Source organism: Pseudoclavibacter chungangensis (assembly GCF_013410545.1).
GTDB classification, from domain to species: Bacteria; Actinomycetota; Actinomycetes; order Actinomycetales; family Microbacteriaceae; genus Pseudoclavibacter; species Pseudoclavibacter chungangensis.
Window position 1 is genome coordinate 3,158,622 of record NZ_JACCFV010000001.1, and the last position, 57,671, is coordinate 3,216,292.

General features: G+C 70.8%; 52 protein-coding genes and 3 riboswitches (1 of these 55 only partly in view). Of the genes, 36 read left to right on the forward strand and 16 right to left on the reverse strand.

Annotated elements, in window-relative coordinates:
- Positions 1-142 precede the first annotated feature (142 nt).
- The 7 genes from HNR16_RS13965 (at position 143) to HNR16_RS13995 (ending at position 5,942) form a co-directional block, all read left to right on the forward strand.
- The gene (locus HNR16_RS13965; protein ID WP_158041973.1) at positions 143-691 is read left to right on the forward strand and encodes a hypothetical protein; all 549 of its coding nucleotides are present in this window, start codon (positions 143-145) and stop codon (positions 689-691) included.
- Between the two features lie 418 nt (positions 692-1,109).
- Positions 1,110-1,871, forward strand: coding sequence for an FHA domain-containing protein (locus HNR16_RS13970; RefSeq protein ID WP_179558267.1), 762 nt, complete (start codon positions 1,110-1,112; stop codon positions 1,869-1,871).
- Positions 1,872-2,131: 260 nt separating this feature from the next.
- Complete coding sequence (locus HNR16_RS13975; protein ID WP_158041975.1) at positions 2,132-2,461, forward strand: hypothetical protein; 330 nt, start codon at positions 2,132-2,134, stop codon at positions 2,459-2,461.
- Between the two features lie 43 nt (positions 2,462-2,504).
- Positions 2,505-2,816 carry a hypothetical protein gene (locus HNR16_RS13980; protein ID WP_158041976.1) on the forward strand — a complete coding sequence of 104 codons (312 nt, stop codon included), beginning with the start codon at positions 2,505-2,507 and terminating at the stop codon, positions 2,814-2,816.
- 16 nt (positions 2,817-2,832) lie between these two features.
- Positions 2,833-3,186 (forward strand): DUF6507 family protein, encoded by a 354-nt coding sequence (locus HNR16_RS13985; RefSeq protein WP_158041977.1) that lies wholly within the window; start codon positions 2,833-2,835, stop codon positions 3,184-3,186.
- 65 nt (positions 3,187-3,251) lie between these two features.
- Positions 3,252-5,429: a hypothetical protein gene (locus tag HNR16_RS13990; protein ID WP_158041978.1), complete on the forward strand. Its 2,178-nt coding sequence runs from the start codon at positions 3,252-3,254 to the stop codon at positions 5,427-5,429.
- Positions 5,430-5,450: 21 nt separating this feature from the next.
- Positions 5,451-5,942 carry a DUF6301 family protein gene (locus tag HNR16_RS13995; RefSeq protein WP_158041979.1) on the forward strand — a complete coding sequence of 164 codons (492 nt, stop codon included), beginning with the start codon at positions 5,451-5,453 and terminating at the stop codon, positions 5,940-5,942.
- Between the two features lie 114 nt (positions 5,943-6,056).
- Here HNR16_RS13995 and HNR16_RS14000 read toward each other — a convergent pair whose 3' ends face one another.
- Positions 6,057-7,091, reverse strand: a complete 1,035-nt coding sequence (locus tag HNR16_RS14000; protein WP_179558345.1) for an IS30 family transposase — start codon at positions 7,089-7,091, stop codon at positions 6,057-6,059.
- A 53-nt stretch (positions 7,092-7,144) separates the two neighbouring features.
- Here HNR16_RS14000 and HNR16_RS14005 point away from each other — a divergent pair, with 53 nt between their 5' ends.
- The 10 genes from HNR16_RS14005 to HNR16_RS14050 all read left to right on the forward strand — a co-directional run bounded on the left by HNR16_RS14005 (position 7,145) and on the right by HNR16_RS14050 (position 19,483).
- On the forward strand, positions 7,145-7,813 hold the full coding sequence (locus tag HNR16_RS14005) for a hypothetical protein (RefSeq protein ID WP_158041422.1): 669 nt from the start codon (positions 7,145-7,147) through the stop codon (positions 7,811-7,813).
- Between the two features lie 128 nt (positions 7,814-7,941).
- Complete coding sequence (locus HNR16_RS14010; protein WP_158041421.1) at positions 7,942-8,664, forward strand: hypothetical protein; 723 nt, start codon at positions 7,942-7,944, stop codon at positions 8,662-8,664.
- 279 nt (positions 8,665-8,943) lie between these two features.
- Positions 8,944-10,023, forward strand: coding sequence for a DUF6177 family protein (locus tag HNR16_RS14015; protein ID WP_158041420.1), 1,080 nt, complete (start codon positions 8,944-8,946; stop codon positions 10,021-10,023).
- Between the two features lie 30 nt (positions 10,024-10,053).
- Positions 10,054-10,563 carry a hypothetical protein gene (locus tag HNR16_RS14020; protein ID WP_158041419.1) on the forward strand — a complete coding sequence of 170 codons (510 nt, stop codon included), beginning with the start codon at positions 10,054-10,056 and terminating at the stop codon, positions 10,561-10,563.
- Positions 10,560-11,879, forward strand: a complete 1,320-nt coding sequence (gene eccD / locus HNR16_RS14025) for a type VII secretion integral membrane protein EccD (protein WP_158041418.1) — start codon at positions 10,560-10,562, stop codon at positions 11,877-11,879. Before HNR16_RS14020 ends, eccD begins: the two co-directional genes overlap by 4 nt.
- On the forward strand, positions 11,876-12,706 hold the full coding sequence (locus tag HNR16_RS14030) for a P-loop NTPase family protein (protein ID WP_158041417.1): 831 nt from the start codon (positions 11,876-11,878) through the stop codon (positions 12,704-12,706). The genes eccD and HNR16_RS14030 overlap by 4 nt, the downstream gene beginning before the upstream one ends.
- The gene (gene eccCa / locus HNR16_RS14035; RefSeq protein WP_158041416.1) at positions 12,703-16,710 is read left to right on the forward strand and encodes a type VII secretion protein EccCa; all 4,008 of its coding nucleotides are present in this window, start codon (positions 12,703-12,705) and stop codon (positions 16,708-16,710) included. Before HNR16_RS14030 ends, eccCa begins: the two co-directional genes overlap by 4 nt.
- Positions 16,700-17,059 (forward strand): hypothetical protein, encoded by a 360-nt coding sequence (locus HNR16_RS14040; RefSeq protein ID WP_158041415.1) that lies wholly within the window; start codon positions 16,700-16,702, stop codon positions 17,057-17,059. The genes eccCa and HNR16_RS14040 overlap by 11 nt, the downstream gene beginning before the upstream one ends.
- Complete coding sequence (locus HNR16_RS14045) at positions 17,056-18,360, forward strand: hypothetical protein (protein WP_179558268.1); 1,305 nt, start codon at positions 17,056-17,058, stop codon at positions 18,358-18,360. The genes HNR16_RS14040 and HNR16_RS14045 overlap by 4 nt, the downstream gene beginning before the upstream one ends.
- Positions 18,361-18,679: 319 nt before the next feature.
- The gene (locus tag HNR16_RS14050; RefSeq protein WP_218868703.1) at positions 18,680-19,483 is read left to right on the forward strand and encodes a TSUP family transporter; all 804 of its coding nucleotides are present in this window, start codon (positions 18,680-18,682) and stop codon (positions 19,481-19,483) included.
- Positions 19,484-19,618: 135 nt separating this feature from the next.
- Here the strand turns inward: HNR16_RS14050 and HNR16_RS14055 are convergent, their stop codons facing one another.
- The 3 genes from HNR16_RS14055 to HNR16_RS14065 all read right to left on the reverse strand — a co-directional run bounded on the left by HNR16_RS14055 (position 19,619) and on the right by HNR16_RS14065 (position 24,594).
- Positions 19,619-22,240, reverse strand: a complete 2,622-nt coding sequence (locus HNR16_RS14055) for an AAA family ATPase (RefSeq protein WP_158041412.1) — start codon at positions 22,238-22,240, stop codon at positions 19,619-19,621.
- Positions 22,237-23,364 carry a metallophosphoesterase family protein gene (locus HNR16_RS14060; protein ID WP_158041411.1) on the reverse strand — a complete coding sequence of 376 codons (1,128 nt, stop codon included), beginning with the start codon at positions 23,362-23,364 and terminating at the stop codon, positions 22,237-22,239. The genes HNR16_RS14055 and HNR16_RS14060 overlap by 4 nt, the downstream gene beginning before the upstream one ends.
- A 90-nt stretch (positions 23,365-23,454) precedes the next feature.
- A complete protein-coding gene (locus HNR16_RS14065) occupies positions 23,455-24,594 on the reverse strand; it encodes an AAA family ATPase (protein ID WP_158041410.1) in 1,140 nt (379 codons plus the stop codon).
- Positions 24,595-24,672: 78 nt separating this feature from the next.
- Between HNR16_RS14065 and HNR16_RS14070 the strand changes: the two genes are divergently transcribed.
- The 11 genes from HNR16_RS14070 (at position 24,673) to HNR16_RS14120 (ending at position 35,790) form a co-directional block, all read left to right on the forward strand.
- Positions 24,673-25,476, forward strand: coding sequence for a hypothetical protein (locus tag HNR16_RS14070; RefSeq protein ID WP_158041409.1), 804 nt, complete (start codon positions 24,673-24,675; stop codon positions 25,474-25,476).
- 223 nt (positions 25,477-25,699) lie between these two features.
- The gene (locus HNR16_RS14075) at positions 25,700-27,346 is read left to right on the forward strand and encodes a TIGR04028 family ABC transporter substrate-binding protein (RefSeq protein WP_158041408.1); all 1,647 of its coding nucleotides are present in this window, start codon (positions 25,700-25,702) and stop codon (positions 27,344-27,346) included.
- A gap of 99 nt (positions 27,347-27,445) precedes the next feature.
- Positions 27,446-28,387 carry an ABC transporter permease gene (locus tag HNR16_RS14080; protein ID WP_158041407.1) on the forward strand — a complete coding sequence of 314 codons (942 nt, stop codon included), beginning with the start codon at positions 27,446-27,448 and terminating at the stop codon, positions 28,385-28,387.
- A complete protein-coding gene (locus HNR16_RS14085) occupies positions 28,384-29,277 on the forward strand; it encodes an ABC transporter permease (protein ID WP_158041406.1) in 894 nt (297 codons plus the stop codon). Before HNR16_RS14080 ends, HNR16_RS14085 begins: the two co-directional genes overlap by 4 nt.
- The gene (locus HNR16_RS14090) at positions 29,274-30,914 is read left to right on the forward strand and encodes a dipeptide ABC transporter ATP-binding protein (protein WP_158041405.1); all 1,641 of its coding nucleotides are present in this window, start codon (positions 29,274-29,276) and stop codon (positions 30,912-30,914) included. Before HNR16_RS14085 ends, HNR16_RS14090 begins: the two co-directional genes overlap by 4 nt.
- A gap of 103 nt (positions 30,915-31,017) precedes the next feature.
- The gene (locus HNR16_RS14095) at positions 31,018-32,034 is read left to right on the forward strand and encodes a putative FMN-dependent luciferase-like monooxygenase (protein WP_158041404.1); all 1,017 of its coding nucleotides are present in this window, start codon (positions 31,018-31,020) and stop codon (positions 32,032-32,034) included.
- Positions 32,035-32,320: 286 nt separating this feature from the next.
- Entirely contained in the window at positions 32,321-32,602 is a 282-nt protein-coding gene (locus HNR16_RS14100) for a hypothetical protein (protein ID WP_158041403.1), read from the forward strand.
- Between the two features lie 140 nt (positions 32,603-32,742).
- On the forward strand, positions 32,743-33,387 hold the full coding sequence (locus HNR16_RS14105) for a CMD domain protein (RefSeq protein WP_225737931.1): 645 nt from the start codon (positions 32,743-32,745) through the stop codon (positions 33,385-33,387).
- On the forward strand, positions 33,384-34,001 hold the full coding sequence (locus HNR16_RS14110) for an alkylhydroperoxidase domain protein (protein ID WP_158041401.1): 618 nt from the start codon (positions 33,384-33,386) through the stop codon (positions 33,999-34,001). The genes HNR16_RS14105 and HNR16_RS14110 overlap by 4 nt, the downstream gene beginning before the upstream one ends.
- On the forward strand, positions 33,998-34,639 hold the full coding sequence (locus HNR16_RS14115; protein WP_158041400.1) for a VOC family protein: 642 nt from the start codon (positions 33,998-34,000) through the stop codon (positions 34,637-34,639). Before HNR16_RS14110 ends, HNR16_RS14115 begins: the two co-directional genes overlap by 4 nt.
- Before the next feature lie 356 nt (positions 34,640-34,995).
- A complete protein-coding gene (locus HNR16_RS14120) occupies positions 34,996-35,790 on the forward strand; it encodes a hypothetical protein (RefSeq protein WP_158041399.1) in 795 nt (264 codons plus the stop codon).
- A gap of 344 nt (positions 35,791-36,134) precedes the next feature.
- On the opposite strand, the gene HNR16_RS14125 is transcribed toward HNR16_RS14120, so the two are convergent.
- Positions 36,135-36,677 carry a hypothetical protein gene (locus HNR16_RS14125; protein ID WP_158041398.1) on the reverse strand — a complete coding sequence of 181 codons (543 nt, stop codon included), beginning with the start codon at positions 36,675-36,677 and terminating at the stop codon, positions 36,135-36,137.
- Positions 36,678-36,825: 148 nt separating this feature from the next.
- Between HNR16_RS14125 and HNR16_RS14130 the strand changes: the two genes are divergently transcribed.
- Positions 36,826-37,413, forward strand: coding sequence for a hypothetical protein (locus tag HNR16_RS14130; RefSeq protein ID WP_158041397.1), 588 nt, complete (start codon positions 36,826-36,828; stop codon positions 37,411-37,413).
- Positions 37,414-37,618: 205 nt separating this feature from the next.
- On the opposite strand, the gene HNR16_RS14135 is transcribed toward HNR16_RS14130, so the two are convergent.
- Both HNR16_RS14135 and HNR16_RS14140 read right to left on the reverse strand, forming a co-directional pair.
- Positions 37,619-39,316 carry an HNH endonuclease signature motif containing protein gene (locus HNR16_RS14135; RefSeq protein ID WP_158041396.1) on the reverse strand — a complete coding sequence of 566 codons (1,698 nt, stop codon included), beginning with the start codon at positions 39,314-39,316 and terminating at the stop codon, positions 37,619-37,621.
- Positions 39,317-39,328: 12 nt separating this feature from the next.
- A complete protein-coding gene (locus tag HNR16_RS14140) occupies positions 39,329-39,520 on the reverse strand; it encodes a hypothetical protein (RefSeq protein WP_179558269.1) in 192 nt (63 codons plus the stop codon).
- Between the two features lie 923 nt (positions 39,521-40,443).
- Here HNR16_RS14140 and HNR16_RS14145 point away from each other — a divergent pair.
- Together HNR16_RS14145 and HNR16_RS14150 are read left to right on the forward strand one after the other, a co-directional pair.
- A complete protein-coding gene (locus HNR16_RS14145; protein ID WP_225737930.1) occupies positions 40,444-41,856 on the forward strand; it encodes an LssY C-terminal domain-containing protein in 1,413 nt (470 codons plus the stop codon).
- Positions 41,857-41,898: 42 nt separating this feature from the next.
- Entirely contained in the window at positions 41,899-42,225 is a 327-nt protein-coding gene (locus tag HNR16_RS14150) for a hypothetical protein (RefSeq protein WP_158041394.1), read from the forward strand.
- A 22-nt stretch (positions 42,226-42,247) separates the two neighbouring features.
- Here HNR16_RS14150 and HNR16_RS14155 read toward each other — a convergent pair whose 3' ends face one another.
- The 7 genes from HNR16_RS14155 to gcvP form a co-directional block, all read right to left on the reverse strand.
- Entirely contained in the window at positions 42,248-43,003 is a 756-nt protein-coding gene (locus tag HNR16_RS14155; RefSeq protein WP_158041393.1) for an iron ABC transporter ATP-binding protein, read from the reverse strand.
- Positions 43,000-44,052: an iron chelate uptake ABC transporter family permease subunit gene (locus HNR16_RS14160; protein ID WP_377700741.1), complete on the reverse strand. Its 1,053-nt coding sequence runs from the start codon at positions 44,050-44,052 to the stop codon at positions 43,000-43,002. The genes HNR16_RS14155 and HNR16_RS14160 overlap by 4 nt, the downstream gene beginning before the upstream one ends.
- A complete protein-coding gene (locus HNR16_RS14165) occupies positions 44,045-45,031 on the reverse strand; it encodes an ABC transporter permease (RefSeq protein WP_158041392.1) in 987 nt (328 codons plus the stop codon). Before HNR16_RS14165 ends, HNR16_RS14160 begins: the two co-directional genes overlap by 8 nt.
- A 103-nt stretch (positions 45,032-45,134) precedes the next feature.
- Positions 45,135-46,127, reverse strand: a complete 993-nt coding sequence (locus HNR16_RS14170) for a siderophore ABC transporter substrate-binding protein (protein WP_158041391.1) — start codon at positions 46,125-46,127, stop codon at positions 45,135-45,137.
- Positions 46,128-46,609: 482 nt separating this feature from the next.
- Positions 46,610-46,993: a glycine cleavage system protein GcvH gene (gene gcvH / locus HNR16_RS14175; protein WP_158041390.1), complete on the reverse strand. Its 384-nt coding sequence runs from the start codon at positions 46,991-46,993 to the stop codon at positions 46,610-46,612.
- Between the two features lie 4 nt (positions 46,994-46,997).
- Positions 46,998-48,266 carry a glycine cleavage system aminomethyltransferase GcvT gene (gene gcvT, locus HNR16_RS14180; protein WP_158041389.1) on the reverse strand — a complete coding sequence of 423 codons (1,269 nt, stop codon included), beginning with the start codon at positions 48,264-48,266 and terminating at the stop codon, positions 46,998-47,000.
- A complete protein-coding gene (gcvP, locus tag HNR16_RS14185; RefSeq protein WP_158041388.1) occupies positions 48,263-51,196 on the reverse strand; it encodes an aminomethyl-transferring glycine dehydrogenase in 2,934 nt (977 codons plus the stop codon). The genes gcvT and gcvP overlap by 4 nt, the downstream gene beginning before the upstream one ends.
- Before the next feature lie 51 nt (positions 51,197-51,247).
- A riboswitch (glycine riboswitch) is annotated at positions 51,248-51,331 on the reverse strand.
- Between the two features lies 1 nt (position 51,332).
- Positions 51,333-51,431, reverse strand: a riboswitch (glycine riboswitch).
- A 165-nt stretch (positions 51,432-51,596) separates the two neighbouring features.
- Between gcvP and HNR16_RS14190 the strand changes: the two genes are divergently transcribed.
- Positions 51,597-51,926 (forward strand): hypothetical protein, encoded by a 330-nt coding sequence (locus HNR16_RS14190; RefSeq protein ID WP_158041387.1) that lies wholly within the window; start codon positions 51,597-51,599, stop codon positions 51,924-51,926.
- Between the two features lie 148 nt (positions 51,927-52,074).
- Here HNR16_RS14190 and HNR16_RS14195 read toward each other — a convergent pair whose 3' ends face one another.
- Positions 52,075-53,613: an MFS transporter gene (locus HNR16_RS14195; protein WP_158041386.1), complete on the reverse strand. Its 1,539-nt coding sequence runs from the start codon at positions 53,611-53,613 to the stop codon at positions 52,075-52,077.
- An 867-nt stretch (positions 53,614-54,480) separates the two neighbouring features.
- Here HNR16_RS14195 and HNR16_RS14200 point away from each other — a divergent pair.
- The 4 genes from HNR16_RS14200 to HNR16_RS14215 all read left to right on the forward strand — a co-directional run bounded on the left by HNR16_RS14200 (position 54,481) and on the right by HNR16_RS14215 (position 57,116).
- Positions 54,481-54,705, forward strand: coding sequence for a hypothetical protein (locus HNR16_RS14200; RefSeq protein WP_158041385.1), 225 nt, complete (start codon positions 54,481-54,483; stop codon positions 54,703-54,705).
- Positions 54,706-54,962: 257 nt separating this feature from the next.
- A riboswitch (FMN riboswitch) is annotated at positions 54,963-55,084 on the forward strand.
- A gap of 103 nt (positions 55,085-55,187) precedes the next feature.
- Positions 55,188-55,802, forward strand: coding sequence for a riboflavin synthase (locus HNR16_RS14205; protein WP_158041384.1), 615 nt, complete (start codon positions 55,188-55,190; stop codon positions 55,800-55,802).
- 274 nt (positions 55,803-56,076) lie between these two features.
- A complete protein-coding gene (locus HNR16_RS18670) occupies positions 56,077-56,487 on the forward strand; it encodes a helix-turn-helix domain-containing protein (protein WP_179558270.1) in 411 nt (136 codons plus the stop codon).
- Positions 56,488-56,528: 41 nt separating this feature from the next.
- Entirely contained in the window at positions 56,529-57,116 is a 588-nt protein-coding gene (locus HNR16_RS14215; protein WP_179558271.1) for a PIN domain-containing protein, read from the forward strand.
- Between the two features lie 204 nt (positions 57,117-57,320).
- Here HNR16_RS14215 and HNR16_RS14220 read toward each other — a convergent pair whose 3' ends face one another.
- On the reverse strand, positions 57,321-57,671 hold the final stretch of the coding sequence (locus HNR16_RS14220) for an aldo/keto reductase family protein (protein WP_158041381.1). It continues 663 nt past the right edge of the window; the window shows 351 of its 1,014 coding nt (coding positions 664-1,014); its start codon lies off the right edge, out of view; its stop codon occupies positions 57,321-57,323.

A 57,671-nucleotide genomic window follows, 5' to 3' on the forward strand; every position in this document is an offset into this window, starting at 1 on the left:
TGCAGCGGTCACGACCGACGACCACATCGTGGTCGCGTGGCGAGGACACGTCGGGGACACGGAGTTCGCCGCCGACGGGACGTCCGTGAAGGCGGCCGATGGAGCGCTGCTCGGTGGGATCGCCGCGGACTAGCTCGGCAAGGTGCACCTGTCGAAGGCGTCTCGTGACGGGGTCGAGAAGTTCGACGCCGCGGGCACACCGGTCGCGAGCTCCGCCGTTTTCAGCGGCGGCAACTCCGGTCAGAGCCCGATCGCGGTCTCGTCCGACGGATCGACACCGTTCTCGACCCGCCCCGACGTCGCGTGCGTGAACATCTGCCGCGCCGGCACAGCGGTCCTGGAGGTTCCGGCGCTGAGCTTCGACGCGACCGTGGCGTCGGTGACCGCGAGTTGGTCTGCGCCCGCGAACCTCACAGGCGGACAGCGGGTCGGGCACGACACCGTCACGGCGACAGGCCCGGGTGGCGCGCAGAAGCAGCTCGAGGTGTCGGGTGCGACGGCCACGGCGACGCCGGCCGCGACCTCGTCGGCGACGGGCAGTCCCATCGCAACCCCCGGAGCGACGTCGGGCACGGGCCTCGCGTCCACGGGTGCCGACGGCTCGCTGTCCGCGCTGCTCGGCGGCGCACTCGCGGTCGCACTGCTCGGTGGTGCGCTCGCACTCATCGGCCTGCGCCGACGGGCGAGCTGAGCGGGAGCGGCGGCCGCTCGATCGCAACGGCGGCGCTCCCGTGGGGGCGCCGCCGTTGCGAGTCCGTTCGCGTGTTTCTCGGGCATTCTGCGACGGGAGCGGGTGGGCCTTCGTTGGCCGTGGGCGGCCGTCTACCATGTGAGCTGGAGTGCGGCACCATCCGGACGCCGGGACGTGACCGCGCGCCGCTGATCGTGCAACGTGGATGACGCGAGGGGTGATGATCGTGCATGCGACGGACACGGTTTGTGCGCGCTGCGCCGCACCGCTCGAGCCCGATGGTTCGGTCGCGTGCCCCGAGTGCCACGGGATGCGCCCGCGGACCCCGTTCCTGCCGGTCGATGTGTCGCCGGAGCGGCTCGGGGCGGTGCCGGCGAGCGCCGCTCGTCGTGTCGCCGCGGTTCTCTGCGATGTCGGCGTGGTTGCGCTGCTCGCGACCGGCGTCGGCGTGCTCGCGTGGGTGCTCGGCTCCTCCGCACTCATTGCGTTCGTGGTCGCCGCCGTCGCGCTCGTGCTCTGCGCGGCGGTGGTCGCGGTGGTGTGGGTGTCGATCGCCTGGACTCCCGGTGGCACGTTGACCCGCACGGTCTCGGTGCGGGCCGACGACGGCACACCGCTGGGTCGGTCCGCTCTCGGGCGCGCTCTGCGGGGACGCCCCATCGGCTCGGCGGTTGCCCTGGGGTCGAGCCAGGGCGCGCTCGCGCGCGCGCTCGGGGTCGTCACGGTCGACCTGCGTCGCGGCGCGGATCCTCGGGGTCTGCTTCTGCCGAGCATCGACGAGCTGCCCGCACCGCGACAGAGCATCGGCGTGGACGGCGGACGCTCGCGGCCGGGTGCGGTCACGCTCGTCTACGAGCAGCGCACGCGCATCGGGCTCGATCGTGCCGTGGTGCTCGGTCGCACGCCTCGGGTCGAGCCGCCGGAGCCCGGTGTCGTCGCCGTCGCGCTGCCGGACCTGTCGCGGCGTCTGTCGAGGAACCACGTTCGCGTGGATCTCGATCGCGGACGCGTGTTCGCGACCGACCTCGGCTCGCTCAACGGCACCGAGCTGGCCGTCGGCTCCCGTGTCGAACGGTTACGAACGGGACAGCGAACGGAGATTCCCGAGGGCGCCCACCTCCTGCTCGACGGGCGACCACTCCGCGTCCACACGCGCTCGGGTCATGTTCGCGCATCCTGAGCGCGACCCGAGCTTCTGACGCCGTCAGGCTCGGATTCCCGATTCGATGAAGCCGAGGACCGCGCGCGTTCAACGCCCACGTGGATCCGCCTGTATTTTCATGGGCGGCCATGCGCGCGCCAAGAGTGCAATGGGTACCACTGCCCACACCGGGGGGTGGTGATGCGTGTGTTGCCCACTTAGCCTCGTTCGCGTACGTGAGGACAAACTCATGACGCCGCGCGTGTTTCGTGGGGCGTCCCAGGATGGGAGGTGCCCCGATGGGGACGAAGTTCGACATGGGTGCGGACACGCTGACGGTGCTGAATCGCCAGACGCAGGGACAGTCGGAAAACCTCGGAACCGTCGTGAAGAACCTCGCTCGCGCTTCCGAGCCGGTCGAGGCCTCGTTCCAGGGGCCGGGCCGGGCGGCGTTCGACCTGTTCCAGCAGAACGCGGACGCGATCGCCTACGAGATCAACCGGGCGTTGAACTCGATCCTGGGCGGCTCGGTCGGCATGGACCAGTCCGTGCAGCAGGGTGTGCAGGTGCAGGCGGACCAGACGCGTGGCATCGACGGCGCGCAGGACTACTCGAAGTTCACCGGCTGATCCCGCATCTCAACCCCGACCCTCATTTCTGAAAGGATCTGCCATGCCCGCCGGAGGCGACCGTCTCGCATTCAACATCGGTGACTCGCAGAGCGCCCAGTCCAACTTCATCGCCGTCGCGAACCACCTCGAGACACTCATCGCGGAGCGCGACAAAGAGGTGAAAGCCGCCATGGCCGACGCGAAGATCGACGGTGCGGATTCCACCTACCTCGCGAAAGAGCAGCGCTGGAACTTGGTCTCGTCGAACACCGTCAGCATCGTGCGCGCGCTGCGCGACGCCATGAGCGACAACGATGCGACCGCGCAGGACGCACTCTCTCGCGCCAAGGCCGCCGTCGACGCCATCGCCTGACCAGGTAGGCACGGCGATGACGAACAGCTTCGAGATCAAACCGGCCGAACTCTCAACGGTGCTCGGGAACGTCAAGACACAACTGGACGAGTTCAGCGACGGCATCGACGGGGACGCGCTCCAAACCGACGTGTCCGGGCTGGCCGAGGCCGGAGCGCCCGGCGTCGCGCAGGCGCTGGCCGAGTTCCTGGAGCTCGAGTCACCCAGGATCAAGAGCATCGGCGATCGGATCGCTGCCTGTCTCGCGGGCGCGGCGCTCGTCGGCAACACCTATACGACAAGCAGCGATGAGATGCTGCAGAACGTGCAGAGCCAGGCCGCGAGCTCCGCCGACAACGGCGACTTCAGCTACTTCAACGACGCGTCCTGAAGGCGGACACCGGCGGCGCGTCGTCCGTGACCTGCTCCACCAAGACCCCCAGGAGACCCTGACTCGTGGCGAACCTCGAGCTGCCCGACATCTCGGCCCACCCCCTCGCGAACATGGACCCGGAGGCGATCACCACCGTCTCCGGCACGCTGAAGAAGCTCGGAGACACGGTCAGCGACAACGGCAACGAGGCCGTCGGAGCATGGGCACCCATCACGAGCGCCTACAAGGGGCCCGGCGATGCCGAGTTCATTGCACTCATGGAGCCCGTGGGCTCGTCGTCGACAGACGTCGGGGAGCGTATGTCGACGGTCACGGGCGCCCTCAAGAACCTGAAGGTCACCGCGGACGAGACCAAGATCCGCATGGACCAGGCCAAGACCGACCTCGCGACGCTGTCCGCGAGCGTCGATTCATGGGTCTCCCCGCAGGTGTCGACCGGTGCGGGGAGGTTCCGTCCCGCGGGTGGTGGGACGAGACCGCAATACGACCACTGGTCCGAAGATCCCGTGCTGGGCGATGAGTGCCGACGCATCTACGCGGAGCTCGAGGACTGCGTCGAGAAGATGCAGGAAGCGGAGCGCACGTGCATGACCACGATCCGCGGCATCAACTGCCTGCCGCCGATCACGAGCATGACCGGCGAGGGACAGAGCTACGAGACCGGCCACTACGGTGTCGACGAGATCCCGAACGCCGGCGAGATGCCGTGGGGCACCGCCGACCCGGACGACGAGGACTGCATCGAAGCGACCGGCGGCTGGTTCGTCGATGCCGGCGCGGATTTCGCGGGGCTCGCGGGCTTCCACTGGGACGACGACGGCAACTACTACTACGACTTCGGCGAATCCTGGGTCGGTATGGGTTCCCTCATCGGGCGCGACCCCGGGACGGGCATTTTTTCCTGGGGCACTGCCGGCAGCGCCTGGTTGGGAATGGCCAAGGGAATCGTCGCCTGGGACCGCTGGTCGGAGAACCCGGCCGGCGCTGCCGCGGACACCATCATGAACGTCGGCACGATGTTCATCCCCGGCGTGAACATCGCCAAGGGCGTGCAATTGTTCGGGAAGGCCGGCAAGGCGGGCCGCGCCGGACGCGCCGACGCCGACGTCGACCTCGACTTCAACGCCGGCGTGTTCGACCTCGACACGAACATCGACATCGATCTCGATCTCGATCTCGACCTCGGGAAGATCGACACCGACCTCCCGAGCCCGACACCCAGACCCGACACCGACAGGGGCGGCCACGGCTCGGGCGACGGTAACGGCACCGGCGACGGCAACGGCACCGGCACCGGCGGAAGAGACGGTGACGCCGGAAACAGTGACCGCCCCGACGGCGACGCAACAGACGGTGACACCGGAAACAGTGACCGCCCCGACGGCGACGGCCCCCCGAAGACCGACGCAGACAACGGCGGCACCACCGACACCAGTGGCACGGACTCGGGATCGACTGACCCGACAGACGGTTCGAACAACAAGGACCCGAAGGCCGTCGACAAGACACCGAACAGCGACGTCCAGGTCACCAGCACGCAGGCATTCGCCGACGCCGTGCGTGACCGCACGGCGGCTGCCGCCGCTCACACCGAGGCGCTAAGTGAGCTCAAGGACAGGGTGTCAGACCTCGCGGATGATGGCATCACTCTCGGGAAGGGCGACCTCAACAAGAGCGAGATTGAAGACACAATAAGACGGCTCAGCAGAGACGCTGTTTCGGACCCGAGCCTCACCCCTGAACAGCTCGCTTCCCGACTCCAGGAACTCGAAGACCTCAAGGCTGCCGCCTGGCAGGAACGCGGCACGAACGACGACTTGGTCAGTGCATCCGAGGCGATGGGCGATCAGGCCGCACGGGACGCCATCACGTCTCAAGACGCAACCGTTATCATCGACGGTGCGGGGGCGCCGAGTGGCCGCTTCGACCAAGTCGGCCTCTCGAATGACGGTCAGACCTTGATCGTGGTTGAGGCAAAGGGCGGCACTGCAAGCCTCGGCGACGGCATAAAACTTCCTGACGGGAGCTATGCGGCGCAGGGATCCACGACCTACTTCGGCGAGATATTCAAGAAAGATCCAGCACTGCAAGACTACCTGAGCAAGAACACCGACATCGCCGAAGGCCTCGCCAACGGGTCGATCCAGATCACGTACCAACTCGTGAAGGCAACCCCGACCGGCAAAGTCAATATCAGCGACCTCAATTTGGACCTCGATCAACTCGATCTCGGGCTTTGAGAGAAAGTGTAGAATTCACCCATGAACGCACCATCAGTCGCCACCGAAGAGAACCTTCAAAGAACCTGCGCCGCATTCCAGTCGATCTCCTGGCCACTCTCGCGAGAAGAACTTCTCGCGATCACGACCTCACTCGACTGGACCATTGTCCACGACCTCGACCGCGTTATTTATTTCATCTCCAATCTCTCCAGGTCATCGCTTCCAAACGCAAAAGCATCACTGTCTGAAAACAATGTCTTGGAGCTCACGCTCGATATCAGTGACGAGACGACCGAGAAGCGAGAACTCACCGCACAGCTCAAAACGCTCAAGCAATCACTCACCAGTATCCTCGGGACGCCGGACGGCTTCGACGTCGGCAGCTACTGGGAACTCGACAACGGCGGGCGATTCAAGCTTCTGAAGCTCAGTTCAGTTATTGTCCTGTCGATCCTCCAACCGGCCTACGCGGACATCGAGCGCGGCGAGGAACGTCACGGCATCAGCCCCGACCGCGACCCGCTCGCCTAGCTCAACTCATTGGCATCCGCCACACTGCGGGCGCCATTCATGAAGATCGAAACCCACATGAGTATTAACGACGATATCCCATGGTCCGATAAGGTGATCGCGCACTGGGCGATGTCAAGGCGTGGAAGCAACATGGGGCTCGCCGGCCAGTAGTCGAGCGAATGCTTCGGTCGGTGTCAGGAAGCCGAGCCGGCGGCGGGGCCGGTTGTTGATCTCCTCGGCGATCGTGGTCAGGTAGGGCTGGTGGTCGGGTATCGCCGTGCCTTTGGGCAGGTACTCGCGGTAGAGCCGGTTGGTGTTCTCGTTGCTGGGTCGCTGCCAGGGCGAGTGGGGGTCGGCGAAGTAGACCGGCATGTTCGTGGCCAAGGTGACCTTCGCGTGGTGGGCCATCTCGCTGCCCTGGTCCCACGCGAGTGACGCCTTCATCATCTGGGGCAGCTCGTTGAAATACTCGATGACCGCGTCCGCGGTGCCCTCGGCGTGCTTGGAGGGCAGAGCCAGCAGCCCGGTGAAACCACTCATCCGCTCCACCAGTGTCGCCGCGCAGGAGGCACCGTTCTTCCCGATGATCAGGTCCCCCTCCCAGTGGCCTGGCACCCGGCGCTCGGCGGCGTCCTCGCCCCGTTCTGAGAGCGGGACCATCCCGATGATCGGCCCGCCCCGGGACCGGCCCGTAGTGCGGGGCCTGCGCTTGGTGCGCTTGGACTGCAGAAAGATCCCGCGCCGGGCCAGTTCCCCGCGCGGGATCGCGTAGATGTACTGGTAGATCGCTTCACCAGAGACGGTGCGGCCCTGCGCATCAGGAGAGTTCGCCATACGGCCAACAGTCGGGTCTGTTGCCTCCAGGCGCAAGCGGCCCGCGATCTCGTTCGGCGTCCACGATGCGGCTAGGTCAGCATTCACCCGCGCCTGCAGCACCGGATCCGCCGCGACCTTCCGCTGCTGCGGACGGGCCCGGCGACGCTGCGCGGCCACGTCTGCGGTCACGGCCTGGTAGCCGCGGGTCTTCGTCGCGTTCCGACGCAGCTCCCTGGAGACCACTGACGGGCAACGCCCCAGGTGACGGGCAATCTTCCGCACACCCCAACCCGCCTTCGACGCCGTGGAGATCTCCGACCTGTCACTGAACGACAACCCCACCCGCGACATCCACACACTCCATCGATCAGACCCCCGCCGAACAGGAGTGTTGCTTCGACGCTATGACACCACCCTGTTTCTGGACCCGATCTCACGAGCCGGTCGCCGAGATCGCCGCGTCGGTCCGCACCGTCCTCGACACGGTCCAGCACGGCCTGAAGACGTCGGCATGGCGGGCGGTTCTCAACGACCGTTGGCACGACGTCCCACGCGATCTCGAACCCTTGGTGCGAGAGAAGGTAGTCGAGAACGACGCAGGTGTGAAGAATCCGAATCTCGGCTATTCGGGTTCCTTCATCGCGAAGGCTGATGGCATTAAAGTCACCGTAGGGTATTCTGCCGGCAGCATATCAGTCGGCCGACGCCTTCCGAGACACACGTGCAATATCATCCTCCAGACCATCGGTGCAGGTATACGTCGACTCGTGTCTCACGACGGTGACGTGCTCGTCGAAGCATGCGTCAACGCGTGGAACCCCGACGTGGCGTTTCTCACCTCCCCCGGCCTTAACCGGATCACAAACCGTCAAGAATGGCAAGTCCCGGACGGTTACCGGCTCTGGCTCCGCGATGACGTCGCGCGCATCAGGGATGTCCCGAGCGGCCTGAGCGCGTCGCCGCTCGGTGACGGGACGCTCGTTCGCGTTCCCGACTCCTACGAACCGGACCGCGTCGTCGCGGTGATGGCGAAACTCCGAGAACTCAACGACCTCGACATGATCCCGCACTGACCGCCCGTGGCACAACCGAACACGGTTTAGGCAGAGCCCGACACCACCCCAGGAGGTTGCCGGACGGTTAGAATCTCGCGGACGGCATACCTGAGCCTTGACTGGGACTCGGAGGAAGGGAGAGGTTCGTGCACTTCGAATATGATCCCAGCATCGATGACGACATTCCGTGGTCCGATAAGGTGATCGCCCACTGTTTCTGGACGCGGTCTCGCGAGCCGGTCATCGAGATCGCCGCGTCGGTCCGCACCGTCCTCGATATGGTCCAGCTCGGCCTGCAAACGTCGGCATGGCGGGCGGTTCTCGACGACCGTTGGCACGATGTCCCACGCGATCTCGAACCACTGATCGAAAAGAAGGTAGTCGAGGACGACAACGGCGAGAAGGACCCAGAACTCGGCTATTCGGGTTCCTTCATCGCGAAGGCCGATGGCATTAAAGTCACCGTACGGTATTCAGCCGGCAGTATAGCAGCCGATCAGCGCGTTCCGACGCACAAGTGCAATATCATCCTCCAGACCATCGGCGCAGGAATACGTCGACTCGTGTCTCACGACGGTGACGTACTCGTCGAAGCATGCGTCAAAGGTTGGAACCCCGACATGGCGTTTCTCACCTCGCCTGGCCTTACTAGAACCACAAGCCGCCGAAACTGGCAAGTCCCGGACGGTTACCGGCTCTGGCTCCGCAATGACGTCGCGCGCATCAGGGATGTGCCGAGCGGCCTGAGCGCGTCGCCACTCGGTGACGGGACGCTCGTTCGCGTCCCCGACTCCTACGAACCGGACCGCGTCGTCGCGGTGATGGCAAAACTCCGAGAGCTCAACGACCTCGACACCATCCCGCACTGACCGCCCGCGGCGCAACCGAACTCGGTTCATCCAGAGTCCGATGCCCCCCAAAAAACCGGAGACACCCTCGCCCCGCGCGACGATCGCGCACCTGCCGTCCCCCCTGCGGGCGTGGGCCGACTCCGCGCCCGGCCGGCACCCGTCACTCATTCCGGCCGACGGCCGACGGCCGACCAGAAGGCGACCCCGAGGCAGCGAATGTGCGACCATCGAACAGTACGCGCGGCCGAACGGGGCGGCCCGCATGCGAGGCATGGACCAGAACGCGGAGGGAGAGCGATGACCGAGCCGCGCACCACCTACCCACATCCACTGCTCGACGCGCGCGACCCCCGCAAGGGCATTCTCGTCACCCGATCGGTCGCGCCGAGTGTCCACCTCAGCGCGGGACGCGCCGACTTCCTCGTCACCGCAGAGCGCGCCGATCGCCGCGTCGTGCTCGTCACCGGCGCCGAAACCGTCCTCAGCGACCACCTCGTCTCCCTCATGCGCCACACCTCCGCGAGCTGGGGCGTCATCGACGCCCACGGCGACGCACGCGACGGGTTCACCGGGCTCCCGCTGCGCATCCCCGAGCAGGCCCCCCTCGTCGACATGCTTCCGAGCACCACCAGACCCCACCCGGACCACCTGCGCATCGACCCGGAACAATCACTGCGCGTGACGGTCATCGTCTCCAGACGCCACCGCGCCTCCGCCGAAACGCTGCTCGGCGGCGACGCCGAACGACTCGGCACACGGATCGCCGGAGCACCACCCGCCGGGTGGGGACTCCACGAACCAGCGGGCCTACCCTGGGACCGCGAACTGCTCACCACCTTCGCACGCAACGCCGGCGGCGGACGTGTCATCATCACGAGCCCGTTCGAGGCCCGCCGCTCCACCGGCTCCATCACCGCCCGTCGCACCCGGCACGGGGTCGAGGAGATCACGCAACTCACCGTCGAACTCGGCCTCGAACGCGCGCCGTACGCGTACACCCGCCTGCGCGAGGCGATCAAGGCACTCGAATCGCTCGACACCGGGGTGCCCCTGTTCGCCGCGGCCTTCGCCGACCACGGCCGCGCCGACCTCATGCGCGACGCCCGAGCCCACGTGCCGGGATGGCCCGCGGGCATCCTCATCGGGGCGCCCGCGACGCGCGCCCTCGGCATCGACGCGCGCGCCGTCGCCAAGGCATACCAGGGCACCGTTCTCGGCGGGCGTCGCACCCCCTCACTACTCCTCGACGTCAGCGACACCCGCGGTGCCGACGCCTGGACCCGCCTACGAGGCCTCATCGACGACCTCGGCCACGACCGCATCTCCAACGCCAACCCCGAACTCGCCCGCCGCCTCTTCCCCGAGGGAAACGCATGACCCAGGCCAACGCATGAGTGAGGCCAACGCATGAGGGACCGCGACGGCCTCCTGCTCGAAACCGTCGGCGTCCACCGCCGCCGCCTCGCCGCCGCCCTCGTCTACGGCCCCCCACGCGAACGACGACCCCTCGGTGACAACGTCCGACGCTTCATCGGCAGCGTCGTGTGCGCCGCCGTGGTGTGCGCCGTCTGCGTCGGCGTGTCCTTCGTCTCCAGCATCCTCACCCAGCAGGCACTCGAGAAGGCCCAGCAGGAACAGCAGCTCCAGGAACAGCAACAGCAGTTCGACCAGCAGCAACAACAGCTCCAGGATCAACAACAACAACCGGACCCCGATCCTGCTGCGCCGGCCGACCCCGCCCAGCCCGCCCCGGACGAGCAGCCCGATCCGGACACCGGCCCGGCGCCCGAACCGGCCCCCGAGGACACTCCGAGCGCCGCGGGACGCCACCTCGCATCTGCCGCCGCCCCCACGCACGCCGCCACCCTCACCGCCGCCCCCACACCCGAACCGAACCGACAGCGGACCGCCGCATGAGCGCCTTCACCCGCCTGACCCTCGTCGGGTCCACGAAACGCGCCGACCTGGTCGTCCCGGGCGACGAACCGATCGCCAACCTGCTTCCCGAACTCCTCCGCCTCGTCGACGAGGACCACAGCTACGACGGCTCCCCGCTCGCGCTCGTCCGACGCACGGGCGAACAGCTCGACCTCGAGGCCACCGCCGACGAATCGGAACTCCCCGACGGCGACGTGCTACGCATCGTGCGCGCCGATGCCGCACCACCGCCACCCGAGGTCGCCGACGTCACCGACGTCGTCGCGGACGCCCTGGTCGCGCGCCGCGACCGATGGTCCGCCGTCCCTCGCCGCGCGCTCGGCTTCGTGATCGTCACGATCGCCACGCTCGTCCTCGTCCACGGCCTCCGCCCCGCGATCCCCACGGGCACCGAGATCGCCGTGCTGCTCGGCGGCATCGGCCTCACCGCGCTGGCCGCGCTCGTCGCCGGCCGCCGCGGCCGGAACTGGGCCCGCGAAGCCGCGACCGCACTCGGACTCGGACTCGCCTGGCCCGCAGCCACCGAACTCGCCCCGCTGCTGCCCGGGCACGTCCCCGAGGCGACGGCCATCGGCGCCACCCTCCTCGCCGCCTGCTCACTCGGCATCGGCCTCGGCCTCGCTGCCGGACGCCGCCCCGTCTGGTGGGGAGCCGCCACGGCCGCCCTCGCCTGCATCGCCGCGCTCGTCCTGCTCGCCACCCCGCTGCCTGCCACCGCCGGTGCCGCCCTGCTCGGCATCGCCGCCCTGCTCGGCATCGGGCTGCTTCCCACGCTCGCGCTCAACGCCTCCGGCCTCGCCGGCCTCGACGACGAAGCCATCGCGGGCGCCCTGCCGTCCCGGGACCGCGTCACCGTTAGCCTCGAGGACGCCTACGCCACCCTCACCTGGGTCGCCCTCGCCCTCGCCCTGACCGCGGGCAGCTGCGGGACGCTGCTCATCCGCTCCGACAACATCTACGCCGCCGTCCTCGGCATCGCGAGCGCCCTCGTCCTCGCCCTGCGAACCCGCCAGTTCCCGCTCACCTCGCAACTGCTGCCACTGTGGGCCGCCGCCACCGTCGTCGCCTTCGCGAGCATCTCGTCGCCGCTCGTTCCCGACTGGGGCCGGGCGCTCATCGTCCTCGGCATCCTGCTGCTCGCGATCCTGCTCACCGGCGTGCGCCCCACCGCCCACGCCCGCGTCCGCTGGCGACGGGCCGGCAGCGTCCTCGAGTTCCTCGCCGTGCTCGCCACCGTCCCCATGCTGCTCGGCGTGCTCGACGTGTACCCCGCGCTGCTCGCCACGTTCACATGACCACGACGACCGAGCCCCGAACTCCACGACGCACGGCGGCCTGGAGCCCCTTCGACCGGCAGCGCGTGCTCGTCGACCTCGACGATCGCGTGCGCGCGCCGCTCGCAACGAGCAGGCGCATCGCGTTCCTCGCCCTGCGCGGCGGGGTGGGCACGAGCACCCTCGCGGCTCGCACCGCGCAGCTCATCGCCTACCGCCGCGACCGCCCCCTGCTCGCCGTCGACGCCGCGGGCGCGGCACGCGGGCTCTCCGAACGGCTCGGCATCCCGGCCGACGAACGCGTCACCCCGCCCTCGCCCCGCCGCGCGGCCGCCCGCACCCCGGATGATGCCGCCGCCGGCCTCCACACGCGCGGCCGCATACACCACCTTGGCCTCGGACACCCCGACGCGGACAGCTGGCCCGCCGACCCGCAGGAGTGGCGCCACGCGACCGCCGCGATCGGCCGTTTCTTCGGCGTCGTCATCACCGACTGGGGACGACGCCGCGATCTCGCCACCATCGGCGAACTCGCCCGCTCCGCCCACGCGATCTGCCTCGTCGCCCCGGCGACACGTGTCGGCCTGGAAGAAACCGCCGCCCTCGTGCCCGCGCTGCGTCGCCTCCCCGCGCCCCCCGACGTCACCATCGCGCTCGTCGATCGCGACGGGCGCGGCGTCGGCGTCGGCCGGCTGCAGCTCGGGCCGCTCGACGCGAACGTGCTGCGCATCGACCACGACGCGCGCCTCGCCCGCGGCGCACACCCCAGGCGGCGGACCACCAACGGGTGGCTCGGCCTCGCCGCCGAGCTCGTCGTGTCCTCGGCTCGCGGGGAGGGGCGGCCATGAGCACACGGATCGTGCACCGCCCCGCCCGCGTGGTCAGGCCACCCGAGCCACCCCTTCCGACGGAACTCGCGCCCCCGCCGCGCTCCGCCGACCAGCAGCGCGGCTTCCCGCTGCAGATGCTGCTACCCGTCATCGGCGCGATGTCCTCCGTCCTCATGATCACCGTGCTGCGCACAAACCCGCTCATGGTGCTCGTCGCCGCGCTCATCTTCGTCGTCGCCGTCGTCAGCGGCGTCGGCATGGCCCTCTCGCAGCGCGGACAAGCGGCGCGGCGCCGCCGCGACCAGCGCGAACGATTCCTGGACCACCTGGAAGACGAACGCGAACGGCTGCGGGCCGTGAACGCCGAGGTGCGCCGCGAAGCGTTGCTCGCCGACCCGGAACCCACCGCGCTGCCCGACATCGTGCGGGACCCCGCCCGGCGGTGGGAGCGTCGACGCACCGACGCCGACTTCCTGCGGCTGCGCATCGGGCTCGGGCCCCACGACTGGCACGGCCTCAGCCTGCCGAAGGACAGCAACCCCGTCGAACCGTTCGACGAGCTGCTCGCCGACGAGCTCGCACAACTCCGCCGCCACTACTCGATCGTCCGCGACCTGCCGGCCACCATCGGCATCGATCGCGTCGGCGACGTCTCCCTCGTCGGCCCCCGCAGCCGCACCCTCGCACTCGCCCGCTCCCTCTACGCCCAGGCCGTCGTGTTCCACGCGCCCGACGACCTGCAGATCGCGCTCGTCCACGCTGAGCACCTCGCCGCCGACTGGGACGGCCTCGACCTCGCCGCACACGTCCAGATCGACGACGTCTGGGACGGCCCAGTCCGTGCCCGGCGCGTCGCCCCCACGCTCGAGCGGCTCGCCTCGCTCATCGCTCCGGACCTGCGCGGGCGCAGCGACACGGCCGCCGCCGCGCGGCGCGGCGGTGGCCGCAGCCAGGACGGCTTCGCGGCCCCCCGACTGCTCGTCTTCGTCGACCACGGCGACGCGACCGCCGGCACCCTCCCCGTCCCCGACCGCACCATCGGCATGCGCGAACTCGGTATCACCGTCGTCCACCTCGTCGACGACCGGCTCAAGGAGCCCGGGGAGGTCTCCGTCCGCGTGACGAGCGCCGAGGACGAGGTGACCATCGACGACGTCCGCACCGACGCTCCGCGCGGCGCGATCCGCCCCGACACGACGCCACCGGCACTCGCCACCGGCATCGCCCGCGCCACGGCACCCATGCGCCTCAGCCGCGCGGACGCGCGGGAGCAGGGCGACGCACCCGACGCCGTCGGCGTGCTCGAATCGCTCGGGTTCGACGGCCTCGACGACACCCACCTCCGGCGGGCCTGGCTGCCCCGCACCGAACGCGACTTCCTCACCGTGCCGATCGGCGTCGACGACAGCGGCCGCCCCGTCCAGCTCGACCTCAAGGAATCCGCCCAGCTCGGCATGGGCCCGCACGGCATCGCCGTCGGGGCCACGGGCTCGGGAAAGTCCGAACTGCTCCGCACACTCGTCCTCGGCCTGGCGCTCACGCACTCGCCCGACGATCTGTCCATGATCCTCGTCGACTACAAGGGCGGCGCCGCCTTCGCGCCGTTCACCGAACTGCCCCACGTCGCGGGCGTCATCGACAACCTCGCCGACGACCCCCAACTCACCCGCCGAGCCCAGACGAGCATCGCGGGCGAGGTCCGCCGCCGCCAGGAGCTGCTGCGCGACGCCGGCTCGCTCGGCTCCATCACGGCCTACCGCGCACAGCGCGCCGGCACACCCGACATGCCGCCCATGCCGCACCTGCTACTCGTCATCGACGAATTCGGGGAGCTGCTGACCGCCGAGCCCGACTTCGTCGACCTCTTGCTCACGATCGGCCGCATCGGCCGCTCGATCGGCATCCACCTGCTGCTGTCGAGTCAGCGCGTCGAACAGGGAAAGCTGCGCGGACTGGACACCTATCTCTCGTACCGGATCGGTCTGCGCACCTTCTCCGAATCCGAGAGCCAGCTCATCCTCGAGACGAGCGACGCGTTCCACCTGCCCGCACTGCCGGGCTTCGGATACCTCAAGGTCGACACGACCCAGTACACGCGCTTCCGCGCCGGGTACGTCTCCGGCCCCCTCCCGACGGAGGTCGAGGAGGCACCGGTCGAAGAGCGCGACGAGCCACTCCTGCTCCCCCGCTACAACACCATCGAATCCGACGCCGCGGGCCGCCCCGAGGACGAGGCCGAAGCCCGCCTCTCCGCCGCCGCGGGCGGCGGCCGCACCGTGCTCGACACCGCGATCGAGCTCCTCCGCGGTGCCGCCGAGGCCGTCCCGCCCGTGTGGCTCGCCCCCCTGCCGGAGCGATTCGCGTTCGAACGCGTCCGCGCCGCCCACCGCACCGGGCCGCTGCAGGCCCCCATCGGGCTGCTCGACGACCCCGCCCGGCAGCGCCAGGAGCCGTGGTTGCTCGACCTCACGAAACTCGGCGGACACGTCGCCGCACACGGCGCGCCGCAGACCGGACGATCCACCTTCCTGCGCACCCTCGCGACCAGCCTCGCCCTCACCCACACCCCCGCCGAAGTGTCGATCTACGGGCTCGACGTCTCCGGCGGCGGCCTCGCGCGAGTCGAACCGTTCCCCCACGTCGGCGGCGTCGCCACCCGCGCGGACCGCGAACGGCTCGCGCGCCTGCTGGAAGAACTCGGAACCATGCTCGCGACGCGCGAGCGCATCTTCCGCGACCACGGCATCGACTCGCTCGGCGTCCTGCGGGCGCGCCACGCGCGCGGCGAACTGCCCGAACTCGTCTCGCCCGACGTCGTCCTGCTCGTCGACGGCCTGTCGATCCTGCGGGCCGAGTTCGAGCAGCTCGAGGAGCCGCTCATGGAGCTCCTCTCGCGCGGCGGCTCCTTCGGCCTGCACGTCGTGCTCACCATGAATCGCTGGAACGACCTGCCCCTGCGCCACCAGGCACACATCGGCCAACGGCTCGAGTTCCGCGTCAACGACCCGATGGAATCGCAGCTCGGCCGGAAGCTCGCCGACTCGATGCGCAACGCGGGCCCGGGCCGCGCCGTCACGGGCGAATCGCTCTTCGGCCAGATCGCCCTCCCCGTGCAGGAGGTCGTCGACGACGAAGAGGTCGGGCCCGAGCTCGAACGCCTCGCGACGCGATTCGCCGCGGGCTGGAGCGGCGCCACCGCCGCACCGATCCGCCTGCTCCCAGAACATCTCGACCTCGACGAGCTCCCCGACCCGCTCGAGGAGCCGGACCGCATCCCGATCGGCATCCGGCAGAGCGACCTCGGTGCCGAATTCTTCGACCCCGCCCGGGACCAGCACCTCGTCGCATACGGGGACGCGGGCGCCGGGAAGTCGTCGCTGCTGCGCGTCGTCGCCGAGGGCTTCATGGAGCGCTACTCGTCGGACGAGCTCGTCATCGGCGTCATGGACGTCCGCGGTCAGGTGGCGCCGGCGGTCCCCGAGGACTACCTCGGCGGGCACGCGTCGAATGCCCGCACCGCGACGGGCCTCGCGGCGGCGATCGCCCGCGAGCTGGAGCGCCGAAGCGACCCGGAGGAGGCGGCGAAGAACCCGGGGCCGCGCGTCGTGCTGCTCATCGACGACCACCACATCATCGGCTCGGGCGGGGACGATCCGCTCGCCCCGCTCATCCCACACCTGCCCTCGGCTCGCGACCTCCGGCTGCACGTCTTCCTCACCCGGCCGGTGGCCGGTGCCGCACGCAGCTCCTTCGAGCTCGGCATCCAGACCGTGCGCGACACCGGCGGCATCGGGCTCGTCATGTCGGGCGATCGCTCGGAGGGCCAGATCTTCCCCCGGGTCTGGGCCGAACGGATGATCCCCGGCAGGGGGCGACTCGTACGTCCCGGCCGACCACCCGCCGTCGTGCACATCGCCGAGCCGCCGCTGGACGCCGGGGGCCGCAACGCCACCGACCCCGGCCACGAGGCACCCGCACCCGAGAGTTCCTCGACCCCACCCGGAGAGCCGCATGCCACGTGAACTGACGCTCGTCACCCGCAGGCCGCCGACCGTGGACGAGCTCCGCGACGCCGCACGAGAGCACGATCCCGACGCCATCGTCGCGAACGTGCGCAACGGCGCGGTCCAGATGGTGCTCGACGCGCGGCGCGACGTCATCCTCTCCATGCAGTACTCGACGTTCGTCGGCGTACCCGACGAGATCGCCACTCGGCAACCGGCGGCCGCCACGGCGGTTCCCGGCCCCGCCTTCTGGACCGAGGTGTGGATCCCCTTCGGACCGACCGGCCACCGCAGTGCGGCCATCGCCCGCGGCATCGCCGAGCGCTGCCAGGGAGTGTGTGCGGACGAGAGCGGTGAGCTGCTGTGACCGAGCAGCCGCCCCGAAACGGATCCGGGGCCTCGCTCCCGCCACCGGAGCGTGGCCGGAACGAGGTGCCGAGCGAGGGCCGTGGGCGCATCACGGACGCCCGCGCGGCCGGCCTGCGCCGGAGCGGCCGGCGTGCCGCGCCCCCGCCCGCGACTCCGCCCGGTGGGGAGGCGCCGGCCACGGGCGACCTCAGCGACTCGTTGGGCTCGATGCTCACGGCGGCCGCCTGGCCCGGCGCCGGAACCGCGCCCCTGTTCGGGCCGGTGCCCCCCGAGCCCACTCCGCTGACCGGCCCGCAGGCCGCCCCGGCACCGACCCCGGAGGCGAGGCGGTCGCCGATGCGGCCGGCCGTCGTCGTGCCGCCCTCGAGCGATGGCAGCACGTCGACCACAGTCAACCGCAGCCCCGTCCCCGCCGACGTGAACGCCACGTCCGAGGCCCTCGCCGCCCAGGAGGAGACCACGGACCTCGGACATGTCCGCGCGGCCCTCGCCCACCCGGACTCGTCGCCGCCCCCGTCTCCGATCCAGGTCCACGTCCAGGGGCAGAGACTGAGACAGGCCGAGCGCCTTGATCAAGGGCCGGGACAGAGCCAGAGCCAGAGCCAGGCCTCGGCCCAGGACCACGGGCATCTGCACAGCCGGATCCACGGCCAGAGCCGAGACCAGGGGCAGGCGACCAGCCGACTCGACCGGGACGAGCTCGCCCGCGGAGCCGCCACCCCCACGGCGCCGCCGGGCGCAGCGCGCGAGCAACGTCCCTCGCTCGTCATCAGTGCCCTGTCGGGCGGAGCGGGTGCCTCCACGATCACCGGCCTGCTCCGCGCGGAACTGTCTCGCCGCTTCGGCGGCGTCCTCCCGCTCCGTCACCGCGACGACGACGACGGCGCCACCCGCGTCACCCCGCCATCGCTGCCCCCTGCCCCACCCCATCTGCCGACCCTCGTCGACGCCGGCCCGCACGGCCTGGATCGCACTCGCATCCGTGATGGTCCGATCGTTCTCGTGTGCGACGCCGCGCCCCACGGGGTCGCCGCGGCGACTGCGGCGATCCGAGAGGCACGCGCCGAGGGCGTCCCCGTCCTCGCGCTCGCCGTCGTCACGACCACCCGGCGACGATCCCGGCAGATGCGTGACGACGATGGGACAGGCGCGGTGACGCGCATCGACATCCCCTTCGATCCGGCGCTCGCGAACGATGGGCCGCTCGACGCGGCACACCTCGCCGCGGAGACGACGGCGGCGATCGGCGAGCTCGCCGACGCGATCCTGACGGTACGGGCGCCGGCGCGCACGGCATGAGTTCGACGTCGACGGGCGGCCCCTCGGCCGATCGTCACCCGTGCCGACCGGCATGCGACCCGGTCGGGCCTCGACTCGCTCGGCACCCTGGCCGATCTGCGCCCGAGCCGAGCTGCACCCAAGCCGAGCTGTACCGCGAGGCACGGCGGCTCGCTCGTTCACCTTGCCGGCGATCCGGTGCAGCGCGGCGACCGACGAGCCGCCCGACCGGAAGGCCGGTGACCCGGCCGTGCCCCACCGCGAGTAGGCTCACGGCCGACGGTACGCAGCTGCGCCGCATGGAGGAGTCGTCATGATCGAAGCCGCCGATGCCGGCATCATGGGTATCGCAGGCATGACGTGGACGGTGTTCGTGCTCGTCGTGCTCGCCGGGCTCGCGGCCGGCTGGATCGATGCGGTCGTCGGCGGTGGCGGACTGCTCCAGCTCCCGGCGCTCCTGCTCGTCCCCGGCCTCTCACCCGTGCAGGCGCTCGCGACGAACAAGCTCGGGTCGATCGCCGGGACGACGACGAGCGCGATCACGTTCTACCGGCGCGCGAAACCCGATCTGCGGACCGCGATCCCGATGGCGGTCGTCGCACTGTGCGGCAGTTTCGGCGGGGCGATGGTCGCCACACTGCTTCCCGCGAGCGTCTTCAAGCCCATCATCATCGTCGCGCTCGTCGCGGTCGCGATCTTCACGCTCGCGAAGCCGAGCATGGGGCAGGAGACCGAGCTGCGCTTCGACGACCGCCGGCACTACGTCGGGGCGGGAGCGATCGGCGCGGCGATCGGCTTCTACGACGGACTCATCGGCCCCGGCACGGGGACGTTCCTCGTCATCGCGATCGTCAGCATCCTCGGCTACGACTTCCTGCAGGCGAGCGCGAAGGCGAAGATCGTGAACTTCTCGACGAACCTCGGCGCGCTGCTGCTCTTCATCCCGACGGGCGCCGTGCAGTGGCGACTCGGGCTGTGCCTCGCGGCGGCGAACATGGCGGGCAGCTACCTCGGCTCGCGCATGGCGATCGCGAAGGGCACGACGTTCATCCGCATCGCCTTCCTCATCGTCGTCGGCGCGCTCTCGATCAAGCTCGCGTACGACGTGTGGACCGAGAACCTCGCCCCACTGCTCCTCCCCTGACCGCCCCGCCCCGTCCGTACCCCGCCCCGCCTACCCTTCGGCCCACCCGGATTCCGGGCGGTTCTCGGGGTTCCGGGTGCCCCGGAACCCCGGTTTTCGCCCGGAACACGGAGGGCGAGGGCCTGGGCTGAGGGGTCAGGGCTGGGGGAGGCGGACGATCTCGGCGCCGCCGAGGCCGTCGAAGCGTGACGGTTGGCACGTCAGGAGCACGACCTGGGCCGTGCGGCCGACATCGCCGAGCACCGCGCCGAGCGAGCGCAGACGCTCGGGGTCGGCGAAGCCGAGCGTGTCGTCGAGCACGACGGGCGCGCCCTCCCCCGGGTCGACGAGCTGCGCGCACGCGAGCCTGCCCAGCAGTGCGAGCTGCTCGCGCGCGCCCGCCGAGAGCGATTCGAACGGCACCGTGCGGCCCGCGAGGGTGCGCGACTCGATCACGAGCTCGGGACTCACCGTCACCGCGAAGTCCGAACCGAACACGACGCGCCCGAGCCGCTCGATGCGCTCCGTGAACGGCGCCACGTACTTCTGCTGCGCCTCGTCGCGATGCCGTCGCAGCGCCTCGCGCAGGGTCTTCACGGCGGTCGCGGCACGCTCCGTGCGCTCGGCCGTCTCGGTCGCCGCGTCGAGTGCGGCACGCGCATCGGTCATGCGATCGTAGATGCCGCTCGCCGCACGATCGTCGACGAGCGACGCGAGCCGATCGACGGTGGAGCGCGTCTTCGCCAGATCGTTCGTCGTGCTCGTCACGAGCTCGTGCGCGTTCGTCCGGCGGATGCGGAGCGTCTCCGCATCGGCCGCGTCGAGCGCCGCGCGGTCGGTGGCGAGTTGCTCTCGTCGCTCCCCGAGCACGCGCTCGGCCGCGTCGACCTCGGCGTCGAGCGCCTCGTCGTCCCGCTCGAGGCGGGCCCGATCGAGTCGCTCCGCGATGCGATCGCGTTCGCCCTCGCCGTTTCGCAGTGCCTCGCTCCCCCGCACCCAGGCCTCGCGTGCGCCGTCGGCCGTCGTCCGCTTCGCGTCGACCGCCTCACGCACGCGATCGACCGCCGAGCGCGCCTCGTCGGCGCGAGTGCGCGCCTCGTCGGCGGCGGTCTCGAGCAGGGCGATGGCCGTCGCGTGCGCGGTCGGGCCGGCGTCCTCGACCGCCGACGCGGGACGACGAGCCTCGAGCACGGCGAGCCGCTCTTCGAGGTCGTTCAGATCGTTACCCCGCAGCACGGCCGTCAACTCCCCGGCGAGGCGGCGCTGCTCCGCCTCGGAGCGGCGTCGGTGTTCGGCGACGCGTCGCGCCGAGTCGACGGAATCGACGTCGAGTTCACGCAGGGCGTCGGCACGCGCCCCGCGCGCAGCCGTCACGGCGCGTTCGAGTTCGGCCGGCGGTGTACCGGGGTGGACCTCGACCGTCAGCACCTCAGCGAGCTCGACCCGAAGCGTGTCGTGCACCTCTGCCTCGAATGGCTCGCCACCGCGGATGCGCCTGCCGTCGACGGTCACGGAGCGCGTGCCGATCGGCTCGACGACGACCCGGGCGGTCGCGGCGGCCCGCGCGCTCTCCGCGACGCGCAGGACGGTCTCGAGTTCGACGAGGCGTTCGAGCGCCTCGTCGTCGACCGTCGCCTCGTTCGTCCGGGCCGCGGCCGCCCGACGCGAGGCGTCGAGCTCGTGGGCCCGGGCCACGCGCGCGCCGAGCTCCTCGTGCTCGGCGCGCTCGCGCTGCAGCCGGAGGTGCGTGGCTGCCTCGTCCGCCTCGTCGACGGCACTCGTGAGTTCGTCCTCCAGACGGGCCCGCTCGTCACCCGCCGCCCCGAGCGCCTGCTCGGCGCGTGCCCGCGCCTCGTCGAGCAGCTCGACCTGTTCGCCGAGCTCGGTGAGCCGCTCGCCGCGCTCGGCGAGTTCGTCGCGCAGCAGGCGCCGGTCGTCACGCGCCGAGACGGCCGCGTCGCGGACGCGCTCGGCATCCGTGACGCCCGCCGCGGAACGCTCGGCCTGCCGTTCGAGTTCGTCGATCGCGCTCGAGCGCTCGTCGAGTTCCGCGGCATCGGCCTTCGCCGCCGCGAGTCGAACGGCGAGGTCATCGAGGAGCCCGGACGCGCGTGCGTGCTCCTCGACGAGTCGATCGAGTTCGGCACTGTCCGCCTCGAGCGCCTCGACCGTGCGAACGGCCTCGTCGCGTGCGGCCAGGATGCGTGCGAAGCGGACGCCGGGTTTGCCCGTCGGCGTGAAGTACTGCTCGAATTCCGTGTCGACGCGTGCGACGAGCTCGTCGTGGCCGTCGAACGCGCCGCTCGTGTCGTCGAGGGCCCGGTGCAGTGCCGAGACCCGCGCGAGGTCGGGGCGCTCGAGGGAGGTGCCCTGCACCACGTCGAGCGCATCGAGCAGGTCGAGGTCGACCGTCTCGGCGAGGATCGCGTTGAACCGCTCGTGGGCCTCGTCGCCCGAGCGCGGTTTCTCGTGCGGCGTGCGCACCTCGAGTTCGGTCAGGGGCGAGCGCAGCCATCGCTTGCGGTAGACGAGGTGGTACGGCCCCGTGCGCAATTCGAGTTCGACGAAGGGTCCGGTGTCGCGGCCGAGGGGCTGGACGTCGACGATGTCCTGTCGACGCGAGCTCGACTTGAACCTGCGCAGGAGCCTGATCGCCTCCGCGACGGACGACTTGCCCACCTCGTTGGGCCCGGCGACGACCGTGACCCCCTCGCCGAACGTGATGGTCGAATCCGTGACGCCGCGGAAGTCGCGCAGCGTGATGCGGACGAATCTCATCGGGCACCTCCCGCGAGCCGGTAGAGCAGTCCGAGCGCATCGCCCGCGGCCGCCGCGTCGTCGCCCTCCCGGGCGGCGCGCTCCACGAGTTCGTCGAGCGCGGCGCGCGCGAAGCCGCCGAGTTCGAGATCGGCGAAGTCGTGCCCGTCGGGGACGACGACGAGATCGGTGTGGCGCGCCCAGTGTTCGAGCCGCGCGAACACCTCGCGCTTCTCGTCGAGCATCGCATCGAGTCGCGCGGCCGCGGCGGTCGACAGCGTCCCACCGAGTGCGAGCCAGACGGCCGTGCGGTCCTTGTCGGACAGCTCGTCGAGGCGACGTTCGAGCGCGTCGACGTCGTCGGCCGAGTCGAGACGGGCCTCGACCGTCGTGAACCGCCACCGGCCGACGTGCACGGGCTCGATGGTGACGGCGTCGCCGTCGAGGTCGACGACGAGCACGTTGCCCGGGTCCTCCTCGCGCCGGGCCGTGACCTCGGGGGTACCGGGGTACCGGATGCGCTCGTCGACCTCGGTCGTCGAGTGACGGTCGCCGAGCACCACGAAGCTCGCACGACCGTCCGAGACGACCCGGCGGAGCGCGTCGACGTCGATCGTCGCGACCGAGTCGCGATCGGGCGCGAGCGTGCTGACCGCGCCGTGCCCGGCGATCACTCGGACGATCCCGTCCGGTGCCGCTTCGAGCGGTGCGCACGCGGCCGCGACGAGGTCACCCGCGGGCCGCTTGGAGAACCACGGCGCGCCCACGACCTCGACGCCCGGGACGACCTCGAGCGGCGTCGAGTCCCGCAGGACCCGCACGTGCTCGGGCACCCGCTGCGTGAACGCGTCGGCGTCGTAGATGGACGAGGCGTCGAGCGGATCGTGGTTGCCGGGCAGCAGCACGACGGGGACGTGCACGGCGCGCAGGGCCTCGAAGGTGCGCGCGAGGATCGCGCGGTCGAGCTGGTTCGACTCGAACACGTCGCCGCACACGAGCACGAACGCGGCACCGTGCTCGTCCGCCACCTCGCCGATGCGGACGATCGCGTCGAGTCTGGCTCGTTGATATCGGGCGCGGGCGTCGTCGTCGAGGAAGTGGGCCGTCATGCCCAGCTGCCAATCGGCGCTGGCGATGAAACGCATCGTGTCTCCCATCCGGGGGTGTTCCCCAAGCCTATTGATCCGGGATGTCGCGTGGTCCCGGCCGTCACGGGGGCGGGCGAGTGTGCCGGGTCACCGGTGCCCCCAGTGCCACGGCGGCCCGTCGAGCGGCCCCCACCCCTCGACGTGCGTTCCCGCGCCGCGGTTCACGAGCTCGTACCGGTCACCGCCCTGCGCAACGAGCGCCGCCGCGAGCCGTTCGGCGTGCGTCACCACCATGACCTGGCTGTCCGCGCACGCGGCCGCGACGAGCGCAGCGAGCGGCTCGAGCAGCTCGGGGTGCAGGCTCGACTCCGGCTCGTTGAGCACGATGAACGGGGCCGGCCGCGTCGACAGGAGTGCAGCGCACAACAGGAGGTAGCGCAGCGTCCCGTCCGAGAGCTCCTCGGCACCGAGCGGCCGGAGCAGGCCGGGCTGTCGCACCCGGAGCGCGAAGACGCCGTCGTTCGCGACAACCTCGACGCGCGTGCCGGGGAAGGCGCGGTCGACCTCGCGGTCGAGCGCGGCGCCGCCGCCCGCCTCCTGGATCGTGCGCCAGACCGCTGCGAGATCGTGCCCGTCGTCGGCGAGCACGTGGCTGCGCGTGCCCGGCCGCGGTCGCCGCGCCGGAGCGCCGGCGTCGGCGCGGAACGAGTCGTAGAACCGCCACGATCGCAGCATGCGGCGCACGCCCAGCAGCTCGAGCCCGGCCTCGGCGTCGGCCAGATCGGTGAGCAGCCCCTCGTCGGGTGCGAGCCACTGCTCGACCGTGCGCCACGTCCGGTCACGAACCCGCACCGTTCGCCCCGCGCGGTCGACGACGAGCGACGCAGGCTTCGCGACGGGCCCCGCGAACACCTGTTCGCGCTTGAGTTCCGCATCGCGACCGAAGAGGCTCTCGCTGTTGGGCACCGGGAGCCCGAGATCGACGAGGTAGCCGAGCTCGTCGGTCGCCGCGCCGAGCAGGAGCGACACCGGCCGCGTGCGGCGCGTGCCCTGGGCGCCGGCGCCGGACGGGGACTCGGGCCCCGCCCACAACACGGAGTCGAGGCCGCCCGAGGCGATGAGCTCGCTCGCCGCGCGGCCGCTCCCCGCGGCCGCGAGCAGGCGCACGGCCCGATACAGGTTCGACTTGCCCGCACCGTTCGCACCGGTCACGACCGTGAGCCGCCCGATGGGCAGCGCGAGATCCACGAGGGATCGGTACCCTGACACAGCGATGGTCTGCAGCATGCGGGAACCGTAGCCGTCACGTCCGACACCGCACCCGGCGTCGGGATCGCCGCGGACGCGAAACCGGGAGGGGCGGGAATGAGCGAAGGCGCCGAGCTCGCCGCGACCCCGCCGCGGGACGCGTCACGGGACGAGTCGCAACCGCCGTCATCGCGCGACGTGGGATCACCCACGTCCGCCTCCCCCGCACCCGCATCGCCCGCACCCGCATCGCCCGCGCCCGCGTCCGCATCCGCATCGCCCGGCCCGGCCCCATCCGATTCCGCATCACCGCCCCACCCCGCGCGTGCCTCGACGCTCGCCTGGATCGCGCTCGCGTTCGGGGCGGTCGCGCTCGCCGTGGGCCTCCTCCCCCACATCGGCGCCGCCGCGCTCGTCCTCGGCTTCACGGGCGTCGTGATAGGGGTGCACGCCGTCGTCCGCGACGCCCACCGGCCGCGCGCGATCGCGGCGAGCGGCGCCGTCCTCGCCGTGGCGGGCATGCTGCTCGGCGTCGTGAACCCGTTCGTGTGGGGCACGATCCTGCTCGAGGACGAACGCACGTTCGACGTGCAGGTGACGGTCGGTGTCGACTGGACCACGAAGCGGGTGCCGAGCGTCGTGACCGCCCAGCTCCCCTGGACGGCCGACTCGAGCTCGGCCGTCACGACGCTCCCGTGGACGAGCTCCGGCTCCGTCACGGCGCCCCGGACGGGCGGCGACTTCCTCGGGCTCGGCGCCGACTACGGGATCAGTGTGGACGTCACCGTCGACCCCGACACGTCGACGGGCTCCACGGTCGTCCCGGACGACCTCCTGTACTGGTGCGAGATCGAGGTCGACGGCGAGGTCGTCGTGTCGACCGCGGACCTCGGCAGCACGCACTGCTCGTGGGGTGCCTGACCGGCCGGACACGTCACGTGGTCGGCGCGGACGTCACATGCGGCCCGCGATCGGCGGCCCGCGAGCGCCGCCGACGGCGTGTCGCTTCATAATCCGTCACGAATTCCGTCGCCGCACGACTCGGACCGTACGGTCGAGGCACACCGTCCCATCGGTCCGGCCCCGGTCGCACGCGCGCCCCGCACGCGCGTCCCGGCCCGACACGTCTCCAGGAGAGTCGCACATGTCACGTTCCAGAAGCACGCGCGCGTTGATCGCGGTCGCGGTCAGCTCCGCCCTGCTCCTCGCGGGCTGCTCCGCGGGGCAGACCGGCGGGGGCGGCGCGACCGAGCCCCAGACCGGTGGCACGCTCAACTACCTCGAGCACCAGCCGCACACGAGCCTCTACCCGCCGTCGGGCGGCTTCTACCCCAACGGCGGCATCGTGAACAACATCACGGACCGCCTCGTGTACCAGAACCCCGAGACGCTCGAGTTCGAGCCGTGGATCGCGACCGACTGGGAGAGCAACGACGACGCGACGGAGTACACGTTCAACCTCCGCAGCGACGTGACGTTCTCGGACGGCACGCCGCTCGACGCGGACGTCGTCGCGAAGAACTTCGACCTGTACGGTCTCGGCGACCCGGACCGCGCGCTGCCCGTCTCGGAGGCGATCAACAACTACGAGCGCAGCGAGGTCGTCGACGCCGACACGGTGAAGTTCTTCTTCACGGCACCCGCGCCCGGCTTCCTGCAGGCGACGTCGACGATCAACTCCGGCCTCGTCTCGGACGCGACCCTCGACCTCTCGTTCGAGGGCTTCGGCCCCGGCAACTCGCAGAACATCATCGGCTCCGGCCCGTTCACGATCTCGGGTGAGGAGATCGGCACGCGCGTCGACCTCGCGGCACGCGAGGACTACGCGTGGGCACCGCCGAGTTGGGAGAACCAGGGCCGCCCGTACCTCGACGGCATCACGATCACCGTGACGCCCGAGGACAGCGTCCGCGTCGGCGCACTCGTCTCCGGCCAGGCCGACATCGTCCGCAACGTCGAGGCGCAGGACGAGGCACAGGTCGAGGTTCCCGGCTACTCGATCCTCGCCGCCCAGACGAAGGGCGTGAACAACGGCCTCAGCCTGCGCATCGGCAACGAGAAGCTCAGCGACATCCGCGTCCGCCAGGCGATCACGGCGGGCATCGACCGCCAGGCCGTCATCGACACGATCTACAGCGCGAACTACCCGCTCGCGACGTCGGTCCTGAGCTCGTCGGCGCCCGGCTACGTCAACACCGAGGAGTACTTCGCGTACGACCAGGCCAAGGCGAAGAGCCTCCTCGACGAGGCCGGTTGGGTCCCGGGTGCCGACGGCATCCGTGCGAAGGACGGCCAGAAGCTGACCCTCGTCGTCAACGAGGCCGCGCCGCAGCCGCGCTCCTTCGAGGCACTCACGCTCATCAGCCAGCAGCTCGCCGAGATCGGTGTCGACCTGCAGATCCTGAAGGCCGACGCGGGCACGTACGCGGAGGCGATCCTCGACGCCGACCAAGTGCAGATCTACCACTCGATGGTCGGCCGCACGGACCTCGACGTCATCAAGAGCCAGTTCTACTCGTCGAACCGCAACGTGCTGCTCAACAAGAACAACAAGACGGGCGAGATCGTCGACCCGAAGCTCGAGGAACTGCTGCTCGCCGTCGCCTCGACGCCGGCCCCCGACGCGCGCATCGCCGCGAGCCAGGCCGTGCAGACGTACCTCGCGGAGCAGGCCTACCAGATCCCGCTGTTCGAGGAGCCGCAGGTGTACGGCCAGGCCGACTACGTGCACGGCTTCCAGACCGAGTCGATCGCGCGGCCGATCTTCTCGCAGGTCTGGCTCGACCGATAGCCGACCCACGCGGCTGCGGGCCGGTCACCGACCGGCCCGCAGCCGCGTGCCCGTTCCCGTGAACCGCCACCCCTCATCCGCCCGATTGGACCCCATTCGATGAGATACGTCCTCGGCCGCATCGGCCAGGCGCTGATCGTGCTGCTCGTCGCGTTCACCGCGGCGTTCGTCCTCCTGCAGGCGATGCCGGGGGACGCGATCATGATCAAGTTCGAGAACCCCGAGCTCGGGCTCTCGCAGGAGCAGATCGCCGCGCTCCGGGAGAGCTACGGCGCCGACACGCCACTGCTCACGCAGTACGTGCACACGCTGTTCGGGTTCCTCGGCGGCGACTTCGGCTACTCGATCCAGAACGGCACACCCGTCAAGCAGCTGCTCGGCGCGGTGCTGCCGAACACGCTGCTGCTCGCCGTGCTCGGCTTCATCGCGGCCGTCGTGCTCGCCGTGCTCGTCGCGCTGCTCGCGAGCCTGCCCGCGTTCGCGAAGGTCGCCGAGTTCATCCGCGCGCTGCCGTCGCTGTTCATCGCGGTGCCCGTGTTCTGGCTCGCGATCGTGCTCATCCAGGTGTTCTCGTTCCAGCTTCGCCTCGTGCCGGTCATCAATCCCGGGCCGATCGAGGGGCTCATCCTGCCCGTCCTGACGCTCGCCGTGCCGATCTCGGCACCGCTCGCACAGATCCTCATCCGTTCGATCGACGAGGTGCGCGCGCAGCCGTTCATCGCGGTCGTTCGCGCGAAGGGTGCGAGCCCGTGGTGGATCCTCAGCCGCAACGTCGCGAAGAACGCGATGCTCCCGACGCTCACGATGGCCGGCGTGCTGTTCGGTGAACTCATCGCGGGCGCCGTCGTGACCGAGACGGTCTTCGGCCGCTCCGGGATCGGCCGCATCACCGAGCAGGCGGTCACGAACCAGGACACACCCGTGCTGCAGGCGGTCGTGATCGTCTCGGCGTTCGCGTTCGTCGCCATCAACCTCGTGGTCGACCTGCTGTACCCCGTCCTCGACCCCCGGCTCGCCCGCACGCAGGGGAGGCGCGCATGACCATCGCACCCGACACGAAGCCGGCAGGCGACCCCGTCGACGGCGGGGCCGCGGTGAAGACCCGCGTGCGCCCGACGGTGCTCGAACGCCTGCGGAAGCTCAGGCCGACGCTCGTCCTCTCGTACCTCGTGCTCGTGGTCGTCGTCGCGTGGGCGTTCCTGCCGGGCCTGTTCGCGCCCTACGACCCCATCGCGGGCTCCGGCCCGGCGCTGCAACCGCCGAGCGCGGAACACCTGTTCGGCACCGACGTGACGGGGCGCGACATGTTCTCGCGCGTCGTCCACGGCGCGATCCACTCGCTCTCGGGCGCACTGCTCGCCGTCTCGGTCGGCTTCGTGCTCGGCACCGCGATCGGTGTGCTCGCGGGCTCGCTGCGGGGCATCATCGACGACGTGCTCATGCGCATCGTCGACGTGCTGCTCGCCGTGCCGTCGCTGCTGCTGTCGCTCTCGATCATCATCATCCTCGGCTTCGGCACGACCCAGGCGGCGTTCGCGGTCGGGATCACCTCGGTCGCGGCGTTCGCGCGCCTCTCCCGCTCCGAGGTCGTGCGCGTGCGCGGCACCGACTACGTCGAGGCGGCGTTCGCGAGCGGCGGCCGGTTCTTCCCGGTGCTCGCGCGGCACGTCCTCCCGAACTCGCTCACGGCCGTGTTCGCACTCGCCGCGCTCCAGTTCGGGACGGCCGTGCTCGCGATCTCGACGCTCGGGTTCCTCGGGTACGGTGCACCGCCGCCGACCCCCGAGTGGGGGCTCATGATCGCCGAGGGCCGCGACTACGTGGCGACGTCCTGGTGGCTCACGCTCCTGCCCGGCCTCGTGGTCGTGCTCGTCGTGATGAGCGCCAACCGCATCAGCGCGGCCATCGCGAAGAAGGGGCGGATCGAATGACCGCAGTGCTCACGATCGACGACCTGCGCGTCGGATACCTCACGGGCGGCGAACGCATCGACGTCGTACGCGGCGTCTCGCTCGAGCTCGAAGCGGGCAAGGTGCTCGCGGTCGTCGGCGAATCCGGCTCGGGCAAGACCACGACCGCGCAGGCGGCGACGGGACTGCTCGCCTCGAACGGCAGCATCACGGGCGGCAGCGTCCGCATCGACGGGACCGACGTGACGGGCTGGACCGACAAGCGGTTCCAGACGATCCGCGGCGAGACGATCGGCTGGATCCCGCAGGACCCGAACAACTCGCTCAACCCCGTGAAGAAGATCGGCGAGAGCGTCGCCGAGGTGCTGCGCGTGCACAAGTGGAAGGACCGCGAGGCGCGTCGCGCGCGCGTGCTCGAACTGCTCGATCGCGTCGGCATCCCCGACCCCGAGCTGCGCGCGAAGCAGTACCCGCACCAACTCTCGGGCGGCATGAAGCAGCGCGTGCTCATCGCCTCGGCGATCGCGCTGCAGCCGCGCCTGCTCATCGCGGACGAGGCGACGAGTGCGCTCGACGTGACCGTGCAGAAGACGATCCTCGACCTCATCGACGAACTGCGACGCGAGTCAGGCACGGCCGTCCTCATGGTGACGCACGACCTCGCGGTCGCCGCCGACCGGGCCGACGAGCTGCTCGTGCTGAAGGACGGCACGGTGCAGGAACGCGGTGAGACGGTGCACGTCCTGCTGCACCCGACGAGCGAGTACACGACGCGCCTCCTGCACGACGCGCCCGCGATCGCGACGATCCGGGCGCGCGAGACGGAGGAGATCGTGGGGCCCGACGCGCCGAGGGACCCCGAGGCGGCGCCCGTCGTCGTCGCGCGCTCGCTCGTGCAGGAGTTCGGGCCGAAGCGTTCGCCGCTGCGGGCCGTCGACGACGTGTCGTTCGAGATCCCCGCGGGGACGACGCACGCGATCGTCGGCGAGTCCGGCTCGGGCAAGACGACGACGGCGCGCATCGTGCTCGGATTCCAGCGACCGACGTCGGGCTCGGTCGAGATCCTCGGCAAGGACATCACGTCGCTCCGCGGTCGTGGGCTGCGCGAGCTGCGCCGCTCGGTGCAGATGGTGTACCAGAACCCGTACAGCTCGCTCGACCCGCGACAGACGATCGAGCAGATCGTCGCGGAGCCGCTGCGCAACTTCGGCGTCTCGTCGGCGGCCGAGCGGCGAAAGCGCGTCGAGGGCATCCTCGACCGCGTCGCGCTGCCGAGCTCGATGCTCACGCGCCGCCCGCGCGAGCTGTCGGGCGGGCAGCGCCAGCGCGTCGCGATCGCGCGCGCGCTCGTGCTCGACCCGAGCATCGTCGTGCTCGACGAGGCCGTCTCGGCGCTCGACGTGACCGTGCAGGCGCAGATCCTCGAGCTGCTCGGGGAACTGCAGCGCTCGACGGGCGTCAGCTACCTGTTCATCTCGCACGACCTCGCGGTCGTACGGCTCGTCTCGCACACCGTGTCGGTCATGCGCCAGGGCGCGGTCGTCGAGGCCGGCCCCACGGCCGAGGTGTTCGACGCCCCGCAGGACGAGTACACGCAGCGACTCATCGCCGCGATCCCCGGCCGCCGTGCGGCCGAGACCGGCACCTTCCTCATCTGACCCGCTTCCCTCACCCGACCCACATCCGCGTGCGCGGGTCCCCCGCTCGGGACCGGCGCCGTCCCCGCTCCACCGAATCCCCACCCACCGGAGGCCCCGAACCGTGCCCGATCTCGCCTTCTTCACGCGACTGCTCGACGATGCCGAGCCCGCCGAGCGCTACCGGCTCGCGACGGAGCAGATCCGCCACGCCGAGCGCTTCGGGTTCGACAGCGCGTGGGTGGCGCAGCACCACTTCCACGGGAACGAGGGCGGACTGCCCTCGCCGCTCGTGTTCCTCGCGCACGCGGCGGCGCACACGAGCACGATCACGCTCGGCACCGGTGTCATCACGCTCGGGCTCGAGGATCCGATCCGCGTCGCGGAGGACGCCTCGGTGCTCGATGCGCTCTCGGGCGGACGGCTGCAGCTCGGGTTCAGCTCCGGCGGCACACCCGCATCGTTCCCGCCGTTCGGCGCGGTCTTCGCCGATCGGCACCCCGTGTTCGACGCGAAGATCGCGGCGCTGTTCGCGGCGCTCGGCGGCGACGACCTCGGCGGGGGCAACCACCTCTACCCGCCCGCGCACGGACTCGCGGAGCGCGTGTGGTTCGCGACGTTCTCGGCACCGCTCGCCGTCCGCGCGGGCGAGCTCGGGCTCGGACTGCAGCTCTCGCGCACGCAGCCGCGGCCCGAGGGCGACCCCGAGTTGCCGCTCTGGGACGTCCAGCACCCGATCGTCGACGCGTACGAGGCGGCGCTGCCTGCGGGTGCCGAGCGGCGCGTGTCCGTGGCACGGAGCGTGTACGTCGCCGACGACGGCGAGGCCGCCCGCGCGCTCGCCGAGGAACGCTACCGTCGTTCACCGCTCGCCCGTTCGATCGTCGGGGACGCGGTCGACGACCTCCCCCGCGACGAGCTGCTTCGTCGACTCGACGTGCACGTCGGCTATGTCGACACCGTCGTGGCGTCGCTCGCGGCCGACACGCTCCTGCCGCGCGCGACGCAGCTCTCGTTCCAGGTGCACTCGGTCGACCCGGCGCACGAGCTCGTGCTGCGCTCGATCGAGCTCATCGCGACCGAGGTCGCGCCGCGCCTCGGCTGGCGCGGTGCCGACGCCGAGGGCCCGGCGACCGCCTGAGCGCGCCGTCGCTTGAGCGCATGGGCGCCCGAGTGCGCCGTCGCTTGAGCGCGCCACCGCCCGAGTGCGCCGTCGCCCGAGCGCGCCACCGCCCGAGCACACAGCCGCCCGAGCACACAGCCGCCCCAGCGCCGCCACCGGGCTTCCGCCGAGACCCGCCCACCGGCCCATCCCCCGTCCCTCGAGTGCGACCAGGGACGGAGCCGCGCGCCGCGCCATCTCCCCCGGACGGGGGAGGCGCGATTCGTGAGCCGATCGTTACCTTCGAGGGAAGGCGGTGATTCGGATGCAGGCACGGTGGCACGCGGTGCTGTTCGGCGATCGGGAGGATCCGCGGCTCAGGCTCCAGGAACTCTTCGGCGGCAAGCTGCCCGATTCGGGCCAACCGCCGGCACCGGCGCTCGCGTGGGCGCGACGCGTGCTCGGCTGCCCGAACGGCGCACACGTGACCGATGTGGCGGTCGCGACGAGACTGCTGCGGGAGGCCGATCCGCGACTCATGCTGCGCCCCGCCGTGTTCCTCGCCGAGGCCGCCGTGCGGCGTGGGCTCGAGGTCGCCGACGCCTGAGCGCGCAGCACCCCGCCGCGCTTCATATGACGTCACGGAGCGGAACGCGGCGGCATCGCGCTTGTAGGTTCGAGCCGCACGGCAGCCGTGGTCCGGGCGCGTCACGCCCTCGACCGCGCGCCATCGGAAGGAGTGCGTACGTGTCAGACGACGTCATCGACGAGGTCCTCGCCATCCTGCCCGGCGATCCGCTCGACGCGATCCGCGCGGCGCGGCCGGCGGCGCGCGAGAACGCGCAGCGCAGCTACGAGGCGCTGTTCGAACCGGTCGACGCGAGCGAGGCATCGCTCGCCGAACGCGCACTCGTCGCACAGTTCGTGACGGGTGTCTCGCGCGAGCCGCTGCTGACCGACTGGTATCGAGCGGCTGCCGTCGACGCGGGTGCCGAGAGCCAGGCGGAGGTCGTCGACGCGCTCGTCGCGACGAGTGCCACGACGGGCCCGTTCGGTGCCTACGCCGAGGTCGGGCTCGCCGAGGAGTCGACCGACGGGCTGCGGCTCACGATCGACGCCGCGACCCGTCAGCTGCTCGGCGCGCGCCTCGCGTCGGCGATCGAGCACGCCCACCTGCTCGTGTTCCGGCCCCGCGAGGCATCGGCGGCGGCCCTCGACCGGCTGCTCGACGCGGGCTGGTCGACGACGGGCATCGTGACGATCTCGCAGCTCATCGCGTTCGTCAGCTTCCAGCTGCGCCTCGTGATCGGCCTCGGCGCACTGCAGGCCGACCTCGTCGAATCCGGGGCCACCGCCCCGACCGGAACCGCGACCCCGAGGAGCGACTCGTGACCGAGCACACCGTGCAGCACCCCGACCTCGAACGCCCCGAGCGGTTCACGCAGGACTCGCTCGGCTGGTCGCCCTGGCTCGAACCGCTCCCGAAGAGCGAGTTCACCGACCGGCACTGGGAGGCGGTCGTCGACCGGGCCCGCGCCGACATGCCGTACTTCGCCCTGCTCGCGAGGGATCCCGAGATCCTGCTCGCCCGCACGCGCACCGACAACGACATCTTCTACAACACCGAGGGCGGCGCCCCGCGGGCGGAACGCGAGCTCGCGGCGACGGCCACGTCGAGGCTCAACGGATGCGTGTTCTGCGCGTCCGTCCACTCGCGTTTCGCGACACAGAACTCGGATCGTGGCGAGGACGTGCAGCGTCTGCTCGACGAGGGCGTGACGGCGACGCTCGATCCGCGCTGGGACGCGGTCGTCGCGGCGTCGGTCGCGCTCACCGAGACGCCGAGCGGTTTCGGCACCGAGCAGATCCGGGCGCTGCGTGAGCAGGGACTCGACGACGTCGAGATCGCCGACGTGATCGCGGGCTCGGCGTTCTTCAACTGGGCGAATCGCCTCATGCTCTCGCTCGGCGAGCCGCAGGTGCCGAAGCGTCGGAGCGCGTCGTGAGCGTCCCGAGTCTGCTCGACCACGTCGTGCTCGCCGGGCCCGATCTCGAGGCCGCAATCGACCACGTGCACCGGCTCACGGGTGTGCGCGCGGAACGCGGTGGGCGCCATCCGGGCGGCACGGCGAACGCGCTCATCGCGCTGACGCGTGACGGGGCGCGGGGCACGCAGTACCTCGAGATCATCGGCCCCGATCCCGACCGCGAGGGCAACGAACTGCCAGAGACGTTCGGCATCGCGACGCTCACCGAGCCGCGGGTCGTCGCGTACGCGATCCATCCGCGCGACATCGAGGCGCAGGCGGCCCAGGCGGCGACCTCGTCGCACGACCCGGGGCCTGTCGAGCCGCTGTCGCGTCGGACCGAGCAGGGCACGCTGCTCGAGTGGCGACTCACGCGCTCGCGTGCGGCACTGCCGGCGTATCTGCCGTTCCTCATCGATTGGGGCGAGACGCCGCAGCCGGGTCTGACGACCGGCCCGGAGCTCGAGGTGCGCTCGTTCACGGCGACCGTGCCCGATGTGTGGTCGGCCGCGGAGGCGGCCACCGCGTTCGGTTCGGACATCCGGTTCAAGACGGGTGACGGGGTCACGCTGCGGCTCACCGTCGACGGCCCGAAGGGCGAGGTGACGCTCATCTGAAGCGGCACCCGCTCCGGGCATGCGGTTCGGGCATCCGGACCGAGCATCCGGCCCAAGCATCCGGCGCACGTACCCAGTCCGAGGTTCCGGCCCGAGCATCCGGCCTGAGCACCCGGTCCGAGCATCGGGCCCGAGCATCCGGTCCGGGCATGCGGTCTGAGCACCCGGTCCGCATCGCACCGGGTCGCGACGCCTCGCAGGGTGACCACAGGGCGCGTACCTGGGCCGGGTCGGGCCGGGATTCCGTGGCGGCGACACCCGGCTACCCCGTGCGCGAGCGCCACGTGTTTCCTGGGCTGATGAGGTGGGTGCCGCAGCGCTACGCTGGCGCGCATGACCTCTGTCCCGGAGACGTGTTGATCGCGACGGCAGACCACGAATCCCGCCGCGACGAGCGTGCGGTCGGTCCTGTCGCGTGGCCGCGTCTCGTCGTGGCCGCGTGCAGCGGTGCCATGCTCGCGCTCGCCTATGGGCTCGAGCCGGTCTGGTTCGCGGCCTGGCTCGGCGCGATCCCGTTGCTCGTCGTCGCGGCGTCGCTGCGGCTGCGTTCGGCGGCCGCACTCGGTGCGGTCGCGGGCGCGGTCGCTTCGGTCTCGCTCTTCGGACTCCACTGGAACGAGGCCGGCCCGGTCGACGCCGTCGTGCTCGCGTTCGCGCGGTCCGCGCAGTGGGCATTCGTCGCCTCGGCGGCACGTGTCGGTTCCTCGATGCTGCCGACCGGACTCGGCGTGCTCGCGGCGCCGATCGCGCTCGGGGCGAGCGAGTTCCTCTCGAACTCGGCTCCGTCACTCGGAGGCGTCGTCGTCGTGGTGGGGCACCTGCACGCGCTCCCCACGCACATGCTCGCGGCGCTCGGCGGTGCGCCGGCGGCGGCGTTCCTCGTCGCGCTCGTCGCGAGCTTCGCGACCGTGGCGTTCACACCGGCGCAGCGCACGGTGCGTCGCGTCGCGGTGCCGCTCGCGAGCCGAGTCGGAGCGTTCGGTGGCGGTTGCCCACGTGTGAAGGCGGCGAGGGCGTCGACGCCCCGCCCCGGGACGACGCGCCGTGTGGCCGGTGACGCGACGACGCCGGGCGCGATCAGGCGGCAGTCCAAGGGGGCCGCGGCACGTCGGCCGTCGCTGCGCCGGGCACGTTCCGAGGAGCGTCGCTGACGTCCTGGTCGTTGACCCCGCGATGGCTCGCCGCTCGGTCGACGATCTCCTGATCGCGCACCTCCCGGTCGGTCACCCCTCGGCCACCCGCCCTCGCGACCACTCACCTCTTGCCGGCTCGCCGCTCGGTCGACGATCTCCTGATTGCTGACCCCCGGGTCAATCACCTCTCGGCCACCCACCCCTCGGCCGCTCACCCCCTCGGCCCCGCCCACCTCGGCCGCTCACCTCTCGACAACCGACTCCTCGAGCCGACGTCCGCCGGTCCGCTGATCCGCCCGCAACTGCCTCGAGGCGGTGGCTTCCGGCCTATTCCCCACCCGAGGCCCGGTCGATCGCACCGCTCAGTGGTGGATCGCGAGTTCGACGACGAGGACCAGGAGGCCGAGCGCGACGGTCGTCACGAGGGCGAGCAGCTTCTGCCAGCCGGGGACGCGGAGGCGACGCACGGTGATGAAGGTCACGACGCCGAGGGTGATGATGAGGATGCGGCTGCCGACGGCGAGTGCGGTCGTCAGCTCGAGGACGCCCGCGAGCGAGAGTGCGAGCATGAGGATCGGGGCGATGACGACCGTGAGCGCGCCGAAGCTGACCTGCGCCATGTGCGTGACGACGGACTTCGAGGGGAGCGCGTTGTAGGCGGTCATGTGCGCGATGACGTCGGCGACGAACACGGTGAGGACGGTGCCGAACGCGGTGAGGGCGATCGTCGCGATCGATGGGAGTGCCTCGACGGCCCCCTCCTCGGCGTTGCGCACGAGCGCGAGAACGACGGCGAGCGAGGTGAACGTGACGTAGATGCGTTCTTTGAGTGCTTCGGCACGTCGTTCCGGGTCGGGATCGTGGTGTGCGCGCGTGCGTCGTGGTGGCGTAGGTACGTCGGACATGCCGTGCAGCGTACGCCCGCCGTGGGGTCGTGTCCCGCCGTCGCGCCGTCGCAGCGGCACGAGTGCGTCTCACGAGTGCGTGTGGGCGGTGGATCGTAGGGTGAGCCTGCACGTGTTCCGCACGGGAGCGCATCCGGGAGGAGATTCCATGGTGACGTACGAGCAGTTCGTCCGTGAGGTCGCGAAGACCGACCACGTTCCTGTCGATCTGGAGTTGCTGGTGCGCAGCACGATCGACGGCGCACCGTCGCCGTTCGACGATCTGGGTGTCGTCGCCGTGCTTCCGGGTGAGGATGTGAACGACACGTCGTATCTGAGCGAGTCCGAGCTCGCGGACCCGGATATCGCCGAGAACATCGCGGCGATCGGGCACGTGCTCGAGCGCGCGGTGATGGTCGCGAAGTCCGAGGACGGCGTGCATTTCGGGTACTGGGTCGATGGTCGGGACGGTGACCTCGAGGGGGCGCCGATCGTGAGCTTCGATTCGGAGGGCCAGTTCGCGCTCGAACCGGGCGCGAGTCTTGCGGAGGCGATTGCATGGCAGGTCACCTTCGGCGATCCCGATGAGTGGGGCGAGCTGCGGGACGGTTTCGCGGAGCACGGCATCGCGTTCTCGGTCGACGATCCGGACGAACTCGGTGACGAGCCCGTCGCCGCGCCGAGCGATCCGCGTGCACTGCACCTCGCATTCGTGAACGACTCGCGCGTCGCCCGCGGGCTCGACCCGATCGGCTGACTCTGACACCACGTCGGCGTGCGGGCTCGCTGCGCGCGCCTCCTTGCCATGATTCGGTATCGCCGTAATTCGGCATTGCCGTAATTCGGTATCGCCGGCATTCGGCGCCCGAGGGCCGGTGCCGCTTCGGCCGAACGGGGCAAAATGCAGACGAGCGATCGCAGGGTGAAGTCGGCCCTTCGGGTCAGGAAGTCGGCCCTTCGGATCAGAAGGGGGCGGGATCGTTTCCGTCGTCGGCTCCGGCGTCGTCTCGGGCCCGCCTTCGCCGTGGCCCGTGGGTGCCGTGTCGGCGCTGAGCGCTCGGGCGCGCGTCCACGGATTCCCCGCACGTTGATATCCGGAGAGTGGACTCGGCGTCGAGATAGTCGTCCGTGTTCGTGGGTGGTGGTTCGTTGACTGGCCGGATGGTCGGTGCGATCGAACGTTCGGGAGTATCGAGTGCACAGACCAACCCGGCCGGACGCTCCCGAACGTCGCGGCTGTCGGTCGGGCCGTCGTGGTCGTCGTGGTCGACTGCCCAGGAGGGTCGGAACCTGGGCCCGACAGGGATGGGCCGGTCTGAGTAGCGATCGCCGTTCGGTGAGAACCACACCAACCGCCCCGGCTCCTGCTGTTCGACTCGCCAGCGGGTGGCGTGTTTGAAGGTGTGGTGTCGGCGGCACAGGTGCGCCATGTTCCCGAGCGAGGACGTGCCGCCGTCGGTGACCGCGATGGTGTGGTCGATATCGCAACGCCTGGCCGGGCGCGTGCAGCCAGGGAAGCGGCAGTGCCCGTCGCGCACGCGGAGGAACTCGCGCTGCGCCGCCGTCGGGAAGCGCGTGTCGCTCTCGCGAGCGACGCCCGTGATCGGATCGGTCAGTACGCGCAGGAACGACGGTGCACGCGAGGCGAGTTCCCGCGCCTGTTCCACCGGCACCGGCACGACCCCGTCGAGCAGTGCAGGGTCATCGCCACCACCGAGGAGTGAGAGCACCGGGACGGTGATCGCGACGCGCGCGTTGATGCCGCCGGCCGCGCCGTGCGGTGACCCGCACCCCTCGGCGGGGTCGCTGGTGAGGACGAGTTCGCACAGCAGGTCGGCGCGGATCTGATCGTGGGTGCGGGGTTCGTCCGGCCCGGTGAGGGCTTTGGCCTGTTCGGTGAGCCGGTCGAGCATTGCCGCGCCGAGGAGTGTGGGGATGTGTGCTTCGAGTCGGCTCATGCCGTCGTCCTCGTGCACGACCCGCACCCCGCGCTGTTCGCGAGCAATCTCGTGCCGCTCGTCGAGACTCTCCCGCATGAGCGTCTGCGCTGCCCGCCGCGCGCGAGCCCGCAACCTGGCGGGCGTCTCCCGCGAGGCCCCGTCCACCACGGCCCGTTCGTACGCTTTGCGGGCGTCGTCGTCGGGGAGGCGTCGTCCTTCGGCGAGGATCACGCGAACGTGGGCGAGTGAGAGGTGCCCATCGCGGAGCATTCCTTCCGTGTCGGGGAACGCGTCGCGAAGCATGAGGCTCTCGCCGAGCTCGCGCGACACGACCGGCTCGGGCCGGCTGGTCGCGAGCGCGAGCTGGGCGGTGCGTTCACGCATCGCCGTCACCACCGCATCATCGCTCCCGGGAAACTCCTCCCGAGCACTTGCGAGGGTCGCTTCGTGAATGAACGCGAGCAGCTCGGCGCGGCGCGCTTCGGCTTTCGCGATGAGCTTGTCCTCGGCACGGATCGCGTCGAGCGCCAGGTCGAAGGCTTCGTCGTGGGCACCGATGCCGTCGAGATGTTGCAGGTGCATCATGAACGCAACGTGCGGCGCGAGCCGCGCCTGACCACGCGGCCGCGGGCACGCTTCACCGCCGGCCGCGGGACGCGAGACGGCATCCGAGGCCGGGGCCGGTGCGGCAGCGGTGCCGTCGGGCTCGTGATCGTTCATACCCACACCCCATCACCACCCACGGACAATCCGACTCGAGCCGAGAGCGGCGTCGGAAACGGGCACGGTGATGCCGTCGAGCGGCTGCGGACTGGACCACGAAGTCGCGTCACGGCGCGCGTCACCGCAGGCCGCGGGACGCGAGATGGCATCCGCGTCCAGGGCCGGTGCGGCGTTGGTGCCGTCGGGCTCGTGCTCGTTCATACCCACACCCCACCACCACCCACGGACGAACAGGGCCGACCCCGGAACGGACTCGTGAACGGACATGAGATCGGGGACATCGTCGAACGGGAACGCCCTCGAGAACGAACGCACCCGTCGGCGCGTCTCACCGCGGGCCGCGGGGCGGGCGACGGCGTCCTGGGCCGGAGCGGCAACTCCGCCGTCGGGCTCGCGATCGTTCCTGTCCACACGCCATCACCGCCCTCGGCGGAAAAGCTCGCCCAGGGGTCCGAGCCGACGGCACCGTCGCACGCCGGCAATCTCCATCGTGAACGTGCGCCGCGACGAACGCCGCCGCGAACGAACGAACGGCCAGACGCATGACGGCACGACCGACTGCGCGGAAGCGCGGACGCGGCCGCGGCCGCAGCCGCAGCCGAGCTGGGTCGGCCGTGCCTGCAGACTGCTGATCCGCGAAACTCGCGTCCCTTCGCCCCCTTCGCCGGGTTCGGACGCGCCGGTTCTGGACCGCGTCGCGATCCATCGAGCCGCCGCGTGGAACCTGTGCCCTCCCGGCCACGCTGCGCCACTCCGCGAGCACGTGCACCGGCGCCGACCGGCCGTGCAAGAAAGCCGGGTTGTTGCTACCGGGCCCGGGGCCCGGTAGCAACAACCCGGCTTTTTCCGCGGGTGCGCCGCGCCCGGCACGGTGCTGCCCGGCACGGTGCTGCCCGCCGGGGCGGGACCCCGCCGGGTCCCATACACTGAGGCGAAGTCCGGGCGGTCCCCTGTCGCGACCTGTTCCCCTGACGGCCACCCGTCACCCGACGACACCGTCACGCGACAGCGACCCGTCACCCGACAGCGCACCGTCACCCGACGGCCACCTGTCACCGCGAGCGGGGCCACGACGACGGCCGGGGCAACGCGGGGCCGTACACCGGGATCGGAGGGCGATGGACGTGACCGAACGCCCGCCCGTGCACGCCTCCCCGCGGCGATTCCCGTTGCAGATGCAGCAGCCGATCGAGCCGGCGCGGATCATCGACCGCCTCGCGATGATGATCGGGGCGGCGGCCGCGGTCTGGCTCGCCGTCATCATGGCGACCCAGGGGTTCCGGCACTGGTACAGCCCGATCCTGCTCGTGCCCGTGTGGGCGATCATCGCCTACCTCGCGCTGCCGCGGCTCCACCGCATGTTGAGCGACCTGTACGTGCCCGACTACTTCTTCGGTCGCACGCGGACGGGCGACGGGCTGCTCGGCGATCCCGTCAACCTCGCCGTCGACGGCTCGTTCGCGCAGCTCGACCACGTCATGCTCGAGGCGGGCTGGCACCGTGCCGACGAGATCACGCTGCGTTCGACCTGGGGGATCATCGTCTCGACGGTCCTCCGCCGTAGCTATCCGACGGCACCCGTCTCGCCCCTGTTCCTCTTCAACCGGCGGCACGACGTCGCGTACGAGCAGGAGGTCGCGGGAGATCCGAAACAGCGACACCACGTGCGGTTCTGGCACTGCCCGCCCGGGTGGCTCCTGCCCGGCGGGGCACGCACCGACTGGCTCGGCGCGGGCACCTACGACACGAACGTCGGCGTGAGCCTGTTCACCCTGCAGGTCACCCACCGCATCGACGCGAACACCGACGTCGAGCGCGACTTCGTCGTCTCGGGCGTGCGCGCCGCGGACCCCGCCGTCGGGCTGCGCACGCTGCACGATTTCACGACCGGCTACCACTCACGCAACGGTGGCGGCGACCGTTTCATCACGGACGGGGACCTTCCGGTGCTCGAGCTCGGCACCGTCGAGGTGCCGCGTCACCTCGCGCCGCAGGCCGACGAACGCATGCGCACGGTCGCGCTGCGCGCACCGCTCAGCATCGTCCTCGGCCTCCTCGCGGTGATCGGCGGCGTCGTCTACGAGATCGCGACGATCATCGCCGTCGTGCTCCAGGTGCGTCCCGAACTCGCGGACGTCGAGGGGTCGGACCTCCTGCTCGGCGTCGTCGTCGGCGCCCTCTCGCTGCTCGCGCTGAGTCAGGTCGTGTTCGCCGTGCTCGTGCTCCGCGGGGGTGCGCGCGGCTCGCGGTTCGTGCTCCTCGTGCTGCTCACCGCGGGTGTCCTGCTCTCGGCGATCGGTTACGCCTCGGGCGACGTGCCGCTCGAGTTCGACTCGACGCTGCTCGGGAACACCGTGCACTGCCTCGCGCTCATCGCGCTGTCGAGCGAATCGGCTGCAGCATGGACGCGACGTCCGCGCCCGGGTCGGACGAGGCAGGACGACCCGAACCGAGGTGACGCGCCCTCGCGCCTCCCTCCCGTGGGTGATTCGACACCACCCCGTGGGAGGGAGACGCGTGCCCCGGGCTCGTCATGACGGGCGATTCGCCGCGAGGGCCGCGTCCGTATCGTCGATGACATGACGACGACGCACCTCGCAGCAGACGCCCCAGGCTCCGCACCCGCGTGGCAGCGCGGGATCTCCCTCGCCACGTGCCTCGCGATGGTGCCGACGATGGCCTCCCCCGCCCTCACCCTCGCCGGCATCGACCCGTTCCTGTCGGTCATGCTCGGTCTCGGGACCACGCTCGTCACGCTCGTGGTCGGCGGCACGGTGCTCGCGCGTCGCATGCGCTCCTCGTCGGCCCGCGCGGACACGGCGGCCGCCCGCCACGACGAGCTGTCGGCGGACGAGTTTCGCGCAGCGCACGTGAACGACCGACTCGTCCCGTCGGCGCACCGGTAGTCGACGCGCCACGCGCCGGAGCTCAGTAGTACACGGCGAGCGGGCCCGTCGGCCCGTCGACGACCTGCACGGGAGTGTCGAACACGCGCGTGAGCACCTCGTCGGTGAAGATCTCGTCGCGCGTCCCGAACTCCACGACGCGGCCGTCCTTCACGGCGCAGATGCGATCCGCGTAGTGCCCCGCGAAGTTGATGTCGTGCAGCACGATCACGATCGTGCGCCCCAGTTCCTCGGCCGCGCGCCGCAGGTGGCGCATCATCTGCACCGAGTGGCGCATGTCGAGGTTGTTGAGCGGCTCGTCGAGCAGCACGTACTCGGTGTCCTGCGCGAGCACCATGGCGACGTACGCGCGCTGCCGCTGCCCGCCCGAGAGCTGATCGAGGAACCGTCCCTCGAGCGCCTCGAGGTCGAGGAAGTCGATCGCCCGACTCACGATCTCCTCGTCCGCCGCGGTCAGCCGCCCCTTCGAGTACGGGAAGCGCCCGAACGCGACGAGCTGACGCACCGTGAGCCGCGTGATGAAGTGGTTCTCCTGCCGCAGGATCGACACGATGCGCGCGAGTTCCTTCGACGGCGTCCTCGACACGTCATGCCCCGCGATCTCGATCGTCCCCGCGTCGATGCCGAGGAGCCGGCCGACCATCGTCAGCAGCGTCGACTTCCCCGCACCGTTCGGGCCGACGAGCGCCGTCACCCCGCCCTGCGGGATGCGCAGGTCGATCGGCCCGATCGCGACCTCGCTGCTGTAGTCCTTGCGGACGTCCTCGATGCTGATCACAGGCGGCCCTTCCGGAGGATGACGATGAGGAACACGGTGCCGCCGACGAGCTCGATGATGATCGACACGACGCCCTGGGCCGCGAACACGTTGCGCAGCACGAAGTACGCGCCGCTCAGGATCGTGAAGCACGTGAGCACGGCCATGAGGAACACGCGGCGGTGATCGAACGTGTCGGCGAACTGGTAGGCGAGCGTCGCGACGAGGAAGCCGAGGAACGTCATCGGCCCGATGAGCGCCGTCGACACCGCCATGAGCACCGCGACGAGCAGCAGCACGCGCATGAGCTCCCGCCGGTGGTCGATGCCCAGGCTCATGCTGACGTCACGCCCGAGCGCCAGCACGTCGAGTCGCTTCGCGCGCCACACGAGGAGCGTCGCGGCGACGATCACGAGCGGGATCGCGACGGGCAGATCGGCCGCGTCGGCGTGCGAGATATTGCCGAACAGGCGGGCCGCGAGCACGTCGAACTCGCTCGGCGTGAGCAGTCGCTGCATGAACGTCGAGACCGATCCGAGCCCGCCGCCGATGATGATGCCGATGAGCAGCATGATCTGCAGGTTCGCGTAGCGGCCGGACAGGAGCCAGCCGTAGAGCAGCATCGCGAACCCGACCATGATCGCGATCTGCAGCACGAACTGCCCCGTGCCCGCGACGAACGTGAGCCCGGCGACACCGAAGACGTACACCGACGAGGTCTGCACGGCCACGTAGAGCGACTCGAATCCCATGATCGACGGCGTGACGATGCGGTTGTTCGTCACGGTCTGGAAGCTCACCGTCGCGAGCGACTGGCACACCGCGACGACACCGATCACGACGATGCTCGTCGCGCGCAGCGACGCGATGCGCCAGAACCCGTCGGTGCCGAAGGGCAGCGGGTTGTCCCACGCGAGCAGACCGAACGCGAACGCGAGCGACAGCACCCCGAGGAGCCCGATGATCGACCAGTAGCGCACGCGCGCCCGCCGCGTCGGCAGGGGCGCCGAACTCCGCTCGATCGCGGACGCGATCGGCGGCGTCACGCGCTTCGTCGTGCGCTCAGCCACGACGACGCTGCCGCAGGAGGAGCAGGATGAACACGACCGCACCGACGATGCCGAGGATGAGCGAGACGGGCACCTCGAACGGCATGATGATCGTGCGCCCGACGAGATCGCACAGTGTCACGATGCCGATGCCGAGCAGCGCGACCCACGGCAGATTGCTGCGCAGGTCGTCGCCGCGCAGCATCGACACGATATTCGGGACGATGAGCCCGAGGAACGGCAGATTGCCCACGACGACCGTGACGATGCCGGTCGCGATCGCGATGAGCGCCGTGCCGAGCAGGATGACGCGGTTGTAGTCGAGGCCGACGTTCGTCGCGATCTCCTCCCCGAGCCCCGCGACCGTGAAGCGGTCGGCAGCGACGAACACCGCGACGCACACGAGCGCGACGAGCCAGAGCATCTCGTACTGACCGCGCAGCACCGAGGTGAAGCTGCCCGCGAACCACACGCCGAGGTTCTGGAGCATGTCGGTCGCGAGCGCGACGTAGGTGGAGACAGCGCCGACGACGGCGCCGAGCATGATGCCGACGATCGGCACGATGAGCGAGGAGCGCAGGGAGATACGCCGCAGCACGAGGAAGAACACCATCGTGCCGACGAATGCGGCGAGGACCGCGCCGACCATGCGCAGCGGGATCGGCGCGTTCGGGACGAGGATCATGACAACGAGCAGCCCGAGGCCCGCCCACTCGGTCGTGCCCGTCGTCGTCGGCTCGACGAAGCGGTTCTGGGTGAGCAGCTGCATGACGAGACCGCTCATCGCCATGGCGGCGCCCGCGAGCACGAGGGAGATCGTGCGTGGCACGCGCGTGATGGCGAACATCTCGGCACCGTCGTCGGCCCCCGCGACGTCGTACACGCCCGTCGTGAGCGAGAGCACGAGCAGGCCGCCGACGACCGCGACGCCGATGAGCAGCTTCCAGTCGAACAGCCGCCCGCGGCTCGCGGCGCGCGGAGTCGGTTTCGCCGTGGTCATGCGCCTGCGGCCTCCCGGTTCGTGGATCGTGATCGTCACGGCGCGCCCGGGCGGTCCCGTCCTGCAGGACGGGACCGCCGGTGGGACGCCGCGGGGCGGACGTCTACTTCTTCGCGCCGAGCGCGTCGGCGAAGTCGCCGAGGAAGACCGTGTAGGTCTGGATGGACTCGTTCGTGTAGGTGTCCGCGGGCATGTAGACGATCTGGTCCTGCTGCACCGCCGTCACACCGGCGAGCGCCTCGCTGCCCGCGAGCACGTCGGCGGCGGGCTTGAAGTCGGGCTCGCTCGCGTTGATCGCGGCGTCGCGGTCCATGACGAGGATCCAGTCGGGGTTCGCCTGCGCGATGGCCTCGACCGAGATGTCGTCGCCCTGGTGGTCGTCGCTCGCCCCCTCGACCTCGAGCGCCGGGGTGAGGGAGAGCAGGTCGAAGACCGGGCCGAGCGTGCGGCCGACACCGGGCGCGAGGTAGCCGATCTCGCCACCGGACGTGTTGACGGCCATGACGGTCTGGGCCGGGTCGTAGGCCTCGGTCGCGCGCGTCACCGACGAGTCGAACGCCGCACCGAGGGCCTGCGCCTCGGTCTGCTTGCCGAAGATCTCGCCGAGCACGGTGACGCCGTGCTTGAGTTCGTCGACGAGGGGCTTCTCGCCCTTCGGGCTCACGTCGATGACGGTCGCGTCGGGGACGAGCGACTTGATGTCGTCGTAGTAGTCGCTGAAGCGGCCACCGGTGATGACGAGGTCGGGCTCCGCCGCGGCGATGACCTCGAGGTTCGGCTCGCGGTGCGTCCCGACGTCGAGGATCGACTCGTCGTCCTTGTACGGGTTCGTCGACGGCATGAGCGCACGCGAGGCGGCGCTCAGCGGGATGTTCCAGTCGGCGAGCGTCTGGAACGTCGAGTTGTCGAGCGCGACGACGGATTGCGGCGGCGTCGCGACGGTCTGGGTGCCGAAGTTGTCCTCGATCTGGACCGTGCCTGCCGCGGCCTGTGAGTCGACCGGTTCCGACGCCGCGTCACCGGACGCGCACGCGCCGAACAGCAGGGCGGACGCCGCGGCGATCGCGACGGCCGCGAGTGGGCGCTTCATGGACATAGATGTGTCTCCTCGCTGAAGGGGGCGTTCTGTCGCCGGGCACGCCGAAAGACGTCGGTCGGTGACCGGCGAGAAACCCATGTCGACCGCGGCCGGAGCTGTGAGCTCGCCGCGGATATAGCAAGGCTAACCTAAGCTTCACGTCGCGTTCAACCGCGCCCTGTCGCGTCGCGCAGAGCGCCCGCACGGACCGCGCACGCGCTCGGCCGCTCGACGGGCTCGGCCGGCACTCCGCCCGAACTCATGGAATTCCGCCATGACCAGCGCTTCTCCTTGATCGTCGACGGAGCCGAGTGCGCGGCCGTGAACATGAGCCCGCCCCCTGTTCACGGGGCATCACTTTTCGTGCCTTCACGACACGCGAGTGGGCACGTCGCGCACGTCGTCGCGCGTGTCGCCACGGTGACCGCCCGTCCGGACACGCGTCGGAGGCGGGCGCGCGGCGTGCGCACCCACCCCCGACAGTGGATCCGACGAGCAGGTCAGGCCGTCTTCTCGGCGTGCGCCGTGTACGCCTCGGCGTCCAGCAGGGGGCCCTCCTCCGTGACCTCCACGACGAGCAGCCACCCGTCGTCATACGGGTCGCCACCGACGATCGTCGGGTCGTCGATCGCGGCCTCGTTCCGTTCGAGCACCGTGCCCGTGACGGGCGAGAACAGCTCGGCGACGCTCTTCGTCGACTCGATCTCGCCACACACGACGCCTGCGGTCACGGCCGCGCCGACCTCGGGCAGGTCGAGGTAGACGAGGTCGCCGAGGGCATCGGTCGCGACGAGCGAGACGCCGACGCGGGCGCTCGTGCCCTCGAGGGGCAGCACCCACTCGTGGTCCTCGGAATAGCGTCGGTCGGTTCGGATGTCGGTCATCTGGTCACGCTCCTGCGTTCTCGGTCGGCTGTGCGGGGTTCTGGGGCGGTTGCGCGGGATCCTGTGGCTGTGCGGCTGCTGCCTGGGGCGGTTCGGCCGGGCTCGTCGCGCCGGTCGCCGTCGGCGTCGCGCTCGGCCGCTTCGGGCGCGGCAGGAAGGGCAGCGTGGCGACCTCGAACGGCTCGGCGCGGCCACGCACGTCGACGTCGAGCGCCGTCCCCGGCTCGGCGTGCGCGATGTCGACGTAGGCGAGGGCGATGGGTACGCCGAGGGTCGGGCTCGGCTGGCCGGAGGTCACCTCGCCGACGACCTCGCCGTCGAGCTGCACGGCGTACCCGGCGCGCGCGGCGCGGCGGCCGGTGCCGCGCAGGCCGACGAGCGTCCGGCCGCTCGTGGTGCCCCGCCCCTCGGCCGCGTGCGCGGCGAGCGCTCGCGAGCCCGTGAACGGTTCGGGCTTGTCGAGCACGACGACGCGGTCGAGTCCCGCCTCGTACGGCGAGCGATCGAGGTCGAGCTCGTGGCCGTAGAGCGGCATGCCTGCCTCGAGCCGGAGGGAGTCGCGCGCCGCGAGCCCGGCGGGAACGAGGCCGACCGGTGCGCCGGCAGCCGCGACCGCGTCCCACAGCCGTTCGGCCCCGTCCGCGTCGGCGAACAGCTCGAACCCGTCCTCGCCCGTGTACCCGGTGCGCGCGACGAGGGCATCGACCCCGGCGACGGTCAGCGGGATCGCGGCGTAGTAGCGCAGCTCCCGCACCGCGTCGGCGTCGTCGTCGGACACGAGCTCGAGCAGGATGCGCTCGGCGACGGGCCCCTGCACGGCGACGAGTGCCGTCCGTGCCGTCAGATCGGCGACCCGCGCGTCGAGCCCGTTCGCCGCCGATGCGAGGAGTCCCGCGACGTTGTCCGCGTTGCCCGCGTTCGGGACGACGAGGAACCGGTCCTCGCCCGTCCGGTACACGATGACGTCGTCGACGACGCCGCCCTCCTCGGTGCAGACGAGCGAGTACTTCGCGCGTCCGACCGCGAGGGCGGACAATCGACCGACGAGTGCCCGGTCGAGCAGGCGCCCCGCCTCGGTGCCGGTGATCTCGACCTCGCCCATGTGCGAGAGATCGAACAGGCCCGCGGCCTCGCGCACGGCACGGTGCTCGGCCGTCTCGGAGCCGTAGCGCAGCGGCATGTTCCAGCCGCCGAAGTCGGTGAAGCTCGCGCCGAGGCGCTCGTGCACGGCGTGCAGCGGCGTCGTGCGGGGGCCGGTCCCGGTCGCGCTCATGCGCGCACCTCCTCGCGTCGGGCGGGTTCGGGCGGGACGTCGTCCGCGTTCTCGGCGAGCGCCTCGATGGGCGGGCACGAACACACGAGATTGCGGTCGCCCCTCGCGGCGTCGATCCGGCTCACGGGCGGGAAGTACTTGTCCTGCCGGTCGACGCGGCCGGGGAACGCGGCCTGCTCGCGCGAGTACGCGCGCTCCCACGTATCGCTCACGACGTCGGCACTCGTGTGCGGTGCGTGCCGCAGCGGCGAGTCGGCGACGTCGATCGTGCCGTCGGCGATCTCGTCGATCTCGGCACGGATCGCGATCATCGCGTCGACGAAGCGGTCGAGTTCGGTCAGGTCCTCCGACTCGGTCGGCTCCACCATGAGGGTCCCGGCGACGGGGAACGAGAGCGTCGGCGCGTGGAACCCGAAGTCGATGAGCCGCTTCGCGACGTCCTCCGCCGTCACCCCGGTGCGCTTCGTGAGGGCGCGCAGGTCGAGGATGCACTCGTGCGCGACGAGCCCCTGCTCGTCGGTGTAGAGCACGGGGAAGAACGGGTCGAGCCGCTTCGCGACGTAGTTCGCGGTCAGGAGCGCCGCGCGCGTCGCCTCGGTGAGCCCCTCGCCGCCCATGAGCTCGAGGTAGGCCCACGAGATCGGCAGGACGCCGGCCGAGCCGGAGCGCGATGCCGAGACGGGCACACCGCCCTCGTCGTCCGGCTCCCACGTGGTCGCGTCGGCGGGCAGGAACGGTGCGAGGTGCTCGCGTACCGCGACGGGCCCGACGCCGGGACCACCGCCGCCGTGGGGGATGCAGAACGTCTTGTGCAGGTTGAGGTGCGACACGTCGCCACCGAACTCACCGGGCTTCGCGAGGCCGACGAGCGCGTTCATGTTCGCGCCGTCGATGTACACCTGGCCGCCCGCGGCGTGCACCGTGTCGCACACCTCACGCACATCGGCTTCGAAGACGCCGTGGGTGGAGGGGTAGGTGATCATGATCGCCGCGACGCGTCCCTCGTGTGCGGTGAGTTTCGCCGCGAGGTCGTCGAGGTCGATCGTGCCGTCGGCGGCGGTCGCGACGACCACGACGCGAAGCCCCGCGAGCACGGCCGAGGCGGCGTTCGTGCCGTGTGCGGAGGCGGGGATGAGGCACACGTCGCGCTCGGCCTCGCCGCGCGAGCGGTGGTAGCCGCGGATCGCGAGGAGGCCCGCGAGCTCGCCCTGCGATCCCGCGTTCGGCTGGATCGAGACGCGGTCGTAGCCCGTGACGGTCGCGAGCCGTGCCTCGAGATCGGCGACGAGTTCGTCCCAGCCGACGGTCTGCGCGGCGGGCGCGAACGGGTGGATCAAGGCGAACGCCGGCCACGTGATGGCCTCCATCTCGACGGCGGCGTTGAGCTTCATCGTGCACGAGCCGAGGGGGATCATCGTCCGGTCGAGCGCGAGATCGCGGTCGGCGAGGCGCCGCAGGTAGCGCATGAGGCGCGTCTCGGAGCGGTACTCGTGGAAGACGGGGTGCGTGAGGAACTCGCTCGTGCGGCGAAGCGCAGGGTCGATGCCGAATGCGGCGGCCACGTCCTCGCCGCCCGGGCGGACATCGCCGTCGCCGTCGCCGAGCACGCTCGCGACGGCCTCGACGAGGCGATCGACGATCTCCACGGTCGTCGTCTCGTCGCACGCGATGCCCACCGCGTCGGCGTCGACGTGTCGCAGGTTGATGCCCACCTCGTCCGCCGCCGCCACGATCGCGGCAGCGCGGCCGGGGACGCGGATCGTGACGGTGTCGAAGAAACTCGTGCGCGTCACCGTCGCACCCGCGGCGGTCAGGCGGCGGGCGAGGTCGAGCGCGTGTTCGTGCACGCGCTGCGCGATCGCGGCGAGGCCCTCGGGGCCGTGGTGGACGGCGTACGCGCCGGCGACGATCGCGAGCAGTGCCTGCGCCGTGCAGATGTTCGATGTCGCGCGCTCCCGCCGGATGTGCTGCTCGCGGGTCTGCAGTGCGAGGCGGTACGCGGGGCGACCCGCCGCGTCCGTCGAGACGCCGACGAGGCGCCCCGGCAGCTGGCGCTCGAGCCCCTTCCGAACCGACATGAACGCGGCGTGCGGACCGCCCGCGAACAGCGGCACCCCGAAGCGCTGGGCGCTGCCGACCGCGATGTCGGCACCCTGCTCGCCGGGGGGCGTGAGGAGCGTGAGCGCGAGCAGATCGGTCGCGACGGTCACGAGCGCGCCACGCTCGTGCGCCGAGGCGATGAGCTCGCTCGCGTCGGAAACGTTGCCGTCGGTACCGGGCTGCTGGATCACGAGCCCGTTGACGGGACCGTCCGGCAGGCCACCGGCCAGGTCGGTCGTGACGACCTCGAAGCCGAGCGCGAGCGCACGCGCACGGACGATCGCGATCGACTGGGGGTGGAGGTTCGCGTCGAGCACCGTCACCCCGTCGCCGGCCTCACCGCGGCCGTTCGCGCGGCGCATGAGCAGTACGGCCTCTGCGACGGCGGTGGCCTCGTCGAGGAGCGAGGCGCCCGCGATCTCGAGACCGGTGAGATCGGCGACGGCGGTCTGGAAGTTGAGGAGCGCTTCGAGACGGCCCTGCGAGATCTCGGGCTGGTAGGGCGTGTACGCCGTGTACCAGGCGGGGTTCTCGACGATGCCGCGACGGATGACGGCAGGCGTGATCGTGTCCGAGTAGCCCTGTCCGATCATCTGCACGCGCGTGGTGTTCCGGGCGGCGAGATCGCGCAGCGCCGCGAGCACCTCGGCCTCGGTGCGCCCGGCGGGGAGCTCGAGCGGCCCGTCGAGCGCGATGGACGGCGGAACGGCGGCGGCCGCGAGCGCGTCGAGGGAGTCGAAGCCGACGGTCGTGAGCATGCGGTCGACCTCGTCGGCTCGTCGCGAGCCGATGTGTCGGTCTGCGAAGGTCGCCTCGTGGGGGCGGATCATGGGAACTCCAAGTTCTGGCCGCGTTCGGCCGACGGATGTCGAGTTCCTCCCCGCTCTGTCACGGACCTGAGAGATTCCGTCCTCGCGGACTTGCACCGTCGGTGAGCCGACGCGCGTCGACTGCTTTCCAGAGTGCCCTGGCGTGGCGGTACGGGTGCCTGAGAGATTCCCGGAGAGGTGTTGCTCCTACGGCGCCGCTCGGCTCTCGCCGGGCGGACTCTCCCGCCACGCTGCGGGCGGTGTTCAATTGTGTGCCTCGGCGCCGAGCATACACGGGGCACGTCCGCGGCCCCGGCGGACCGAACGCGACACGGGGATCCCCCGACGGAGGGAGGGTCGATCCTCGCAACTCGCCCGTTCGGATGATCCGTCGAGGCGGGATGGCTCGTAACGTCGAGGCATGTCCACGCACTCGACGCCGACTGCAGCATCGGAGCAGCGGCACGCGAACGGCCGACTTCCCGGCTGCGAACTGGCGATCACGGCCCTCATGGCCTCGTCGCTCCTGGTCTTCGCGGGGGTGGCCCCGCCCGGGGCGGTGCTGATCGGCGTCGTGGCCGCGGTCGTCCTGTTGATCGTCGGGCGGCGCAGCGTCGCCGCCCTCACACGCCGGAGCGCGTGCGCGCGCGTGAAGGCGGCCGCGACGGCGACGATTGCCACCACGGATACCGACGGGCCGGACCGGTCGGACGCCGGCGAGCGCGAGCGGACCGGCGCGAACGTCGCCTGACGGCGCGGCTCGGCCCGATGGGCCTCGGCTCGGCTCCCGGTCGTGCGGTCCGCTGCGGCGCGGAGCACGAACCCGCCGGTCCCGGCGACGACACCCACGAACGACGACGCCGGGCCACACGTCTCGTGGGGTCCGGCGTCGTGCGTGCTCAGCTGTCGCGTCGCGTGACGAGCGGCATGGTGCTCGTGTCGAGGAACTCGTTCGTGTCCTGACCTCGAACGAGGTCCTCGGCCTCGCTCGACGTCGTGACGGTCGGGAGCGAGCCGATGAGCGGTCGCTTGCCGGACTCGGGCATGAACATGAGTGCGACGCCCGCGAGTGCCGCGAACAGCATGATGTAGAACGCGGGCATGAACGTGTTGCCGGTCAGCTCGATGAGGCCCTGGCTGAACAGCGGCGTCGTCCCGCCGAAGAGCGATGCGGCGAGGTTGTACGTGATGCCCATGCCCGTGAAGCGCGACGCGGTCGGGAACAGCGCGGGCAGGGCGGATGCGGTGAGCGACACGTAGAACGCGGTCGGGATCGCGACCATGGCGAGCGCGATGAACACGGCCCACTCCTGGCCGATCTGCATGATCGCGAACGCGGGCACGAGCAGGACGAGGCTCGAGACGACGGCGATCGTGTAGACGGGCTTGCGACCGATGCGGTCGGAGAGGCGACCGATGAACGGCAGCAGGAGCGACATCACGATGAGGACGGGGACGGTCGCGATCGCCGCGTCGAGCGTCGAGAGGCCGACCTCCTTCTCGAGGTACGTCGGCATGTAGCTCGTGAGCGCGTACGCGACGGTGAGCTCGGCGGAGACGATCGCGATGCCGATGAGCACGGAGCGCCAGTGGTGGCGGAGCACGCCGAGGATGCCGTGACGTGCGAGCGGGTCGTCGTCGCGTCGGGCGCGGGCCGCGGCGTCCTCGACCTCGTCCTTCGAGTCCGCGTTCGCGGCCTCGCTCGCCTCGAAGCTCGGCGTCTCGGGGATGCGGGCGCGGAACCAGATCGCGACGATGCCGAGGGGGATCGCGAGGAGGAAGGGGATGCGCCAGCCGAAGTCGAGCATCGCGTTGTCGCCCGCGAGCGAGGTCGTGATCCAGGTGGTGATCGCGACGGTCGCGGCACCCGCGGCGAAGCCGAGGTAAGAGCCGACCTGCAGCAGCGACGACCAGAAGCCACGGGCGCGGTCGGGCGAGAACTCGGCGACGTAGGTGGATGCGCCGGCGAACTCGCCGCCCGTGGAGAAGCCCTGCAGCATCTTGAGCAGGTAGAGGGGCACGATGACCCAGAGGCCCATCTGCGCGGCGGTGGGGAGCAGGCCGATGAGCGCGGTCGAGATCGCCATGAGCGCCATCGTGAAGAACAGGACGCGCTGACGACCGAGCCGGTCGCCGAGCGGACCCAGCACGAGCCCGCCGATCGGGCGCACGAGGAACGAGACCGCGAAGCCGAAGAGCGTGACGAGCAGGCCCATGCGCTCGTCCATGCCCTCGGTGAAGACGGTCGTCATGGTGACGGCGAGGTAGCCATAGATCCCGAAGTCGTACCACTCCATGAAGTTGCCGACGACGGTGCCGCCGATGGCCTTCCGGATGCTCTTCGGGTTGACGACGATGACGTCGTCGACCTCGAGGCGTCGCTGTCGCCCGGGTCGACCGGCGTCGTCGGCGGTTCGCTGGATGGGCTCGTCGGTCATGGGAACTCCTCGCGCTCGCTTCCGATCCGGCCAGGATCGCGTCCGGCGGGGCGCGAGTGGCTCGACCGCGCGGGTGAGCGGCCCGACGACGGACTCACAAGTATGCCGAGCGTCTCGAGGGATGCAAGCCCGAAGATCGCGGGGCAGCCGCGTCAGTCACGTCGATCGACTGTCACCGGCTCGATTGGATCCGCGCGCACGACGTGGCTCCCTCCGATCGTCGTGATCGACGCGACGCGGTAGCCCGCGGTCTCCAGCACGGCGAGGTAGTCGGCGAGAGCGAGAGGGGGCGGCTCCGTCGCGGCGTCGCCCACACCCGGGTCGGGGCCCCTTTCGGTGCCGAACACGGCGCGCAGGTCCGGCCGCTCGGTCGTCTCGCACCATCAGCGGGCCCACGGGCTCTCGAAGCTGCGGGGACCCGACAGCGGCACCTGTCCCAGTCGTGGAGGCATGCCGCTGCGACGGGGGCTCCGTCGGGGCGACCAGGGTGTTCAGCGCGTGTCGTGTCGAACCGTGGGTCCGGGCGTGTCGGAATAGTCGACCGACATGTCGAAGTGACCGCGTCGGGTGCCGTCATCGGCGCCGTGAGCGTGTCGGCGACGGCGAGCTGCATGCCGACCGAGCGCGCGCAGCAATTCCTCCCGACCGTGAAGGGTGCTGCGGCGGGGATTTCCCGCCGGAGGGGCTACCGGGCGTGGGAGCCCGTGCCCGCGGTCACTGACCCGGGACATCCGCGCGGGGCCCCGGTTCCTCGTCACAGGGGGACCGCCGCGACGAGGCGCTTCGTGTACTCGGCGCGGGGGTGGAAGTGCACCTGCTCGCTCGTCCCGGCCTCCCGCACGCACCCCCGATCGAGCAGGCGGCACCGTGGGTGATGCTGCGGAGGACCGCGAGATCGTGGGTGATGAGCAGGTAGCTCACGCCGAGCCGTTCCTGCGTCTCGACGAGGAGGTCGAGGATCTGCGCCTGCACGGCACGTCGAGCGCCGAGACCGGTCCGTCGAGCACGATGAGCGAGGGTTCGACGGCGAGGGCGAGGGTTCGACGGCGAGGGCGAGGGCAGGGCACGGCACGGGCGGGCTCGACGCGCTGACGCCGACCACCTGGGAGCTCGGCGGGCCGTCGAGCGGCGAAACCGGCCGCCCATCGAGGTCATGCGCGGTCGGTTCGCGTCACGCGACGTCAGGTCGACGAGGTGTGGCGCGTTCGGGTCGGCGGGACGCGAGCCGGGGAACGGCGCAGTGCACCGCGTCGCCGACGCCCCGTGGCGTCGTGTGTGCTCGCGCGTGGGCGAGGCCGGCCCGGTCGTGGGGTGCCGGAGGACGCGCGCGTCGGTTACGCTGACCGCGCTACATGCTCCGGGGTCGGTGCGATTCCGAACCGGCGGTGACAGTCCGCGACCCGCCTACCTGGCGGTCGATCCGGTGGAATTCCGGGACCGACGGTCAAAGTCCGGATGGGAGGCGCATGTGCGGGCACGGGTCGTCCGGCCGTCGTTCGACGACGGTGGCACGAGCTCCGGTCGCGCCCGCCCGAGGGACTCACCCCGGAGTGCCACGGAAACGAGGGCTGACGATGTTCACGGGAATCGTCGAGGAGTTGGGGCGCGTCGAGCGGATCGAGGTGCGTGCCGAGGACGCTCGCATCACGATCGCGGCACCGCTCGCGGTGAGCGATGCGTCGACGGGTGATTCGATCGCGGTCGACGGGGTGTGCCTCACGGTCGTCGATCACGACGCCGAGCGGTTCACCGCCGACGTCATGCGCGAGACGCTGCGCGCCTCGACGCTCGGCGAGCTGCGCCCGGAGGATCAGGTGAACCTCGAGCGCGCGATGCGCGTGGGCGACCGGCTCGGCGGCCACATCGTCCAGGGCCACGTCGACACGACCGCGGAGGTGGTGTCGCTCGTCGTGGCGGAGCGCTGGACCGTCGTGCGCTTCACGCTCGATGCCGAGCACGCGCGCCGCATCGTCACGAAGGGCTCGGTCGCCGTGCAGGGCGTGTCGCTCACGGTGAGCGCGCTCGGCACGGACTGGTTCGAGGTGTCACTCATCCCCGAGACACGGACCGCAACGACGCTCGCCACCCTCACTCCGGGCGACACCGTCAACATCGAGACCGACGTCCTCGCCCGCCACGTCGAGCGACTGCTCGAGACCGCGTCGGTGACACGACCCGGGGACGACTGAGCCTCGCGGTGGCGCTGCAGGCTCGCCGTACCGGCCGCGTGCCCACGGGCGGATTCCACGGCAGCCCAAGGTTGCAGATACAGGTGCAAGCGATCTAGCATGAGGCAAGCCGGACGCGATCGGCCCCGCGCACCACGCAATCCACCGTGTTGACCGGAGTCGGTCACGGCGACAGCGCCGTCCGCGTGTCACATCTTGCACAGCGGACGCGGCGCCTCGCTTCGCGCAGGGAAGGAAGTCGGCAATGGGACTCACGACACTCGGCCACGAGACCGTGATCGCCGACGACACCATTCAAGAGGCGGCCGTCTCCGTCATGGAGGATTTGCGCGACGACGAACCGGACGCGATCACGATCACGGCGGCCGGCACGTCACGCGCTGTTCCTCCGCAGTTGGCGGCTTTCATTCTGCATGTCATCGAACGCGCCGCCTGCGGAGCCACCACGATCGTCCGATCGTTCCCGGACGAACTCACGACGACCGCTGCCGCGGAACTCATCGGCCTGTCTCGACCCACGATCATGAAAATGGTCCAGGAGGGGCGACTGCCCGCGCGCAAGGTCGGCACCCACACCCGGATCCCGACCGTTTCCGTGCTCGAGTTCGCGGAAGCCCGACGCCACGAGAAGCGGGCCGCTTTCGACGCACTTCGTGACGCGTCGGACAACCTGGGCGGGATCTAGATCGGCGCTACGCTCCCGGTGTGGGCGTACAACGAGTACTCGTGGACGCAAACGTCCTGTATTCGAGGACACTGCGCGACTGGATGCTCATGCTTCGTCTGGAGGCCGACGGAATGTACGTCGTCCTCACCACCGAGGACATCCTCACCGAGGTGCTCTATCACTTCCGTCGAAGCCGCCCTCATGCCGACGGCGGCGACATTACCCGGCTCGCCGAGCATCTCCGCGAGAACATGGATGAGATCATCGCCGATTACAGGATCGACGCGAGCTACCCAGGCAAAGATCCTCACGACGGACATGTTCATGCCGCGGCCGTCGATGGGCGGGCGGATTACCTCGTGACGTCCGATGCGGGCCTGCTGGAGATGCCCGGAGACGAACTCCCCTACGAGATCTCCACACCCGACGCTTTTCTCACATTGGCCAACGACTCCGCACCGCGTGCGGTTTCTGCCGTCGTTCGAGAGCAACGCGGCTACGCGGAGCGGCGCGGTTACGGGAAGACACTCGATCAGGCGCTCCGTGATGCAGGATGCCCGACGTTCGCCGGGTGTATCGAGGAACACCTGCGTCACCAGAGTGGTGTAGCAGCACTCCCACGTGCGACTCGACGTCGCCGCCACTGAGCGACCTCGACACCCGGGCCGAGTCCGAAGAACCGGGCCGAGGATCGTCCGGATCGGGGCGAGGGACCACCGCCATCCTGCGGTCGTTCGCACTCGCTTGCCGTCTACCGCGCTTCACTCCTGCCGGAGCACCGGGCGGTGCGCCACGACCGCGACGCGCCGCCCGCCTCCACACCTCCGGCGCTTCGGCTCCGCTCGACCTCGCTACACGAGCCGCGTGGTCGGGGACGACTCGTACGTGCGCTCGGGGTCGGTGACGGCCACGGGTGCGAGCACCTCGTCGATACGCGCGACGACCTCGTCGTCGAGGACGACGCCCGACGCCTTGACCGTGTCCTCGAGCTGCTCGGGGCGGGAGGCGCCGACGATCGTCGCGGCGACATTGGGGTTGTGCAGCACCCAGGCGAGCGAGAGCTGCGCGAGGGTCAGGCCTGCCTCGTCCGCGATGGGACGCAGCCGCTGCACGGCCTCGAGCACGTCGTCGCGCAGGAAGCGCTTGATGAACTCGGACCCGCCGTGCTCGTCGGTCGCGCGCGAACCCTCGGGCACGGGCTG

Coding starts and splice junctions, on each gene's coding strand:
- HNR16_RS14050 (WP_218868703.1), top strand. CDS start 18,680: ATGGGTATCGCAGGCATGACGTGGACGGTGTTCGTGCTCGTCGTGCTC.
- HNR16_RS14165 (WP_158041392.1), bottom strand. CDS start 45,031: ATGACCACGGCGAAACCGACTCCGCGCGCCGCGAGCCGCGGGCGGCTG.
- HNR16_RS13995 (WP_158041979.1), top strand. CDS start 5,451: ATGAACGCACCATCAGTCGCCACCGAAGAGAACCTTCAAAGAACCTGC.
- gcvT (WP_158041389.1), bottom strand. CDS start 48,266: ATGAGCGCGACCGGGACCGGCCCCCGCACGACGCCGCTGCACGCCGTG.
- HNR16_RS14100 (WP_158041403.1), top strand. CDS start 32,321: ATGCAGGCACGGTGGCACGCGGTGCTGTTCGGCGATCGGGAGGATCCG.
- HNR16_RS14205 (WP_158041384.1), top strand. CDS start 55,188: ATGTTCACGGGAATCGTCGAGGAGTTGGGGCGCGTCGAGCGGATCGAG.
- HNR16_RS14150 (WP_158041394.1), top strand. CDS start 41,899: ATGACGACGACGCACCTCGCAGCAGACGCCCCAGGCTCCGCACCCGCG.
- HNR16_RS13980 (WP_158041976.1), top strand. CDS start 2,505: ATGCCCGCCGGAGGCGACCGTCTCGCATTCAACATCGGTGACTCGCAG.
- HNR16_RS14130 (WP_158041397.1), top strand. CDS start 36,826: ATGGTGACGTACGAGCAGTTCGTCCGTGAGGTCGCGAAGACCGACCAC.
- gcvH (WP_158041390.1), bottom strand. CDS start 46,993: ATGACCGACATCCGAACCGACCGACGCTATTCCGAGGACCACGAGTGG.
- HNR16_RS14030 (WP_158041417.1), top strand. CDS start 11,876: ATGACCACGACGACCGAGCCCCGAACTCCACGACGCACGGCGGCCTGG.
- HNR16_RS14040 (WP_158041415.1), top strand. CDS start 16,700: ATGCCACGTGAACTGACGCTCGTCACCCGCAGGCCGCCGACCGTGGAC.
- HNR16_RS14075 (WP_158041408.1), top strand. CDS start 25,700: ATGTCACGTTCCAGAAGCACGCGCGCGTTGATCGCGGTCGCGGTCAGC.
- HNR16_RS14135 (WP_158041396.1), bottom strand. CDS start 39,316: ATGAACGATCACGAGCCCGACGGCACCGCTGCCGCACCGGCCCCGGCC.
- HNR16_RS14020 (WP_158041419.1), top strand. CDS start 10,054: ATGAGGGACCGCGACGGCCTCCTGCTCGAAACCGTCGGCGTCCACCGC.
- HNR16_RS14085 (WP_158041406.1), top strand. CDS start 28,384: ATGACCATCGCACCCGACACGAAGCCGGCAGGCGACCCCGTCGACGGC.
- eccCa (WP_158041416.1), top strand. CDS start 12,703: ATGAGCACACGGATCGTGCACCGCCCCGCCCGCGTGGTCAGGCCACCC.
- HNR16_RS14015 (WP_158041420.1), top strand. CDS start 8,944: ATGACCGAGCCGCGCACCACCTACCCACATCCACTGCTCGACGCGCGC.
- gcvP (WP_158041388.1), bottom strand. CDS start 51,196: ATGATCCGCCCCCACGAGGCGACCTTCGCAGACCGACACATCGGCTCG.
- HNR16_RS14195 (WP_158041386.1), bottom strand. CDS start 53,613: ATGACCGACGAGCCCATCCAGCGAACCGCCGACGACGCCGGTCGACCC.
- HNR16_RS14090 (WP_158041405.1), top strand. CDS start 29,274: ATGACCGCAGTGCTCACGATCGACGACCTGCGCGTCGGATACCTCACG.
- HNR16_RS14065 (WP_158041410.1), bottom strand. CDS start 24,594: ATGCTGCAGACCATCGCTGTGTCAGGGTACCGATCCCTCGTGGATCTC.
- eccD (WP_158041418.1), top strand. CDS start 10,560: ATGAGCGCCTTCACCCGCCTGACCCTCGTCGGGTCCACGAAACGCGCC.
- HNR16_RS14080 (WP_158041407.1), top strand. CDS start 27,446: ATGAGATACGTCCTCGGCCGCATCGGCCAGGCGCTGATCGTGCTGCTC.
- HNR16_RS14005 (WP_158041422.1), top strand. CDS start 7,145: ATGACACCACCCTGTTTCTGGACCCGATCTCACGAGCCGGTCGCCGAG.
- HNR16_RS14070 (WP_158041409.1), top strand. CDS start 24,673: ATGAGCGAAGGCGCCGAGCTCGCCGCGACCCCGCCGCGGGACGCGTCA.
- HNR16_RS14000 (WP_179558345.1), bottom strand. CDS start 7,091: ATGTCGCGGGTGGGGTTGTCGTTCAGTGACAGGTCGGAGATCTCCACG.
- HNR16_RS14125 (WP_158041398.1), bottom strand. CDS start 36,677: ATGTCCGACGTACCTACGCCACCACGACGCACGCGCGCACACCACGAT.
- HNR16_RS14190 (WP_158041387.1), top strand. CDS start 51,597: ATGTCCACGCACTCGACGCCGACTGCAGCATCGGAGCAGCGGCACGCG.
- HNR16_RS13975 (WP_158041975.1), top strand. CDS start 2,132: ATGGGGACGAAGTTCGACATGGGTGCGGACACGCTGACGGTGCTGAAT.
- HNR16_RS14060 (WP_158041411.1), bottom strand. CDS start 23,364: ATGCGTTTCATCGCCAGCGCCGATTGGCAGCTGGGCATGACGGCCCAC.
- HNR16_RS14055 (WP_158041412.1), bottom strand. CDS start 22,240: ATGAGATTCGTCCGCATCACGCTGCGCGACTTCCGCGGCGTCACGGAT.
- HNR16_RS13985 (WP_158041977.1), top strand. CDS start 2,833: ATGACGAACAGCTTCGAGATCAAACCGGCCGAACTCTCAACGGTGCTC.
- HNR16_RS14170 (WP_158041391.1), bottom strand. CDS start 46,127: ATGTCCATGAAGCGCCCACTCGCGGCCGTCGCGATCGCCGCGGCGTCC.
- HNR16_RS14140 (WP_179558269.1), bottom strand. CDS start 39,520: ATGAACGAGCACGAGCCCGACGGCACCAACGCCGCACCGGCCCTGGAC.